The 49,592-nt window shown below is 71.2% G+C and carries 43 protein-coding genes and 1 pseudogene; 24 read left to right on the top strand and 20 right to left on the bottom strand.

Going from position 1 to position 49,592, the window contains the following annotated elements:
• Positions 1-123: 123 nt before the first annotated feature.
• On the top strand, positions 124-546 hold the full coding sequence (locus PFX91_RS21890; protein WP_285734806.1) for a hypothetical protein: 423 nt from the start codon (positions 124-126) through the stop codon (positions 544-546).
• A gap of 16 nt (positions 547-562) precedes the next feature.
• On the opposite strand, the gene PFX91_RS21885 is transcribed toward PFX91_RS21890, so the two are convergent.
• On the bottom strand, positions 563-895 hold the full coding sequence (locus tag PFX91_RS21885) for a hypothetical protein (protein WP_285734804.1): 333 nt from the start codon (positions 893-895) through the stop codon (positions 563-565).
• Positions 896-1,071: 176 nt separating this feature from the next.
• On the opposite strand from PFX91_RS21885, the gene PFX91_RS21880 reads away from it, so the two are divergent.
• Positions 1,072-2,298: a DUF5685 family protein gene (locus tag PFX91_RS21880; RefSeq protein ID WP_285734801.1), complete on the top strand. Its 1,227-nt coding sequence runs from the start codon at positions 1,072-1,074 to the stop codon at positions 2,296-2,298.
• 246 nt (positions 2,299-2,544) lie between these two features.
• On the opposite strand, the gene PFX91_RS21875 is transcribed toward PFX91_RS21880, so the two are convergent.
• Entirely contained in the window at positions 2,545-3,660 is a 1,116-nt protein-coding gene (locus PFX91_RS21875) for an NADH:flavin oxidoreductase/NADH oxidase (RefSeq protein ID WP_285734799.1), read from the bottom strand.
• A gap of 139 nt (positions 3,661-3,799) precedes the next feature.
• Here PFX91_RS21875 and PFX91_RS21870 point away from each other — a divergent pair, with 139 nt between their 5' ends.
• On the top strand, positions 3,800-4,129 hold the full coding sequence (locus PFX91_RS21870; protein ID WP_285734797.1) for an ArsR/SmtB family transcription factor: 330 nt from the start codon (positions 3,800-3,802) through the stop codon (positions 4,127-4,129).
• Between the two features lie 364 nt (positions 4,130-4,493).
• Here the strand turns inward: PFX91_RS21870 and PFX91_RS21865 are convergent, their stop codons facing one another.
• The 4 genes from PFX91_RS21865 to PFX91_RS21850 all read right to left on the bottom strand — a co-directional run bounded on the left by PFX91_RS21865 (position 4,494) and on the right by PFX91_RS21850 (position 8,150).
• Positions 4,494-5,864 (bottom strand): acetyl-CoA carboxylase biotin carboxylase subunit, encoded by a 1,371-nt coding sequence (locus PFX91_RS21865; protein ID WP_285734795.1) that lies wholly within the window; start codon positions 5,862-5,864, stop codon positions 4,494-4,496.
• 88 nt (positions 5,865-5,952) lie between these two features.
• The gene (locus tag PFX91_RS21860; RefSeq protein ID WP_285734793.1) at positions 5,953-6,189 is read right to left on the bottom strand and encodes an acetyl-CoA carboxylase; all 237 of its coding nucleotides are present in this window, start codon (positions 6,187-6,189) and stop codon (positions 5,953-5,955) included.
• 51 nt (positions 6,190-6,240) lie between these two features.
• Complete coding sequence (locus tag PFX91_RS21855; protein ID WP_285734792.1) at positions 6,241-7,251, bottom strand: 5-oxoprolinase subunit C family protein; 1,011 nt, start codon at positions 7,249-7,251, stop codon at positions 6,241-6,243.
• Entirely contained in the window at positions 7,248-8,150 is a 903-nt protein-coding gene (locus PFX91_RS21850) for a 5-oxoprolinase subunit B family protein (RefSeq protein ID WP_285734790.1), read from the bottom strand. Before PFX91_RS21850 ends, PFX91_RS21855 begins: the two co-directional genes overlap by 4 nt.
• Before the next feature lie 171 nt (positions 8,151-8,321).
• Here PFX91_RS21850 and PFX91_RS21845 point away from each other — a divergent pair, with 171 nt between their 5' ends.
• Complete coding sequence (locus tag PFX91_RS21845; RefSeq protein WP_285734788.1) at positions 8,322-9,086, top strand: LamB/YcsF family protein; 765 nt, start codon at positions 8,322-8,324, stop codon at positions 9,084-9,086.
• An 84-nt stretch (positions 9,087-9,170) separates the two neighbouring features.
• Here the strand turns inward: PFX91_RS21845 and PFX91_RS21840 are convergent, their stop codons facing one another.
• The 3 genes from PFX91_RS21840 to PFX91_RS21830 all read right to left on the bottom strand — a co-directional run bounded on the left by PFX91_RS21840 (position 9,171) and on the right by PFX91_RS21830 (position 12,641).
• Positions 9,171-10,289, bottom strand: a complete 1,119-nt coding sequence (locus PFX91_RS21840) for a glycoside hydrolase family 183 protein (protein ID WP_285734785.1) — start codon at positions 10,287-10,289, stop codon at positions 9,171-9,173.
• 215 nt (positions 10,290-10,504) lie between these two features.
• A complete protein-coding gene (locus PFX91_RS21835; RefSeq protein ID WP_285734783.1) occupies positions 10,505-11,440 on the bottom strand; it encodes a sigma-70 family RNA polymerase sigma factor in 936 nt (311 codons plus the stop codon).
• Positions 11,441-11,450: 10 nt separating this feature from the next.
• Positions 11,451-12,641, bottom strand: a complete 1,191-nt coding sequence (locus tag PFX91_RS21830) for an NAD(P)/FAD-dependent oxidoreductase (RefSeq protein ID WP_285734782.1) — start codon at positions 12,639-12,641, stop codon at positions 11,451-11,453.
• Positions 12,642-12,928: 287 nt separating this feature from the next.
• On the opposite strand from PFX91_RS21830, the gene PFX91_RS21825 reads away from it, so the two are divergent.
• Entirely contained in the window at positions 12,929-13,621 is a 693-nt protein-coding gene (locus PFX91_RS21825; RefSeq protein WP_285734780.1) for a DUF1028 domain-containing protein, read from the top strand.
• A gap of 204 nt (positions 13,622-13,825) precedes the next feature.
• On the opposite strand, the gene PFX91_RS21820 is transcribed toward PFX91_RS21825, so the two are convergent.
• Entirely contained in the window at positions 13,826-14,461 is a 636-nt protein-coding gene (locus PFX91_RS21820) for an HNH endonuclease family protein (RefSeq protein ID WP_285734807.1), read from the bottom strand.
• A 645-nt stretch (positions 14,462-15,106) separates the two neighbouring features.
• Between PFX91_RS21820 and idi the strand changes: the two genes are divergently transcribed.
• On the top strand, positions 15,107-15,703 hold the full coding sequence (gene idi / locus PFX91_RS21815; protein WP_285734778.1) for an isopentenyl-diphosphate Delta-isomerase: 597 nt from the start codon (positions 15,107-15,109) through the stop codon (positions 15,701-15,703).
• A gap of 7 nt (positions 15,704-15,710) precedes the next feature.
• Here idi and PFX91_RS21810 read toward each other — a convergent pair whose 3' ends face one another.
• Positions 15,711-16,529: a metallophosphoesterase family protein gene (locus PFX91_RS21810; protein WP_285734776.1), complete on the bottom strand. Its 819-nt coding sequence runs from the start codon at positions 16,527-16,529 to the stop codon at positions 15,711-15,713.
• Between the two features lie 192 nt (positions 16,530-16,721).
• Between PFX91_RS21810 and PFX91_RS21805 the strand changes: the two genes are divergently transcribed.
• The 4 genes from PFX91_RS21805 to PFX91_RS21790 all read left to right on the top strand — a co-directional run bounded on the left by PFX91_RS21805 (position 16,722) and on the right by PFX91_RS21790 (position 24,891).
• Positions 16,722-17,435, top strand: a complete 714-nt coding sequence (locus PFX91_RS21805) for a DUF2267 domain-containing protein (RefSeq protein ID WP_285734774.1) — start codon at positions 16,722-16,724, stop codon at positions 17,433-17,435.
• A 237-nt stretch (positions 17,436-17,672) separates the two neighbouring features.
• Complete coding sequence (locus tag PFX91_RS21800) at positions 17,673-19,202, top strand: TIGR02677 family protein (protein WP_285734772.1); 1,530 nt, start codon at positions 17,673-17,675, stop codon at positions 19,200-19,202.
• Positions 19,202-20,635 carry a DUF2398 family protein gene (locus PFX91_RS21795; protein WP_285734770.1) on the top strand — a complete coding sequence of 478 codons (1,434 nt, stop codon included), beginning with the start codon at positions 19,202-19,204 and terminating at the stop codon, positions 20,633-20,635. The genes PFX91_RS21800 and PFX91_RS21795 overlap by 1 nt, the downstream gene beginning before the upstream one ends.
• The gene (locus PFX91_RS21790; protein ID WP_285734768.1) at positions 20,635-24,891 is read left to right on the top strand and encodes a TIGR02680 family protein; all 4,257 of its coding nucleotides are present in this window, start codon (positions 20,635-20,637) and stop codon (positions 24,889-24,891) included. Before PFX91_RS21795 ends, PFX91_RS21790 begins: the two co-directional genes overlap by 1 nt.
• Before the next feature lie 108 nt (positions 24,892-24,999).
• On the opposite strand, the gene PFX91_RS21785 is transcribed toward PFX91_RS21790, so the two are convergent.
• A complete protein-coding gene (locus PFX91_RS21785) occupies positions 25,000-25,737 on the bottom strand; it encodes an SDR family NAD(P)-dependent oxidoreductase (protein WP_285734766.1) in 738 nt (245 codons plus the stop codon).
• 288 nt (positions 25,738-26,025) lie between these two features.
• On the bottom strand, positions 26,026-27,219 hold the full coding sequence (locus PFX91_RS21780; protein ID WP_285734764.1) for a hypothetical protein: 1,194 nt from the start codon (positions 27,217-27,219) through the stop codon (positions 26,026-26,028).
• A gap of 191 nt (positions 27,220-27,410) precedes the next feature.
• Here PFX91_RS21780 and PFX91_RS21775 point away from each other — a divergent pair, with 191 nt between their 5' ends.
• Together PFX91_RS21775 and PFX91_RS21770 are read left to right on the top strand one after the other, a co-directional pair.
• Entirely contained in the window at positions 27,411-28,241 is an 831-nt protein-coding gene (locus PFX91_RS21775; RefSeq protein ID WP_285734763.1) for a hypothetical protein, read from the top strand.
• Positions 28,242-28,410: 169 nt separating this feature from the next.
• A complete protein-coding gene (locus PFX91_RS21770; RefSeq protein ID WP_502888353.1) occupies positions 28,411-28,866 on the top strand; it encodes a GNAT family N-acetyltransferase in 456 nt (151 codons plus the stop codon).
• 227 nt (positions 28,867-29,093) lie between these two features.
• On the opposite strand, the gene PFX91_RS21765 is transcribed toward PFX91_RS21770, so the two are convergent.
• From PFX91_RS21765 to PFX91_RS21745, 5 genes and pseudogenes are all read right to left on the bottom strand, one after another.
• The gene (locus tag PFX91_RS21765; protein ID WP_285734759.1) at positions 29,094-29,597 is read right to left on the bottom strand and encodes a hypothetical protein; all 504 of its coding nucleotides are present in this window, start codon (positions 29,595-29,597) and stop codon (positions 29,094-29,096) included.
• A gap of 498 nt (positions 29,598-30,095) precedes the next feature.
• The gene (locus tag PFX91_RS21760) at positions 30,096-30,350 is read right to left on the bottom strand and encodes a phosphatase PAP2 family protein (protein ID WP_285734757.1); all 255 of its coding nucleotides are present in this window, start codon (positions 30,348-30,350) and stop codon (positions 30,096-30,098) included.
• Positions 30,328-31,491: a DedA family protein gene (locus PFX91_RS21755; RefSeq protein ID WP_285734755.1), complete on the bottom strand. Its 1,164-nt coding sequence runs from the start codon at positions 31,489-31,491 to the stop codon at positions 30,328-30,330. Before PFX91_RS21755 ends, PFX91_RS21760 begins: the two co-directional genes overlap by 23 nt.
• Before the next feature lie 86 nt (positions 31,492-31,577).
• Positions 31,578-31,848: pseudogene (locus PFX91_RS21750) on the bottom strand (metallopeptidase family protein).
• A gap of 348 nt (positions 31,849-32,196) precedes the next feature.
• Entirely contained in the window at positions 32,197-33,507 is a 1,311-nt protein-coding gene (locus PFX91_RS21745; RefSeq protein WP_285734754.1) for a DUF2786 domain-containing protein, read from the bottom strand.
• Between the two features lie 304 nt (positions 33,508-33,811).
• Here PFX91_RS21745 and PFX91_RS21740 point away from each other — a divergent pair, with 304 nt between their 5' ends.
• Positions 33,812-35,014, top strand: coding sequence for a MalY/PatB family protein (locus PFX91_RS21740; protein WP_285734751.1), 1,203 nt, complete (start codon positions 33,812-33,814; stop codon positions 35,012-35,014).
• A gap of 322 nt (positions 35,015-35,336) precedes the next feature.
• The gene (locus PFX91_RS21735; protein ID WP_285734750.1) at positions 35,337-36,059 is read left to right on the top strand and encodes a FadR/GntR family transcriptional regulator; all 723 of its coding nucleotides are present in this window, start codon (positions 35,337-35,339) and stop codon (positions 36,057-36,059) included.
• Positions 36,060-36,091: 32 nt separating this feature from the next.
• Here PFX91_RS21735 and PFX91_RS21730 read toward each other — a convergent pair whose 3' ends face one another.
• The gene (locus tag PFX91_RS21730; RefSeq protein ID WP_285734748.1) at positions 36,092-36,421 is read right to left on the bottom strand and encodes a hypothetical protein; all 330 of its coding nucleotides are present in this window, start codon (positions 36,419-36,421) and stop codon (positions 36,092-36,094) included.
• Positions 36,422-36,562: 141 nt separating this feature from the next.
• Between PFX91_RS21730 and PFX91_RS21725 the strand changes: the two genes are divergently transcribed.
• The 5 genes from PFX91_RS21725 (at position 36,563) to PFX91_RS21705 (ending at position 44,486) form a co-directional block, all read left to right on the top strand.
• A complete protein-coding gene (locus PFX91_RS21725; RefSeq protein ID WP_285734746.1) occupies positions 36,563-37,438 on the top strand; it encodes an ion transporter in 876 nt (291 codons plus the stop codon).
• Between the two features lie 268 nt (positions 37,439-37,706).
• Positions 37,707-39,410 (top strand): glucose-6-phosphate isomerase, encoded by a 1,704-nt coding sequence (gene pgi / locus PFX91_RS21720; protein WP_285734744.1) that lies wholly within the window; start codon positions 37,707-37,709, stop codon positions 39,408-39,410.
• 295 nt (positions 39,411-39,705) lie between these two features.
• Positions 39,706-41,397, top strand: coding sequence for an ABC-F family ATP-binding cassette domain-containing protein (locus tag PFX91_RS21715; RefSeq protein WP_285734743.1), 1,692 nt, complete (start codon positions 39,706-39,708; stop codon positions 41,395-41,397).
• A 173-nt stretch (positions 41,398-41,570) separates the two neighbouring features.
• A complete protein-coding gene (locus tag PFX91_RS21710) occupies positions 41,571-42,596 on the top strand; it encodes an ABC transporter permease (protein WP_285734740.1) in 1,026 nt (341 codons plus the stop codon).
• Between the two features lie 81 nt (positions 42,597-42,677).
• Positions 42,678-44,486, top strand: coding sequence for an ABC transporter substrate-binding protein (locus PFX91_RS21705; protein ID WP_502888352.1), 1,809 nt, complete (start codon positions 42,678-42,680; stop codon positions 44,484-44,486).
• A 133-nt stretch (positions 44,487-44,619) separates the two neighbouring features.
• Here PFX91_RS21705 and PFX91_RS21700 read toward each other — a convergent pair whose 3' ends face one another.
• Positions 44,620-45,360 (bottom strand): metal-dependent hydrolase, encoded by a 741-nt coding sequence (locus PFX91_RS21700; RefSeq protein ID WP_285734737.1) that lies wholly within the window; start codon positions 45,358-45,360, stop codon positions 44,620-44,622.
• Between the two features lie 367 nt (positions 45,361-45,727).
• Between PFX91_RS21700 and PFX91_RS21695 the strand changes: the two genes are divergently transcribed.
• The 5 genes from PFX91_RS21695 to PFX91_RS21675 all read left to right on the top strand — a co-directional run.
• Entirely contained in the window at positions 45,728-47,092 is a 1,365-nt protein-coding gene (locus tag PFX91_RS21695) for a PP2C family protein-serine/threonine phosphatase (protein ID WP_285734735.1), read from the top strand.
• Positions 47,089-47,382, top strand: a complete 294-nt coding sequence (locus PFX91_RS21690; RefSeq protein WP_285734732.1) for a B12-binding domain-containing protein — start codon at positions 47,089-47,091, stop codon at positions 47,380-47,382. Before PFX91_RS21695 ends, PFX91_RS21690 begins: the two co-directional genes overlap by 4 nt.
• Positions 47,383-47,417: 35 nt before the next feature.
• The gene (locus PFX91_RS21685) at positions 47,418-48,158 is read left to right on the top strand and encodes a cobalamin B12-binding domain-containing protein (RefSeq protein ID WP_285734730.1); all 741 of its coding nucleotides are present in this window, start codon (positions 47,418-47,420) and stop codon (positions 48,156-48,158) included.
• Between the two features lie 134 nt (positions 48,159-48,292).
• Positions 48,293-49,306: an ABC transporter permease gene (locus tag PFX91_RS21680; RefSeq protein ID WP_285734728.1), complete on the top strand. Its 1,014-nt coding sequence runs from the start codon at positions 48,293-48,295 to the stop codon at positions 49,304-49,306.
• Between the two features lie 33 nt (positions 49,307-49,339).
• Positions 49,340-49,592 (top strand): ATP-binding cassette domain-containing protein (locus tag PFX91_RS21675; RefSeq protein WP_285734726.1); only part of this gene is annotated, 253 nt, incomplete at its 3' end.

Here is a 49,592-nt window from a genome sequence, read left to right as displayed (position 1 = left end):
CCGGGGTTGCGTAACCCGGTTTAGAAGATCATCGGTAAGCCGTGTGCGGGAAAACCGCACGCACGGATTGAAAGGGGGATGAGGAAACGGGCCCGGGAACGGGTACCGCGCCTCTGACTACCAATGAGCCCGACCCAGCGGATCGCCCACGCCCTGGCCGAACGGATCGCGTTCCCGGTCACCCATCACGAGGGTGTCTACGGCACCCTGCGCTTCTTCGGCCGGTGGTTCGGCGCCCCCATGGACAACGGTCACGTGCTCACCCGGGCCTGGGCCGAGGGTGACGTGCTCCTTCTGTCCTTCCACGAGGCCGAGTGCCTGCGCGTGTGGAACCCGGCACAGGTCGTCTTCGAGGGAAGGGGGTTCACCCTCCTCGGCGCCGATCGGGTCCGCTGGAACTGGTACTCCTACGGCCGTCCTCGCCTGGCGGAGAACCTGCGCGAGCTCGCCTACACCCTGGAGCCCGGGGGCCTGCGGGTCCGTGAAGACGGAACCGAGCGGGTGGTGCCGGCCTCGGACCGCGCGGTCAGGCTCATCTCCTGGTGAACCGGGGGTGCGCCCCTCACCCGGCCCTGGAGCGGAGGGCGTCCTCGGCCTGGCGGGCGAGGCCGTCCAGGACCTCCTCCCTGCCCTCGGGCACGGTGACGCCGACCTTCACACGGTCGTGGTCGCGTTCCACCGCGAAGGTGAAGAAGGAACAGCAGGACGACTCCCGAGCGACCAGGTCGCGCACCCTCTCCTCGGTCCGCGGGAACGGAACGAGGTACAGGGTCAGTGCGCCGGGGCCGGTGCGGGCCAGGGACCGCAACGCGTCGTCGAACAGCGACGCGAACTCCCGCGATCGCAGCGGCCGTTCGGTGGTGGGCAGTGTGCACGTGTCGGGAATCCAGGTCATCGCCGCACCTCTTTTCCGTTCGTGGACGGACGTGTGCCCCTTCCAACCACGGCGAGGCGCGTTCCATGCCTCCTCACCGCTCTTCGAAGGAAAAGGCAGGACAGAACCACCCGCGCGGTTCCGGCGTCGAACGTGCCGATGGCCCGACCCTTGAGGGAGACAGAGGTACCACGCCCGTGTTCGGAATCCTGCGCCCCTGCCGGCACACCCTGCCCGACGGACTGGCCGAGGAGTGGATGGCGCACATGTGCGGGCTGTGCCTGGCGCTGCGCGACGACCACGGCCAGGCCTCCCGTATCGCCACCAACTACGACGGACTGGTGGTGTCGGTTCTGACGGCCGCGCAGTCCACGGAGTGCGCGGGCACGCGCCGGGCCGGTCGCTGCCCCTTGCGGGGGATGCGCGGGGCCGAGGTCGCCGAGGGGCCCGGTGCGCGTCTGGCGGCGGCGGTGTCACTGCTGCTGGCCTCCGCCAAGATCGCCGACCACATCCAGGACGGCGACGGCCCCTACGCCCGCCGTGGTGTGCGCGTCCTCGCCGGGCGGGTGGCCGGGCGCTGGCGGCGCGACGCGAGCCGGGCGGGCGCCGGACTCGGATTCGACGGCGCCGGACTCGTCGCGGTCATCGATCGTCAACGACAGGTCGAGGAGGCGGCCGGGCCCGGAACCGACGTCCTGGCGGTGACGTGGCCGACCGAGGAGGCCACCGGTGAGGCGTTCGCGCACACCGCGGTGTTGGCGGGGCGCCCCGCCAACACCGAACCGCTACGTGAGGCGGGGCGCCTGTTCGGACGCGTCGCCCACCTGTTGGACGCGGTCGAGGACCGTCAGGAGGACCGGGAGAAGGGCGCTTGGAACCCGCTCACCGCCACCGGCACCGGCCTCGACCGGGTTCGCGAACTGTGCGACGACGCGCTTTTGGGCATCCGGCTGGCGCTGGAGGAGGCGGAGTTCACCGACGACCGACTGGTCCGGGCGCTCCTGGTCAAGGAGGCGCACCGCGCCGTCGCCCGTGGTTTCGCCCACGGTGGGTACCCCCAGGGCCCGCGGCGTCCCCATCATTGCCACCCTCATCAGCCGCCCCACCACCGGCACGGAAGCGGCGACGGTGACTCCCACGCTCACAAGGGCCGTCACGGGGGAGGAAGCGGCTCTGGCGAAGGCGGGAGCACCGGCTGCTGCGACTCCTGTTCGTGCGACACCCCCGCCTTGCGTCACCCGCCCCGACGGCGGGGCCCGCTGGCGGGCTGCGCGGTGGCGCTGTTCATGTGCGGCACCGGTCAGTTGTGCTGCCGCGATCCCCATCCCGGCCCGTGGTCGGGCAGGCCACGCAGCGCCTGGTGCAACGCCTGCGAGTGCTGTGAGTGTTGCCAGTGTTGCGAATGCTGTAAGTGCTGTGACTGAGTAAGGGAGCGGCGTGTGCGACGGCCGAAGCGCCGCACACACCCGACCGCGAACGTGGAGGCGACCGCCTTCCCCGACATCCGCTCACCGGGATTCGTCCCGGTGAGCCCAACGTTCCCCTCGGTGGTCGCGGCGGAACCGGGAGAGTGGTGGGGGACGGCGACGGCCCGCCCCGAAGGCGGTGGGCTCAGGAGACGACGCTGTCGCTCCCGCTCCGGCCTCCACCGGAACCGACGCCCCCTCCGGTCACTTCCTCTGTGAGCGACGCTTCACGGCGTGGCCGTACTGGTCGGGCCAGTCGGGTTCAACGCCCAGTTCGATGGCGGCGCGGTGGGCCCAGTAGGGCTCGCGCAGCAGTTGACGACCGAGCATCACCGCGTCGGCGCGGCCGGAGGCGACGATCTTCTCGGCCTGCCGGGGGTCGAGGACGAGCCCGACGGCGGAGGTGGGGATACCGGTCTCCTGTCGGGCCTGGGCGGCGAAGGGCACCTGGTAGTCGGGCCCCACGGGGATCCGGGCGTCGTGGACCACCCCGCCGGTGGAGACGTCGAGCAGGTCCACGCCCCGAGCCTGGAGCTCCTTGGCCAGAAGGACGGTGTCGTCACCGGTCCAGCCCTGCCTGGGGTCCTGGGGGTCCTCGCTCAGCCAGTCGGTGGCCGAGGTGCGGAAGAACACCGGAAGCTCCTCCGGCCAGACCTCGCGCACGGCCTCCACCACCCGCAAGGGGAAGCGCATGCGGTTCTCGATGTCACCGCCGTAGGCGTCGGTGCGGTGGTTGGCGGCGGGGGAGAGGAAGGAGTGGAGCAGGTAGCCGTGCGCGCCGTGCACCTCGGCGACCTGGAACCCGGCGGCCAGGGCGCGTTCGGCCGAGGCGGCGAAGTCCGCCGCCAGCCGGTCGATCTCCGCCTCCGTCAGCTCGTGGGGGGTCGCGAACCCGGGGAGGGCCTCGGCGCTGGGGGAGACCGCCCGCCAGCCGCCCTCGGCCTCGGTCAGGTGGCCCCCACCGTGCCAGGGCCTGTCGGTGGAGGCCTTACGGCCGGCGTGGGAGAGCTGGACGGCCGGCACGGAGCCGTGGGAGCGCAGGGCCGTGGTGAGGCGGGCGAAGGCCTCCTGCTGACGATCGTTCCACAGCCCCAGGTCCCATGGGCTGATCCGCCCGTCGGGTCGGACGGCGGTGGCCTCGGTCATCACCAGCCCCGCGCCTCCGGCGGCCCGGCTCGCCAGGTGCGTGAGGTGGAAGTCGGTGGGCGCTCCGGTCTCGTCCCCTTCCGAGGCGGCGGAGTACATGCACATCGGGGACATCCACACGCGGTTGGGGATCGTCAGCGACCGTAGGGACAGCGGGGTGAACAGGGAACTCACGGTAGGTCCTTCGTGTCGGCGTCGTCGGGGGCGTCCTGGCGGGCGACCCTCGTACGATAGCCGCCGTACTACGATCCTTGTCAAACTACGAGGATTCTCGTACTTTGTGGAAGGAGTCACGTCGACGGAGGGTCGGAGCATGTCCAAGGCCAGTCAGGTCGGCGCGGGGCGGCGGCTTCACCACCCCGATCGCGACGAGATCCGCCTGGAGCCGGTACTGAGCGCGCTGGCGGACCCGATACGCCTGCGGATCGTGCGCACGTTGGCGCGGGGCCACGGCGACATGTCCTGTGTGGCCTTCGACCTGCCGGTGAGCAAGTCCACCTCCACCCATCACTTCCGGGTGCTCCGCGAGGCCGGGGTGATCCATCAGTACTACGAGGGGACCTCGCGCATGAGCCGGCTGCGCGAGGAGGACCTCGAAGCGAGGATGCCCGGACTGCTCGCCGCGATCCTGGGCGCCTCCTAGACCGGGGTCCCGGCTCGTACGGTCGCCGTGGACCGCCCCCCACACCCGCCCCGGCAGCCCGAACGGCCCTGTAGGGCCGGTCCGCGATCCGGGTCATCACCTGGGGCGCGTCTCGCCGTCCCGCCGAACAACGCCCGCCGGTCGATCTCACCGACGACGAAGCGGTCGTCGGCGTCGTCGATCGGGACCGGGCCGGATCGTCCACGGGAGAGGGGCGCCCGGCGGCCCTGCGCGCGGACCATGGCGACGGCGACCCGGGCGATGTCCTCCCACGACCGCCTCCGAAGTCTTCCGACATCCGGTCGTGGGTGAGCGACGAGACCCGGGGAACGGACCGACGCCCCGTGCCCCCGACCGGGTCCGGTCAGCCCTGCGGAGCCGTCCAGGGCCCCTCGCACAGGCGGTGTTCGAGCCAGCGGGTGTCCACGGCGCCCGCACGGAACCGCTCGTCGTCCAGCAGGTACCGGTGCAGGGCCTTGGTGCTGCTCACCCCCGCGATCTCCCACTCCTCCAGCGCCTGCCGGGCCCGCGCCAGGGCCTGGGAGCGGTCCGCGCCCCAGCAGATCAGCTTGGCCAACAGGGAGTCGTAGAACGGGCTGATCGTGTCCCCGGTGACGAACCCGGTGTCCACCCGCACACCCGGACCACCGGGAACGGTGAAGGCGTCGAGCGTTCCGGGGGTCGGCGCGAAGTCGCGTTCGGGGTCCTCGGCGTTGATCCGCAGTTCCACGGCGGCGCCGTTCAGCACCACGTCGGACTGGGCGAACGACAGGGGGGCGCCCGCGGCGATCCGCAGCTGTTCGGCGACCATGTCCACCCCGGTGACGCACTCGGTGATGGGGTGCTCGACCTGGATGCGGGTGTTCATCTCCATGAAGTACACCGCCTCGTCCGGGCCGACCAGGAACTCCACGGTCCCCGCGCCCACGTAGCCCACGTGGCGGGCCAGCCGCACCGCCGCGTCGGCCACCTCCGAACGCAGGGCGTCGCTCAGACCGGGAGCGGGCGCCTCCTCCACCAGTTTCTGTCGGCGTCGCTGCACCGAACAGTCGCGTTCGAACAGGTGCACGGCGTTGCCGTGGGTGTCGGCGAGGACCTGCACCTCGATGTGGCGCGCCCCCTCCACGGCGCGTTCCAGGTAGAGGGTGCCGTCACCGAAGGCGGCGGCCGCCTCCGCCCCGGCTCCCGGGAACACCTCGGCCAGTTCGTCGGGGGAGAACACGGGGCGGATGCCACGACCGCCCCCGCCCGCGGACGCCTTGATCAGCACCGGGTACCCGATCTCCTCGGCCTCCCGCAGCGCCGCGTCCACGTCGGTCAGGGGACCCGTTCCCGGAGCCACCGGGACCCCGGCCTCGACCGCGGTCCGCCGGGCGTGGGACTTGTTCCCCATCGCGGCGATCACCTCGGCGGAAGGACCGACGAAGATCAGACCGCGCTCCTTTACCGCGCGGGCGAACGCCTCGTTCTCGGAGAGGAACCCGTAACCGGGGTGCACGGCGTCCGCTCCCGTGTCGACGGCCGCCTCCAGCACGGCGTCGACGTTCAGATAGGACTTGTGCGCGGGCGAGGCCCCGATGTGCCGGGCCTCGTCGGCGAGCCGTACCCAGTGCGCGTTCTCGTCGGCCGTGGAGTACACCGAGACCGCCTCGATCCCGGCCGTGTGGCACGCACGGATGATCCGCAACGCGATCTCGCCCCGGTTGGCCACCAGGACCCGCCGTAGTTCGTTCAATGGCTCTTTCCCGTCGTGGCTGTGGTCCGCGGTCGTGTCCGCCGTCCGGGGTGGGGACGTGAGCGCCCGCCCCCGGACGGGACGACCCTCAGTCCTCCAACTCGGCGATGTCCTGGCTGATGGCCACCTCGTCACCGTCCTCGACCAGGAACCGGGTGAGCCTGCCGGACTGGTCGGCCTTGACCTCGTTGAAGTTCTTCATCACCTCGACCAGGGCGATCGTCTGACCCTCCTCGATGGTCTCGCCCTCCCGGACGAAGGGCTCCTCCTCGGGCGAGGGCCGACGGTAGATGACTCCGGGCATCGCCGTCTTGATGGTCGTCACGTGTGTCCCCTCCTGTTGTCGGGCGTCGGTGGCCCTCGCGTCGGTTCCGTCTCAGGCGTGTGCGCCCTGCTCCCGCAGCGCCCGGCGTACGCGTTCGAGTCGGGCGTGCCGGTCCGCGCGGGCCTCCAGGGCCGTCCGTAGGTCCACCGACTCGAAACGGACACGGTCACCGGTCTTGGCCTGGGCGATCCGGTCCAGGTCCGCCGAGACGACCGTGCCCACCGTGGCGTAGCCTCCGGCCGTGACCGCGTCGTTGAGCAGGACGATCGGCTCGTCCCCACCGGGCACCTGGATGGAGCCCAGGGGATAGCCCAGGTCGACCACGTTCGCGGGGTCGCTGCCGGCGCCGTGGGGCGGTTCTCGGTCCACGAAGTCGAACCGGCCGCCGTGGAGCCGGTAGCCGATCCGGTCGGCGTCCTTGGTGACCTTCCACTCCGTGGAGGTGAACACGCGCATGGACTCCTCGGTCACGCGGTAACTGCACAGACCGATCATGGTGCGCAGGAGCGCGACGTCGGGAAGGTCGGGACGCAGGGCCTCCTCGACCGCGCTGCCCACCCTGGGCGGGTCGGCGATCTCCTCCTCGCCCAGGGGGAGCCGGTCGCCGTCGGCGAGCCGTCGTCCCTCGAACCCGCCCAGCCCGGTGAGGGTGTAGGTGGATCGGGCACCGAGATAGACCGGCACCGCGACCCCGCCGCTGATCGCGATGTACAGGCGCGCCCCGGCCGTGAGCATGGAGAATTCCAGCACGTCCCCCGAACGGACCTCCAGCACCTGCCAGGTGGGCACCGGTTCGCCGTTGACCGTGACCGGGGCCGAGGCGCCGGTCACCGCCACGCGCCGGTCGTCGGTGAACTCCAGGGTCGGGCCGACGTAGGTCGCCTCCAGCGCGGCCGCCCCGTCGGGGTTGCCGACCAGCATGTTGGCCACACGGTAGGAGAATCGGTCCATCGCCCCGGAGGGCGGTATCCCCAACGAGTAGTACCCGTCGCGTCCGGTGTCCTGCACGGTGGTGTGCAGGCCACCGCGTACCACGACCACTTCACCGCTTCGGGTGCTCATCGGTACAGCACCTCCAGGATCTGGGCGTTCACTCCGTCGGGGTCGGTCAGGAAGTGCGCCGGGGCGAACTCGAACTCCCGGATCCGGTAGCGGAACGTGCCCCGCTCCACCTCGTCGCGGATCGCGTCGAACTCCGAGCGGTCGATGGACCTGTAACGCAGGATGTCGCCGGGGCGGGGGAAGACGATGCCGTCCTCGAAGTCGGCCAGGCGCTGGGTGCGGTCGAACACCGGGGCCGGCGCGAGTCCGAAGAGCTGGTATCCGCCGGCGCCGCGCACCGGGTAGACCACGGCGAACGCGCCGCCGTACCCGAAGGCCCGCTCGGGGGTGTCGGTGCGCGGACGGACGTACTTGGGGACCTCGATCTGCCGCTCCCGAGGCACCATCTGGTAACAGAACGGCAGGCCCGGCACGAAACCGATCATGGTGACCAGGAACGGGGAACCGGACAGGGCCTCGACCAGTTCTCCGACGGAGGCGAAGCCGTTGACGCGTGCCGCGTACTCCAGGTCGGTGGCCTCGGGGTCCTGGTGCCTGTCACGGAACCTCATGAGGGTCTCGTGGGTCCAGGGGTCGTCGTACAGGACGGGAACGTCGACCACCCGGGTCCGTACGGCCTTGTCCGGGGCCAGCGGCGCGACCGAACGCTCCAGGCCCTCCAGGTGACGCACCAGTTCGGCGGGATGGAGACGGTCGGGATCGACCCGGATCAGGTAGGAGGCGTTCGAGGGGCAGATGTCCAGCACGCCCTCCAGGTTCTCCTCCTGGAGCGCGGAGGTGATGGCCATGGCCTTGAAGTTGGCCTCCAGGCTCATGGCCCGGTCGAGTTCGACGAAGACGAACTCGTCCCCGCCGTGGTCGTAGCGGGCCGGTGGCAGCTCCACCGATGCGTTGGCCATGGGTCCTCCCTCGTGGACGCCGTCCCCGGACCTTCTTTGGACATGCACCTTCCCTGGACATGCTGGACCGTACCCGTTGACCAGGCCAAAGATTGGTGTCCTCGGCGTGTCCGCCGGGGCGGATCCGGGCATGGGCGAGGGCATGGACGGGGCGTCACGGGAGGTTCGCCGATGAAGAGGCTCATTGATCTGAACGCCGACGCGGGGGAGAGCTTCGGCAGGTGGCGGCTGGGCCAGGACGAGCGGTTGTTGCCCCTGGTCTCGTCGGTGAACGTGGCCTGCGGCTGGCACGCGGGGGATCCGGCCACGATGCGCGGTTCGGTGGAGTTGGCCAGGTCAGGGAGAACGGCGTTGGGGGCGCACCCCGGGCTGCCCGATCTGGCGGGTTTCGGACGCCGGTCGATGAGGCTCTCGCCCCAGGAGGCCGCCGACGCGTGCGTGTACCAGTACGGGGCGCTGCGGGCGTTCGCCGAGGGCGCGGGGGTGGACGTCCACCACGTCAAACCCCATGGCGCGCTGTACGGTCTGACCCTGCGCGAACCGGAGATCGCCGACGCCATCGCCGACGCCGTCACCGCGCTGGGGATGATCACGGTGCTGTTGGCGGGCCCCACCGCGGACCGTGCCGCGGCGCGGGGGGCCCGGGTGGCCCGTGAGGCGTTCGCCGATCTGGAGTACGACGACGGCACCATCGTCATCGAACCCGATCCGCGGCCCAAGGACCCCCGGGCGTGCGCCGAGAAGGCCCTGGGCGTCCTCCGTGGCGAGGTGGTCTCGACCACCGGCGCCCGGATCGCCGTGGACGCCGACACGATCTGCATCCACGGGGACCGCCCCAACGCCCCCGAGATCGCCGAGGAGATCATCCGGGCGTTCGAGGCGGAGGGAGTGCGCATGGCGCCCATGGCGGAGGTGCTCGCCGCCCGGGGTGCCTGAACCGGACGCCTGCCCGGGCCCCGATGGTCGCACCGGGGCCCGGGAGCCAGGCGTCCACGCCCCGCTGCGGCGTGGCGGTCACGCTCAGAGGCCGAACCCGCGGACGCGGTGCTGCATGACCCGGTAGGGCCAGCCCTGCTCGGTGTTCCACTGGCTGACGGTCAGGTGCAGGTCGTCCAGCGTGGACCCGGGGATGATGTAGCCGCCGTAGAGCTGGGCCACGTGGAGGTCGTCCTCGTGGCCCCACGCCCCGCCCCGGATCAGGGTGCGGCGATGGGCCGTGTACAGGTTCGACGTGGGGGTGTCCATGATGATGCCGTCGATGCGGTAGTCCCCGGCGTTGAACCAGGTCAGAACCCACTTACCGCCCAGCGGGCGCAGGCACAGCTCGCCGAAGGCGCCCTCCAGGATCGGTGTGGGCGGGTTGCCCCAGCCCCAGGCGCCGTCGCGGTACCCCCACGGTTCGTAGGCGGCCGGGTCGGCGATGGCCACGGAGGGCACCCGATGCAGGATGATCGGTCGGCTGCGGGTGAAGGAGGTGGAGTAGACGTAGACGTAGCCGTCGTTGCCCTCGCCCCAGCTGAGCAGTTGGAACAGGCCGCCGTGCAGGCCGGAGTCGAAGTGCGCGCCGGTGTGGACCCAGGTGGCGCCGGAGTCGTCGGACCGCCAGATCTCCGTCCAGACCACGTTGCCCAGGCCGTTGTTGACCATCGCGTGCAGGTACATGGTGCCGCCGATGGTGATCACGTCGGAGGGCAGGACGGTGGTGAACACCGGGTTGTCGTGGTCGTAGTGCCACAGCTGGTGGGCGGCCTCCCCTCCCACGGCGCCCGACCACTCCACCCCGGCGTCGAGGTCGGTGGTGGTGGAGTACAGGGCGGTGGGGGAACGCCACCACCCGCCGCCGACCCAGGCGTGTTCGAAACTGTCACCGAAGACGAAGAGCATCCGCCCGTCGGGGGTGCGGGCCGGGATGCCGAGGTCGGTGGCCTCCATCCGGAAGCGCGTGGTCGAGCCGGGGCCGGTGAGGTCGGCGATCTTGGTGACCTGGAGTGCCCGTCGGGGGTGGGGGTCGTCGGCCCTGGCGGGAGAGGCCGCGCCGAGCAGTAGCCCGGAGCCGAGGAGTGCGCCGGCCGAGGTGCGAAGGAAGGCGGCCCGGCCCATCCGCGGGGGGTCGACCGGATTGGGGGGAGGGTCGATCAAGGTCGCTCCTACTCGTGAGTAGTCGGTCACCCAGGATCATCGACCGGTGAGCGTGGTGTCAATCACACGGTGCGTGTGAAGGGCCGGGGGAGGCCCGTCCCGAGGAGGGCGGGCCCGTGCACCGGGACGGAACCGCGCACTGTCGCCGCGCGGCCCCGCAGGGGGCGAGGGCCGGTGAGCCTCGGGGGCCGACGGGCCCGGCGGGTCAGGGCACCTCACCACGAGGCGATGAGGGGGTCCCCGTGGTCGCCGCGCCGCCACTGTTCACTGAGACGGCCGAGCCGCTCCTGGGAGGCGATACCGCGCACGGCCGCGATCCTGTCGCCGCGAACGTCCAGCAGCACCACCCCCACCACCCGGTCGGCGAGCGCGGCGATCATGGCGGGCGAGCCGTTGACCACGCCGGCGTGGATCGACGGAGAGCCACCGGCCAGCCTCCGCTTCGCCGGAGTCGGTGTGAAGCCGGCCCGTATGACGGCGGCGACCCGCTCGGGAGAGGAGTACCGCAGCAGCTTTCCGGCCAGCCCGGCGCCGTCGGTGATCGCGACGGCGTCGTCGGTCAACAGCGCCACCAGCCGCTCCGTGCGCCCTGAGGAGGCGGCCTCGACGAACGCCTCGACGACCCGACGGGCCAGGGCCCGGTCGACCTCGGCGGTGTCGCGCTCGGCGGCGACGCGGCGCCGGGCCCGGTGGGCGTGCTGTTGACTCGCGGACTCGGTGATGTCGAGGATCTGGGCGATCTCGCCATGGCCGTAGGAGAAGGCCTCCCGCAGGACGTAGACCGCCCGTTGGACGGGCGAGAGGCGTTCCAGGAGCATCAGCACCGCCAGGGTCACCGATTCGCGCTGCTGGGCGGTGTCGGCCGGTCCCAGCATCGGGTCGCCGTCCAGGAGCGGTTCGGGCACCCAGGCGCCGACCGCGCGTTCGCGTCGTGCCCTCGCCGAGCGGAGCCTGTCCAGGGCCAGGTTGGTGACCACCTTGGTCAGCCACGCCTCGGGAACCTCGATGTGTCCCCGGTCGGCGGCCTGCCAGCGCAAGAACGCGTCCTGAACGACGTCCTCGGCGTCGGCCGCCGAACCGAGGAGGCGGTAGGCGAGCGAGGCCAACCGGTTCCGGCCGGCCTCGAACAGCTCCACGGAGGTGGCGTCCATGAGGGCCACGTTAGTCGGCGGCCATCTCGACGGAACGGACCGGCGCACCGACCAGACGGCGCCTGCGCGCCGGCAGTCCGTAGGTCGGGTGGGCCATGTTCCAGATGGTGCCCCGGAACACGAACGCCTTGAAGCCCGCGGCCGGCCGACCGCGCAGGGACCAGGAACTCGACCGTGCCTCGCCGTCGACCGGTTGGAAGATCCCGTCCCCTCGGCCGAGACCGATGCAGTTGCCGAAGTAGGTCAACGGGGTCCGCATGCCCGTGCGTCCGGTCAGGTCCGCGAGGATCGCGGCCGTCGCCCGCATCCGGGTGAAGCCCGCAGAGGCGCAGGACATCGGCAACGGTCGCCCGTTCTCCCCGAGTGCGTGCACGCTGTCGCCGGCGGCGTACACCCCCGGGTGAGAGACCGAGCGCATCATGGTGTCGACCGTGATGCGGCCGTCCTCCTCGACGGCGAGGCCGCTGGAGGCGGCGATGGGGTGGACGGCGAAACCGGCAGCCCACACGGTGACGTCGGAGGCGAGGACGGTGCCGTCGGCGGTGACGACGCCGTCGTCCCGCACGCGTGTGACGGTGGTGTCCTCGTGGACGGTGATACCGAGCCGGTCGAAGGCGCGCCGCAGGTGGCGTCGGGCCTTGGGGCCCAGCCATCCGCCCGGTTCGCCGGTGGTGGCCAGGGCCACGCGCAGTCCCGGGTGGGACTCGGCGATCTCGGTGGCGGTCTCGATCGCGGTCAGGTTGCCGCCGACGACCAGTACCCTTCCGTCGCCGCCCGGTTCGTCCAGGCGTCGGCGCAGACGCAGCGCCGCGGGCCCCTCGGCGACGTGGAAGGCGTGCTCGGTCACTCCCGGTACACCGTGGTCGGCGATGGTGCTGCCGAGCGTGTAGAGGAGGGTGTCGTACGCGAGCAGGTCGGTGCCCTCGTCGTCGACCACGGTGACGGTCCGCCGTTGGGCGTCGACGGCGGTGACGCGTGCCCGGCGCAGTCGGACGCCGGTTCCCGCGAACATCTCCGCCAGCCCGTGGCGGCGCGGTCCCCGGCCGGCGGCCACCTGGTGCAGGCGTATCCGCTCGACGAAGTCGGGTCCGGCGTTGACGACGGTGATCTCGACGTCGTCGGGGTGCAGGTGACGAGCCAGGTACCCGGCGGCGGAGGCCCCGGCGTACCCTGCTCCGAGAATGAGGATGCGGTGCCGCATGTTCGTGCTCCTGTCTGTTCGCTCCCCCTCTGAACGAGACGGGACCCGGATCCCTGACAGGAGCAGAATGTGACCTAAGTCACATTCGGGGGATGGTCGGCCCTCCCGGTGCCCCGAGCGCTCAGGAGAGGGGCACCGTGGCCCGATCCTCCCCGTCCTCCACGTGCCCGGTAGCATTCCGGTGACCCACGCGCCCCCCGGATCCTCGGCGTGGGCGCCCCATCGCACACTCCGTACGCGCCGTGGACCCCACGGCCGTACGTTCGCACACCCAAGGTGATCCAAGGTTGTACGCAGGTACCTTCTCGATCGTCGCCTACGACGTCGCCACGAGAACGTGCGGTGTCGCGCTCAGCAGCAGGATGCCGGCGATCGGCGCCTTCTCGGTGTTCGCGCACGCGCAAGCGGGTGCGGTCGCGACCCAGGCGCTGATCAACCCGCTGCTGGGCGCCGACGCCCTGGAACTGCTGCGCTCCCACGGCGCGGAGGAGGCGCTGCACCGGGTCTTGGAGACCGACCCGGCGGTGGACTCGCGGCAGGTGGCGATGGTCGACGCCACGGGAGGCGCCGCCGCGTACACCGGCCCCGAGACGCACCCCTGGAGCGGCCACAGGACGGGGGAGGGCTACGTGGTGGCGGGGAACATCCTGACCGGAGCCGACACCCTCGACGCGATGGCGGAGCGTTTCGAGGCCGGTGCGGGGGAGCGGCTGGACGAGCGGCTGTTGGGCGCCCTGGAGGCGGGGCAGGCCGCCGGCGGCGACAGGCGGGGTAAGCAGAGCGCCGCGCTGTACGTGCACACCGGCCGCCCCTACCCCTACGTGGACCTGAGGGTGGACGAGCACCCCGACCCGGTGGTCGAACTGCGCCGGGTCCACGATGTGGCCAGGCGCGAGTTGCTGCCGTTCGTGGAGGCCATGCCCACGCGTGAGCGGCCCGCGGGAGACTTCGCACGGCTGCTGGAACTCGACCAGGACTGAGCCCGGCCACCTCGCGCGCGGCGACCTCGTGAGGAGGCGGTACGGGCGCCATGGGCGGGCCGGTGCCGGTCGGACACGACCCGCCCGCGCGGAACGGACGTTCGACCGCTCTCGCCGCGCGGCCCGGTGATCCTCGAGGCGGTGGTCACGGAGCCGCCGGGCCCTCACGCCGCGCGGAGGCGGTGTGAGGGCCCGGGAGAAGGGTCAGCAGCGGGTGTTGATGGTGTTCTGGATGGACGACTTCTCGGCGGAGGTGACCGAGAGGCCGTAACGGTACTTCACGTTGACCCAGGACTTGACGTAGGAACAGTGGATCGCGGTGCGCGGGGGCATCCACTGCGAGGGGTCCCTGTCGCCCTTGGAACGGTTGCTGGAGGCGCTGACGGCCCACAGCTGTGGGGAGTTCACGTCGTTGGCGAAGTCACGGCGCTTCGCCGTGGTCCAGGTGTCGGCACCCGAACGCCAGGCGTCGCTGAGCGGCACCATGTGGTCGATGTCGAACTCGGAGGCGTTGCCCGTCCAGACCCCGTCGTACTCGCTGGACCACCGTCCCGACGTCGCCCGGCAACTGCCGTCGACCTGGACGGTGTGGCCGTCGCGGCGCAGCACGTACTCGCGCGCGTCGCACGTGCCCTGCACGATGACCCAGTGCGGGAACAGGCTGCGGTCGTAACCGGCGCCGCTGCCCTTGGGGCGCACGGTCAGGGAATTGAGCTGTGACTGCGCTGCGGCGGTGGAGGGGATGCCGGGCGGGAGGACGTGGTGGGCGGCGGCGGGGGTCGCCCAGCCCAGGACGGCGACCAGGACCGCCACGACCGTCGTGGCCAGGAGACCGAGCAGCGCTCGGGGCGTTCTGGAGGGGAGGGGGGACTCGGAGGAGGGGAGGGGGGAACTGCGCAACGTGGTTGCTCCGCTTCGAAGAGAAGGGGGAACGGACGTCCCCACGATGCTGGCTCGGCTCTTCGTCGGCTAGCCCCCTGCGGTGAAATCCTCACCACCGGAGGGTTTCCCCGGGACGACGCCTCGGGTGAAGGCCGGGCCGCACGGTCCCGACGGCCCACCGTTTCCCGGGGAGACACCCCGTGGCCCCCGCCGGGGTGCGCGTGCCGACCAGGGCGCGACCCCGGGCGGACACCGGCACGGTCGGACCCTGGGAGAGGCGAGGACCTCGGATCGAACATCCTTGGGCGAACGCCCCGTTCGCTGGAGTACGGTGGCAGGTACGTGGTCATCACCATCCGTTCCGACGGTGTCACCTACGGGCATCGTGCCGTGGTCCGCGGGGTAGGGGAGACGCCCGCTTGAGGGACCCGCCCACCTCCACGGTGCCCGCTCCACACCGCCAGAGGACCACGACCACCGTTCCGAGCCGTCCAGGAGGAACGGTCCACACCACCCGTTCATCGTCGCGGCCGGCCCCGAGCACGACGCGGCGGAGCGGAGAGCGGGTCACGTCCTCGTGCCCGCCCTTGACGAAGGAGGCCCATGCCCACCGGATCCGTCGGCGACCACATGGTCGGCCAGACCGACTCCTCCACCGACGCGCCCATCATGCTCGAACTGGTCGACGAGGACGGGACGACGATCGGCACCGCGGAGAAGCTGTCCGTGCACATCGCCCCCGGACGGCTGCACCGGGCCTTCTCGGTCTTCCTCCTCGACGAGCGGGGGCGTCTGTTGCTCCAACGTCGTGCCCTGGGCAAGTACCACTCACCGGGAGTGTGGTCCAACACCTGCTGTGGCCATCCCTACCCCGGTGAGACGCCCTTCGCCGCCGCCGCCCGCCGCACCGGCCAGGAGCTCGGAGTGGCGCCCGCGCTGATGCGCGAGGCCGGGACCGTGCGCTATGACCATCTCGACACCGACACCGGACTGGTGGAGCAGGAGTACAACCATCTCTTCGTCGGGCTCGTGCGGGACACACCGCGACCCGACCCCGAGGAGATCTTCGAGACCGCGTTCGTCGACTCCGCCGAACTGGAGCGGATGCGGGCGGAGAAGCCCTTCTCGGTCTGGTTCCCCACGGTGTGGGAGACCGTGCTTCCTCGGGTACGAGAACTGGCGGGCGACCGCGGCTGGTGAGGCGCGCTCAGGGCAGAACGCGGCGCGGTCCCTGGGGCGGATGCGGGCGCGCACCCCACTCCCGGGGATAGCCCAGGGAGACCTCCACGTGGGGCACGCCGTCGACCATGATCGTGCGCGGAATGTGCAGGTGACCGTAGACCACCGCGCGGGCCCGGTAGCGCACGTGCCAGTCGGCGGTGGCCTCGGTCCCGCACCATTGGGCGAACTCGGGGTGGTGGAGGATCCGGGTGGGTTCGCGCACCAGCGGAAAGTGGTTGACCAGCACGGTGCGCACGTCCGGCCCCAGCGCGTCCAACCTCCCGCGCGTGTACTCCAGCCGGGCGCGGCACCAGGCGTCACGTCCGGGATGGGGGTCGGGGTGGAGCAGGTACTCGTCGGTGCACACCACCCCCGCCGCGTGGGCGACGGCCAGGGCCTCGGCCTTGGTCCGGGTCCCCGCCGGCCGGAAGGTGTGGTCGTACAGGACGAACAGCGGGGCGACCGTGACCGGGCCTCCGGGTCCCTCCCAGACGGGGTAGGGGTCCTCTGGGGTGTGCACCCCTAGTTCGCGCAGGGCTCCCACCAGATGGTCGTAGCGTTCCTGCCCGCGCAACGGCACCGGGTCGGAGGGGACGGTCCACAGGTCGTGGTTGCCCGGGACCCAGACCACGGTGGAGAATCGCTCGGCCAGCAACCGCATCGCCCAGAGGATGTCGGTGGTGGTCTCGGCGACGTCACCCGCCACCAGGAGCCAGTCCTCCTCCGACTCCGGTCGCAGGGCTTCGGTGAAGGCTCGGTTGTCACCGTGCCGGACGTGCAGGTCGCTGATGGCGAACAGGCCCATCCCGCCGCCTTTCCGTGTCGGCTGAAGTACGCGGTAACCCTACTGGGGGGCGCTCACCCCTTCCGGAGGGGGCCGACGGCATCCGGCCCCGGGTACCGGCGTCCGTGGGGAGTTTGGCGCGGTGTTCGCAGGTCAGGGGGAGAGCGGAAGGCGGGCGGGGCGGGCACGGCCCCGCCCACACGAGGGGGGACGATGATCACCTACCAGGAACTCCTGCACCATGTGATCCAGGAGGGGAACGCGGTCGACGACGACGAGGCCCGCCGGGCGTTGGAGGCCGTGACCGGTGAACTGGCCCGGCACACCGACCCCGACACACGCGAGTACCTGCGCGAGCAGATGCCCGCCGCGCTGCGCGACCACATCCCGCGGCAGCGAGGGGAACCCGCACCGGACACCTCCGGAGCGATGGCCGTCAACGTCGCGGAGATCGTCGGCTGCCCGCCGGAGAAGGGGGTGCGGCTGATGGGAGCCGTGCTCGCGGGGATCAGGCTCGGCGAACCGGCGCTCGCCGACGAACTCGCCGACCAGCTGCCCGAGGAACTCGCCCGCTGGGCCCGCGACCCCGAGGGAACACGCGGACGCGGCGACACCGGGCAGACGGACGCACCGAGCAGACTCGACCAGGCGACGTTGGAACGCGCCTTGGAACGACTCACCTCCTGGGAGGGCGACACCGCTGGTCTGACCAGGGAGGTGGAGTTGCCGAGGGAACGGATCACGCCACTGGTGAACCAGGCCGAGCGCGCCGCGCGCCGGCTCGGTCACTCCTTCGAGCACCACCTCACCGACACCGGAGTGGCCTTCACCGTGCGCACGACCGGCGTGGACGCGGTGACCACCAGGGACATCGAGATGGCCGAGCGCATCGACGAGGCGGTGGACCAGATCGGTTCGGGCGGTTGAGTTCGTTCCGAGCCGCCCACGGTGGCAGGATGTCGTCGGCGGCGCGTCGGCCGCGGACCGGCACGGTCGGCCCCGGCGGAACCAGTGAACGTACGTCGGTGCCAGGCGCGTCCGTCCCGGAGCGGGCCCGGGAAGAACGGGTGTGACGTCCTTGCGGTCACCTGTGGTGTCCGCCGTGGCGGGCGCCGCGCGGCGCCCGCCACAGCACGCGTACAGCACAACCGGAAGGGTCGGCCCGTGGTCGAACGCAGAGCCCTGGACATGGACTCCCCGGCGGTCAGCGACCGCTTCCGGCTGTTCAACTTCACCAGGCGCGACGACCACGTCACCTACCTGTGGATCCTGCGGGCCATGGACCGGTTGCGCGAGGTCCACCAGGTCCAGGTCGCCCCCGACGACGTCGCCGCCGCACTACGCGAGCTCGCCACGGCCCATCCCGAGGCGCCCGTCGTCGGCCGGGGTCTGCGTGACCGTCTGGACGAACTCCACGCCGACCGCGTCGTGCACCGCTTCGACGACGCCTCACGGGCGGGGAACCTCGCTCGCTACCGCAACCGCCAGTCGGTGTACCAGTTCAGCGAACTCGGCTACTGGGCCTACCAGGCGGTCGAGAACCTGCTGGGCGCCCGCATCGAGGACGTCAACCTCTCCCGTCTGGTCTTCTCCGAGGTCCTGGACGACCTGCGGGCGCTGGCCGAGGCCAACCGCACGGGACGGGACGAACAGGTCTACCGTCGGCTCTCGCGCCTGGACTCGGTCATGGAGGACATGGGGCGCCGCTCCGCCCAGTTCCACGTCACCCTCGGTGAGATCCTGCGCTCCACCGACGCCTCACCGGACGTGTTCCTGCGGCACAAGAACGCTCTGCTGGTGCACATGAGCGACTTCATGGCCGAACTCGACCGCTACCTGCCCCGCCTGGACCGGGCCGTGCGCGAGGTGGAGGAGACCGGACTGGCCACACTGCTCTCCCGCGCCTGCGAGAGCGACGAACGTCTGTTCATGGGCCGTGAGGAACGCCTGGCGGACTGGCGCCGCCGCTGGCAGGCCCTGCGCGCCTGGTTCGTCTCCGACGACGCCGTCCCCACCCGCGCCGCCGAACTGCACGCCGCCACCCGCTCGGCCGTCTCGGGGGTCATCGCGCTGCTGCGCCAGATCACCGAGGCCCAACGCGGGGGCATCAACCGCTCCACCCAACTGCGGCACCTGGCCGCCTGGGTGTTCGACACACCCGACGACGGCGCCGCGCACGCGTTGATGGGCGCCGCCTTCAACGTGCGCTCCGCCCGTCACCTGGGCGCGGCCCACGATGACGACGAACAGATCTCGCCGACCATGACCTGGTGGGACGCCCCGGGGGTGGAGGTGTCGGTCACCCTGTTCCGCAGCGGGAGCACGCCCACCGCGGGGGTGCCCAGGCCGGTGCGGCGCAACCCCGGCGCGCAGGCGCGCCTGCGCGGGGCCCAGGCCGCGGACCGGGCGGCCGAACGCCGGGCCGCGGATCGTCTCATCGACCAAGGCGCCCACGGCCGCGTCCTGGACGAGGCCGACACCCGCGTCCTGCTGCGCCTGGTCACCCGTGCCCTGGAGGGCCGTACCGTCGTCGCCGGACGCCTGTCCTCGGCCTCCGCCACGGGCGACGGCACCATGGTCCGTCTGGTCCCCGACCCCGCGGGCAGCACCGTCCGTACCAGCCACGGCCGTCTCCACCTGCCGGGCCTGCGCCTGGAGGTCAGCGGTCACCGACCCCGAACGAAGAACCCCTGATGCCGCGACTCTTCGCCCGCACGATCGCCCCCGCCGACCTGGGCTCCTACCAGCAGGCCATGCGCCGGGTGCTGACCTGTGACCTCATCACCGCCACACGCCCGCGCGCCGGCGTGCTGCGACAGGTACTGGAATGGGCCGACGAGTTGGCCAACGACCTGGAACGGCTCTTCGGCCACACGCTGATCGCCACCACCGACCACGTGCGTCTGGTCCGCGAACTCGACATCCTGGACCCCACCCAGCGTCAGATCTTCGCGCGCAGGGGCCGACCCTTCGACCGGCGCAGACTCGCCTACCTGTGCCTGCTGCCGGCCGCCTTCCAGCGCTCACAGATCGAGATCAGCCTCGCCGACCTGGTCGACCGTCTCGTCCCCATGGCCAACGCGATCGAGGGGCTGGGCTACGACCCCACCGACGGCGCGCACAAAGCGGCGCTGGTCGACGTCGCCCACTGGTTGCTGGACCGTGGCGCCCTGCACCTGTCGGACGGCTCCCTGGAGGCATGGGCCTCGGGGGGAGGACAGGGGGACGCCCTGTTCGACATCGACCACGAGGTGTGCGAGGTGCTCTTCCGCCCCGCCCGGCCGGTCCAGCACCTGGACAGCGTCGCCGGACTGCTCGCCGACCCCCTCACCGACGCCTCCCCGCGCGAGCAGGTGGCCCGCCGGGCCAGGCGTCTGCTGGTGGAACAGCCGGTGGTCTACTACGGCGACGTCGAACCCGAGGTCGCCGCCGTCCTGCGCGACCGGAGGGTGATCGAGGACCTGACCCGCGCCACCGGGCTCAAGGTCGAACGCAGGGCCGAGGGCGTGCTGTTGGCCGACCCCGCGGGCACCTTCACCGACCGGCCCTTCCCCGGCAGGGGAGGAGCGGTCAACCGCACCGCGGGACTGCTGCTGGCCAAGACGGCCGACCTGTTGGAGACCTCCCTGGCCGCGCTGACCTTCCTGCCCGTCCCCACCCGCGCCGCCGACCAGGCCGCACTCGTGCGCAGCGTGGACGCGGGCCTGCCCCGCGAGGGGGTCGTGGACGCACTCGTCCAGGCCGTGGAGACACCCGTGCGAGGCGGGGAGAGTCCCACGCCGCCCGAGGCGCCCCTGGTGGAGCGAGCCCGGTGGGAGGGCATGATCCACGAGCTCTTCGCCGAGTTCGGCGCCTCCTCCTTCGGCGGCGCCTGGCAACAGGACCCCTACGGCCTGCTGGACGCCGCACTGGACCTGCTCGCCGAGCTCTCCCTGATCCGCCCGGTCCCCGGCGGCGCGCTCGTCCTCCCCGCCGCCCTGCGCTACCGCAACCTCCAGGGCGCCCTACCCGAACGCGCCGACGACGGGCAGTTGCCCCTGGGACTGGAGGAGTCCGCACCGGCCGCCGAAGGGCGGCCCTCCGCCCCCGCCACCACAGCCGCCCCCGCCCCCTCGAAGGGAAACTGATGTCCAGGGACCGATTCCGGCCCAGCCGAGCAGGCGTGATCAACATCTGGGACTACGTCGACGAGGAGTTCGTGTTCGCCGACGGGCGTCTGGTGCTGCGTGGACACAACGGCTCGGGCAAGACCAAGGCCCTGGAGGTGCTCTTCCCGTTCATCCTCGACGGGTACACCGACGCCCGCCGGCTGGACCCCTTCAGCGGCCAGAACCGCACCATGAAGTCCAACCTCCTCTACCGGGGCCAGGACACCGAGTACGGATACGTGTGGATGGAGTTCGCCCGTCCCGCGTCCGGATCGGAACGAGGGCCGGGGAACGTGGAGACGGTCACCCTCGTCATCGGACTGCGCGCGCACCGCCACCGCGACGGCGTCGTCCCCTCCTTCTTCGTCACCGACCGACGCCTGGGTGTGGACTTCGGCCTGCTGGCGGCCGACGGCCGTCCGCTCACCGAGCGCCGGCTCAAGGAGGCCCTGGGCGAGGACGCCCACCATTCCACCGCCGCCGACTACCGGCGCGCGGTCGACGCCCGCCTGTTCGGGCTGGGGGAGCGCTACGTCCAACTGCTCGATCTCCTGCTGGCGTTGCGCCGCCCCCTCCTGGCCAAGGACCTGGACCCCGAGAAGGTCTCCGAGACCCTCACCAGTGGACTGAGCCCTCTGGACGAGGAACTCCTCGACCAGGCCGCCCGCGACTTCACCAACCTGGCGGCCGTGCAGCGCCGCTTCGACCAGGCCGCCGCCGCGCACACCGCGACCACGACCTTCCTGGAGGAGTACGCCTCCTATCTCACCGTCCACGCCCGCCACCGCCTGTCCCGCGTGCGCACCGCCGCCGACCAGGCGGCGGAACAGGCCCGCGCCATCACGGAGGCCCGCCGCACCCGCGAACAGGCCGTCCTGGCGCACGCCGAGGCCACCAAGGAGGCCGAGGCGTTGGACGCGCGGATCCAACGCCTGGTGGCGCGTAAGAGCGGACTGGAGGCGCACGAGGCCTTCCGCAGCCACGCCGCCCTGGAGATCGAACGCGCCCACAACGCCGAGACCGCCCGCGTCCTGACCGAACAGCGGGAGCGGCTGGACGAGCAGGCCGGGGAGATCGTCGCCCTGGAACGGGAGGCCGACCAGGTCGCCGCCGACCTCGAACACGCGCGGGCGCGCATGGAGGAGCTGGCCGCGGAGCTGGACCGCAGCGGTGAACAGGCCGGACTCGTCCACGATGGGGAGGGACCGCTCGACACGGGCGAGGACCTGCCCCGGACGGCCCAGGCACGCGCGACCGCGCGTCACGACGACGTGGCCGCGGTACGCGAGCGCCTGGACGGCCTGGCCCGGGCCGAGAACGCGCGCGGCATCGCCGAGCGGGCCGCGTCCCGGGCCGAGGACGGGTTCGGCGACCACGAGAGGAAGTGCGAGCAGGCCTGCGACGAACTGGCCGAGGCCCGGCGCGAGGCGGCCGAGGCCCTCACCGTGTGGGCGGGCCACTGGGCCCAGGGTCCGGCGCCGATCGCCGACGCCGACTGTGTCGAGGCACTGGGCCGGGCCCTGGAAGGGGTCGGCGAACCGGGGACCCCCGCCCTGACGGAGGTCTACGGCGAGTACACCGACCCCAAGCGCCTGGACACCTCCACGCACGTGCACGCCCTGCGGACCCGGCGGGACCGGATCGACTCCGAGATCGAACTCGCGCACCGTGAACGTCGGGACATCGCCGCCGAACGCGACGACGCCCCGCCCACCGACGACCTGCGCACCGCCTCGCGTCGGGACCGCCCCGGCGCCCCGTTGTGGCGACTGGTCCGCTTCGCCGACGGGATCGAGGAGGCCGAGGCCGCCGCCGTGGAGGGAGCCCTGTACGGCGCGGGCCTGCTCACCGCCTGGGTCCACCCCGACGAGGAGACCACTCGCGCCGCTCTCGCCGACGGTGAGGCCGACGCCTACCTGCTGGCCTCTCCGGCCACCGTCGTCGACCAGGGCCCGACCCTGGCCGACGTGCTGGTCCCCGAACACCAGGACCTGGTCCCCGAACACGTCATCGCCCGCGTCCTGGCCTCGGTACGCCTTGACCGCTCCGCGCACCACACCGGAGACGGGGAACCGGTGAGGGGCGCGCACACGGTCACCATCGGGGCCCGATTCGCCCAGGGGATCCTCGTGGGAGCCAGGCCCAAGGCCGCCCCCGAGTTCATCGGCGCCACCAACCGCGCCCAGCGCCGCCGCGAACGCCTGGAGGCCTGCGACACACGCCTGGGCGCACTCACACGTCAACGCGAGCAGACCACCGAACAGCTCGACCGGGCCACCGAACTCCTGGAGGCGTTCACCCGGGCACGAGGAGCCCTGCCCGCGACCACGTCCATCGACCTGGCCGTGCGCCGCGTCGCCGAACGTTCCGCCCTCCTGGCGTCGGCACGGGTGGAGAGCGAGGAGCGGCGACGTGAACTGGACGCCGCGGTCGCCGAGGTGGACGCCCACCGCCACCAGGTGCGCACGGTGGCCGAGGAACGCGCCATGCCCGTCCGGCCCGAGGCCGTGGACGCCGTCGCCCGAGCCGTGGATGACTTCCTACAGGCCGCGCGTGCCCTGCACGGTGCGCGTACCGAGGCCGAACGGCGCACCGCGGACCTGGACGGCCGCAGGGAGACCGCCGCACGCCTGCGGGACCGGCTGGAGCAGGACCGGGAGCGTCACGAGGAGCGGGTGCGCGAGCACGAGAGGGCCGTGGCCGAACTGGCCGCCAAACAGGAAGGCATCAGCGCCCCCGTCCAGGAGCTCATGACCGCGTTGGAACAGGTCGGGCAGGACCTGCACAGGGCCCGCGCGCAGCACCAGCGCGTTCGGAAGGAGGCCTCGACCGCCAACGAGGCCATGATCCGTGCCGACGAGAAACTGGCGGGCGGGCACAGGGCGCTCACCGACGCCCTGGCCCTGCTGTTCGCGCAGGCCGAGGAACTCGCCGCGCTCACCCCCGCCGACCTGCGCGCGATCATCGGAGCGGACACCGGACCCGTCTGGCCCGACCGGCACCTGTGGCCCACCGCGGAACGGGCCGCCGAACAGGTCCTGGTGTCGGACCCCGAGGACCCCGGGACGGCCGTGCGCGCCGTGCTGCCCGGACAGGCCGCGGAGGTGCTCGACGCCTTCGCCGCCGCGGTCGGCCCCGGGTCGACCGTCACCGAAGGCGACCTGAAGTCCGCCTCCACCGGGATGTCCGGCTCCCTGCGCGTCTTTCAGGACACCCTGGGCGGTGACGCCGGGGGCTACCGTGTCGACCACGACCTGGACGCCGGCGGCGTCATCACGGTGTACGTCAACGACGAGACCGGACGCAACCCCGTCTCCGCCTTCGCCCGCGCCATCTCCACGCGCGTCGAGGAGCAGGGCGCGCTCCTGGCCGACGAGGAACGGGGCGTGCTGGAGGACGAACTGATCACCGGGATCGCACAACAGATCCACGAACGCGTGCGCGCGGCCCGCGACCTGGTCGCCGGCATGGACCGGGACACCCGGTCGCGTCCCATGTCCTCGGGCACCCGGATCGGGATCCGGTGGAGCCGCTCGGACCGTCTCACCGAACACCAGGCCACCGCCGCTCGGTTGGCCAAACGCGACGCCACCGGCCTGGGGCCCTCGGGGCTGGAGCAGTTGCGCGAGGTCCTACGGAGGATGATCGGCGAGCACCACGCCGCCCACCCCCGCGCCACCTACAAGCAGATCCTGTCGGCGGTACTGGACTACCGCACCTGGTACCGGTTCGAGTTGCGCCTGGCCGTGCCCGGACAGGAGGAGGTCAGGCTCACCAAGAACAAGCACGAGCAGATGTCGGGCGGGGAGAAGTCCGCGGCGATCCACCTGCCCCTGTTCGCCGCCGCCAACGCCCTGTACACCTCCGCCAGGCCCACCTGCCCGCGGATGGTCGCCTTGGACGAGGCCTTCGCCGGGATCGACGACCGCTACAAGCCCGAGTTGATGGGGTTGACGGTGACCTTCGATCTGGACATGTTCATGACCGGGCACGATCTGTGGGTCCACTACGACAGCGTCCCCATGGCCGCCCACTACGACATGCACCACGACAAGGGCGCGCACACCGTCTCGGCGATGCTCATGCTCTGGGACGGCACACAGACCATCGACGCCGACGCCGGATTCGCCGGCAACGAGGAACTGGCGGCCGAACTGCTGGGCATCACCCCCAGCCGGCTCACGCCCCTGTCCTCGGAGGGAACGCTGCTGGAGGAGGCCGGTGACCGCCGGTGACCGAGGAGACGGGCGGTGGCCCCCGCTCCCGGCGCACACGCGCGCCGGGAGCGGGGGCCGCCGGGACGAGGACCCGCTGACGGCACCGGAGGAGTCCCGGTCGGGCCGTCAACGCAGATGGGAGGCGCCGTTGAGGTCGAGAACGGCCCCCGAGGACCAGACCGCCTCGGGTGAGGCCAGATGGCACACGGCCGCGGCCACCTCCTCGGGGCGGGCCACCCGACCGAAGGGGCTCTGCGCGCGGACCTGGTCGGTGAGCCGATCGGCCACGCGCTCGGTCTCCACGAACCCCGGCGCCACCGACGCGACGGCGATACCGTACGGGGCCAGCGCGACCGCCAGCGACTGGCCCAGCGCGTGCAGGGCGGCCTTGCTCGCGCCGTAGGCGGGATGGTCGGGTTCCCCCTTGAAGGCGCCTCGGGAACCGACGTTGACGATGTGTCCTCGGACGCCCCGGTCGATCATGTTCCGGGCCGCGAGGTGGCTGACGTCGGCCGCCGCGAACACGTTCACGTCGAAGGTGGACCGCCAGGCCCGTCGCCACCGCTCATGGGAGGTCGTCACCGGGGGATGCGGGGTGTTGATCGCGGCGTTGTTGACCACCACGTCGATCCCGCCCATGCGCTCCACCACCCGCGCGACCAGGTCGGCCGCCGCGTCGGGTTCGCCGAGGTCGGCACGCACCAGGATGTGCCCCTCACCGGACAGAAGTTCCAGGGTGCGGCGTGCCTCCCGCGGCCGGGACGAGCAGTGGACGGCGACGCGTTCTCCCCGCTCGGCGAAGGCCACGGCGATCGCCCTGCCGATCCCCCGGGAGGCGCCGGTGACCAGGACGTTCCTGCTCACGAGCGGCCTCCCCTGAGCGTGCCGGGGACGGTGGCGCGGGTTCTCGGATGCTCTGGCATGGGTGAAGTCTAGGCCGCGTTCTTCGCCGCGTTCCGCCTCGGTCGGTGGTCGGCGGCCCCGAGAACGGAGGTCCTCCGGCGCTCGTGGTGCGACCGAGGGGAAGGGGTCCTGGCGGCCTCGGCGCCCTTTGGGCCGCGTGCGAGCCCTCATCGGACCCGGTGGCTCGGCCGACCCCCGAGCGTGCACGGGTCCCGGTCCCGCGTCCGGACCCGGACGCGGGACCGGGGGTCAGGCGCTCTCGTGGGTCGCCTTCGCCGGGCGCAGACCGAAGGGCGTGCCGAAACCGGTCAGCCAACCTCCCTCGGCCAGGAGCCGGAACACCTCGTCGGTGACCTCGTGGTCGGGTGCCTGGCGCGGAGGCCAGCCGAAGGCCCTGCCGAGCACCGACCAACTGGGGCCGTGTCCGTGCTCGGCGCGGTAGTCCTCCACCCAGCGCGCTATCCGCTCCTCCCGACCCACGACCAGGTCACGGGCCCGCTCCGCCACGGGTACCTCCAATGGCGTGGAGGCCGGCGCGGTGCGCGGCGGGGTGGGGGGAGGCAGGGGCACGTAGGCCAGTGGCAGGGTGACCTCGGTCAGGGAGGCGCCCATGACGCCGTTCTCCGCGCTCAGGCCCTCGATCCAGGAGATCTCCGTCGACCAGGTGAGCAGCTCCGCCAGCTCCGCGGTGCCCGACAGGGCACAGGAGCGGACGATCTCGTCGGCGCGCACGCGGATCCGACCGTCGGGCTCGGAATGCAGGGCCAGGTAGGCGGCCACCAGCCTGAGACGGTTGGGTTTCTTGCGCATCTTCTTGTGTGCCAGGGTGCGCATGAACCACCCCGAGGCCCGCGACCGCACCCCGTTGCCGACCTTCCACGGGCTGCCCGACAGACTGGGCAGGTCGCACAGCGCGGGGTCGGCGGCGTCGGCCTCCATCACCCTCTCGGGCGTGGTCTCCAGCCACCCCGGCTCCGTCAGGGCCACCAACGACGCACGGGCGTCCTCCAGACGTAGCACGCGCAGGTCCTGGGCGGTGAAGTTGGCCTGGCCCCTCAGCGCTCCGCGTAGGGCGAAGGTGAGCGCGAGCAGGCGACTGTCGGGGTCGGTGCCCGCTCCCTCCGACGCCGTGCGCTCCCACAGTCGACGGAAGAACTCCGCGTGGTGCGGACCCATCCGAGGTAGGCGTCTGCGGTCGGCGGGGATCTTCTCCTGAGGCCTGGACCGCGCCTCGGCCTGGGCGCGCTTCTTGGCCTTCTTGGCTCTCTTGGCCTCGGCGTTGGTCAGTCTCACGGGCGCTCCGCCCGGCGGGACGCTGATGCCCTGCTCCTTGCAGCGCACGCACTCCATGGCCGCGGCCAGGTCCTCGTTGGGACGGAGGAAACGGGGCGGGGAGATCTCGTCGGGGATGGCTTCCCTGCTGGTTGCGGTGTGCTGCGTCATGGTCAGGAGCGTAGCGATGAAAGCGCGTCGGTGTCGGCCATCCGAAGGAATCGCCCCCACGCGGAGCTCGTCGCGGTCCGAATAGTCGAAGGGGTGTGCGGGCTGGTCGGAGGCGGAACGCTTCGCGATGGTGGAAAATATCAAAGCGAACAAATCTCGCATTTAACTCTTAGAGCACGAAAGCATCCCCCATGTCACTGCGTATCCCCGCTGCCTCCGGTGCGGCGGTACTCCTCTCCCTGACCCTCACCGGCTGCGCCACCGTCCAGAACACACTGGACCTCTTCGCCCACAGCGTGCTCACGGGAACCCCCATGAGCTCCTACGACCAGGTCGACCGGGACGACCCCTTCGCCGGGAGCCCGGCCGAGGACTACGGGGAGGGTTTCGACGTTCCCGAGGCCGAACCCGTCGGACCCTACAGCCGGGAACAGGTGGCGCAGGCCTACGCCACGACCCAGGACCTGCTGGAGGCGGTCTACCTCGACCAGGACGCGGTCTTCGACGAGGACAACAGCGGGTTCACCTCCCTGCTCTCCGGTCGGGTCCTGGAGTGGTACCTGGAGGACCTGGGCAACGAGTCCCTGGAGGAGAACAGCCGTCACCTGCCCTTCAACCTCTCGCCCGGAACGGCCGAGCCCATCGGGGACGTGGTGAAGGTGGACGGCCTGATGCGGGCGGAGGCGACCCGCGACGACCAGGGTTGGGACTATCTGTCGGTGGTGACCGAGTACACCATCGTCCACCCCATCGCCCGACCGGGGAAGCCGGTGTCGATGCGCCTGGTCACCTCCCACTTCGGCGAGGTCGCCTTCTACGATCTGGGCGACGGCACACTGGAGGCCTGGCCCTCCTGGTCGCGGGCGTCCGCCCCCGTGCACTGCCTGGAGGAGTTCACCTTCACCCCGGCCTTCCCCGACGAGTTCCCCCGGGGCGAGCAGCCTCGGGGTCCCCTCCAGGACGCCTACGACCTGGAGTCCGTGCGCGACATGGACGAGTGTGAGGCGGTCGAGGAAACCTGATGTTTCGGGCGGCCGAGGCCACTGCCCGGCCGCCCGGGGATGAACCCACGTAAAAAGTCACTCACGGTGACGTTTTAGACTCCCTGCGTGGTGCGGCGAATCGGCGTGGGAGTCCTCCCCGTCATGTTGAATGACGTACATGATCGTGCGTCGAGTACTTCCTGATGAGATGAACGCCGTCAGCGAACTGCGAGTGATGGCCTATACGGCCGACGGCCTGTTGGACGTGAACCCGTCCTACGTCGAGACCCTGCGTGACCTGGGAACGGACGGTCGTGGTGAGGTTCTGGTCGCCGTCGACGGCGAACGCCTTCTGGGAACGATCATGTTCGAACCCTGGTCACCGGAGAGCGAGGTCGCCCGCAACGCCGACGAGGCCGAGATCCGGGCCTTCGCCGTCTCCCCGGAGGCCCGGGGCCGTGGTGTGGGCCGAGACCTGGTCAACGCCCTCATCGAAAGGGCGCGTGAGGAGGGGACCACCCGGCTGGTGCTGTCCACCCTTCCCGAGATGGTCTCGGCCCAGTACGTCTACCGCGCCCGCGGTTTCAGACGTGTCCCCGAACGGGACTGGACCCCACGGCCCGACGTCACCCTCCTGGTCTACGAACTGCCGCTGAAGGAATGACCGACCGGACACCGGACACTCCCACCTCGCACCGGGGTGGGAGAGCGGGGCCGAGGCCCCGCGTCTTCGATGTCACCGAGCGCCCCGAGGCCACCGAGACCGGCGTCCCCGGCCTCCCGCCGGGGACTCGACCGTGTCCCGCCACGGCCGCCGGAGCCGATGACGATGACGCGCTCGACCCGTCGCCCGCGTCGGCGGGAGGTGGCGGGCCCCCGTACCACCGAGGGTCAGGCGTTCACCGTCGGAGCGGGAGGCGCCACGGGTGTCTCCTCCCAGTCGCCCTCGTCACGTCCGCACCACGGGCACCAGGCGGCGACACGGCCGTGTCTCATGGCCCACAGCAGCCCCAGTGAGATGAGCACGAAGAACGCCGAGACCCCCGCCGGAACGGAGACGAGGCCGAGCGCGACCATCGCTCCGCAGGCGCCCAGCACGCTCCTTCCCGGATGGTCCAGGACCCAGTGGAAGACACGGAGGGGACGACGCCAACGCTCAGCGGTCGCCGAGCCCTGGAGGGGGATGTCGGCCAGGCACAGCTCGCACAGCCTTCCCCGGTGGGTCGTCCAGTGCAGGGCCATCGCGATGTGCATCGGCGCGAAGCCCAGCGCCAGGATCCACGCGGGCAGGCCCGGAATCCACAGCAGGGGCACCGCGGCCAACACCGCCCAGGGGACGGCGCGTTCGGCGTGGTGGCCCACGGCGACGTGGGTACGGAGGTCGTTCTTCACCATGCTCCTTGGAGATCAGCGCAAGGGTGGGAGGCCCCGCTTCGGGGTCCGTCCCACGTCAGGAGGACACGCACCTCGTGTGTTCTGGCCCCGTGGAGGATGCGCCGGCCGTTCACGAACCCGGGCGGCATGGGCCGACCCGTGAGGTGGTGATGGCGGTGGCGTCGTGGTCGTCCCACCGGTCCGTACGGGTGCCGGCGGGGGTGAACGAGGGCTGCTCCCTTCCATTGTGCAAGCCCCGGACGACCGCTTCGTCCGGGCCCCTCGAAGAGGGGCGACGGAGCTGGTCGCACCAGGACGCGCGTGGACGCACTTGGGCGGAGACCCCCACCCGTACTCGGTGGGAGTGGTGTCCGGGGCGTGTCCTTCGCGTACACGGTGCGGACCTCCCGTGTCCCGTTCTGGTTCGTCCGGTGCGGAGACGCGGCGCCGTCCTTCCTCGAAGCATCGGGGAGCGTATGCCCGAACGGTGACGGTTCCGCGTCGTCTTGATGAGAACGCTCAGGACGAGGCGGGAGGCGTGCCCGGTGTGGGAGAGGCCTGGACACGGAGTCGGGAGCGGGTACGGCCCAGGGTCGACACGATCACGGCGGACAGGCCACCGAGCAGCCATCCTCCGAGGACGTCCGTCGCCCATCCCGCGCCCAGATACACCACCGCGACACCGGTCAGCCCTCCCCACAGCACTGCCGCCGTCCACCAGGCCACCGCCCGGCCCCAGGTCGCCGCACGCTCACTGCCCAACCAGGCCAGCACGGTGACTACGGCGGCCGTGCACGCCACTCCCACCGCGGGGAAGGCGCCCAGCGACGAGGCCTCGACCACCGCGTACTCCGGCGCGGGTCCGGGGCGACCGACCAGGGCCGCGACGGCCAGGCCCATCCCCACAGCGACGGCCCACCCACTCGCGGCGTACACCAGACCGCGTAGCCCCGCCCGGGACGACAACGAACCGATCACGGCCAGGGCCGCCGCCCCCCCACACACCGGCGAGGTGGTTCACGGACACCAGCATCGTGGTGATCTCGGGAGCCCTGTGGGCGGCGAACCAGCGCAGGACCGGTCCATCACTGCGCACGGCCTCCTCGCCGACGATCACGTCCTGCAACACCGCGCCGAAGAACCAGCCCGCCGCCACGACCAGGACCACGCCCATGGTCAACTCCAGCCCCAGAACGGTGCGAGGCTCGAACCTGCGGGCCAACCACCGCACCTGCCGGTCGTAGCGTGCGAGCACCCTCCGGACACCCCGGCGATCGGCCTGACGCGAGGCCCAGGCGCGCACGCGTTCGGGGTGACGGGCGATCCAGCGGGCGACGATCACCGTGACCAGGGCCGCCGCTCCGACGAGCACCACCAGGAGGACCGCCTCGCCGAGGACACGCTCTACGCGCTGCCAGGAGTCTCCCGCGAGGTAGCCGACCAGAGTGATGGTGCTCGCCCACACCGCCCCGCTCAAGGCGTTCCAGATGACGAATCGCCGGTAGCCCAGGCCTGTGGCCCCTGCGAGGGCGGGCACCAGGGCACGCGCGAACCCCACCCACCGGCCGAGGAACACCGCGTGGGCGCCGTAACGCCGCACGAAACCCTCCGCCCGCTCCCAGCGGGCGGGGCCGATCACACGGCCGAGTCGACCGGTGGTCAAGCGTGGCCCCAGACGGCGTCCGATCTCGAAACCGACGGAGTCCCCGGCCACCGCTCCGGCGATCCCGCAAACCCCCACCACGAAAGGGTCCGCATGGCCCAGCCCCGCCACGACACCGGCGAGTAGCAGCCCGGTCTCACCGGGCACGACGAGCCCGGCGAAGACCGCCGCCTCGGCGAAGGGAAGAGCGAAGGCGACGAGGTAGACCACGCCGGTCGGCACGGCCAGGAACCACTGTTCCCAACCCCCCACCCGTGTGCCCCCTCTCCTGGCCGGTGACAGGGACCTCCCGACAACGCGCCCCTGGCAGCAGTGACGGAAAGGAGGAGGCGGAGACGTCAGTAACCCAACTCTCGCAGTCGTGCCTCGCTGATGCCCAACGCGTGTCCGATCTCGTGCCGCAGGACCATGGTCACCCTCTTCTCCACCTCCTCCCGAGAGCGACACACGGAGAATCGGTACTCGGTAGAGCTCGATACGGTCGGGAAGGCTTCCCGGTACGCGTCGGCCGCGCCGTGTGCGGGGCACACCCACGAAGCGACCCAACAGCAGCCGTCCGGGTTCGTGCGAGGGTGGCCGGTCGTCGACGAGCAGGGCGACATCGGCCATGGAACGCTGCACCCACTCGGGGAGCGCGGCGAAGGCTCTGCCCACCAGGTGCTCGAACGCGTCAAGGTCCATCGTGTCGGTGTCCATGCGTCATCACCTCCGTGAAGAGCCCTCGTGGTGGAGGGGGCGCGCCCGGCCGTGAGCGGCCGTGACCGTGCGGGGCGGTGCGACGTACGGGTCGCCCGCCTGCCGCAGGGCGTGGACGCCTTCACCGATGGAACGCCGGGCGGCGGAGGAGGCTGCCTCGTGTGGTCACCCGATGACGGTGACTCCGGTGGCACTGTCGAGGCCTGACGGTGCCACCCCGAGCAGGACCGGTCGGGGAGCCTGCGCCCGAGGATCTTCGGATCAGCGTTCCGCCGGCCCCAGGGACGCGGCGTCGGCCGCCGCCCTGCCCTCGTACCAGCCGTCCGCGTCGGAGGGACCGCGCAGCCGGGAGGAGGTCAGCTCACCGAACGCCTCGGCGACGGCCTCCTCCACCTCGCGCTCACGTGCGGCGAACACCGGCACCAGGTCGGTCCCGATCTCGGCCGCGGCGGCCCGCGTCGCCGTGCGCGCCGACTCGGCCAGGCGTTCGCCCACCCGCACCGCGAAGGCCGACATGAACGAGGAACGGAAGTCACGCCCCGCCGCCCTTCCGGAGCGGTCCCGGGCCGAACCGCCGGCCCGCATCGCCGTTTCGGCCTGGACCAGCAGCGAGGTGAACATCAACTCCACGGCGTCCACGTCGCCGGGAAAGCCCATCACCGTGGACAGCCCCAGGTCCCGGTCCCACACGGCCCGGCAGTGGTTGGCCTCGGCCACCTCGTGCAGGAGCAGTGCCTTGTGCTCGTCGTAGGGGGCGTCCACCGCCAGGCGTCGACCGGCGGTCGCCTTCGAGGAGCGTCCCTGTTCCTCGGTCAGCAGCGCCCGGTCGATGCTGTGCCGGGCCATCAACTCCTGCGCGCGGGCGCTCAACGCCTCCGCCTCCCGGGGGAACTCCGTGGACTCGGCCTTGGCCAGCAAGGCGCGCACCCGGGCCAGTCTGGCCTGGTCCACCCGCGTGGTCGCACGTGGTGGCCCCTCCCGGTCGGGGCGGAACGCGCCCGGTGGTGGGCACAGGCGGTGCATCGGCGGCAGCACGCGCAGAGCGGCCAGGAGCCGCAGGGTCGTCTCCACCACCTCGAAGCGCAGCAGCCCGTGTTCGGCGCCCAGGTGCGCCAGATAGTCGCCGCGACCACCCCAGTCGGACGAGGCCCCCAGAGCGCGCACCTGCGCGGTCCACCGAGGGTCCACCGTGTCGGAGGAGTGGCGGGTCAGATCGGCCGTCACCGTGTCCGCGCACACCGACGCCGCCACCGGGCCCAGCGCCCGGTCCGCCTGGCGGACCGTCTCGGCCGGCTGCCATCCGCGCGTCCAGGCCGAGGCCACCGCGCCCAGCAGGGCGGTGACGAGCGCTCGCTCGGCGGCCTGGGCCCACGCGGGCTCCTCGGTGTCGGCCAGGCGCGCCGCGGCCAGGTCCACACCGCTGCCCTCACGCTCCAGCACCAGTGCGTCGACGGCTCCGGACACCACCTGTGCGGGGGAGTCGCCGGGTGCGGGGCCGGCCCAGGCCTCACCGGTGTGGCCGAAGGCGCGACCACCGGCCCGTCGCTGTCGGCCGCGACCCTTCCTGCCCACGTGACCCTCCTCGGTCGGACGCATGGAACCGGCGGATCATCCTATCGACCGGCGCCGGCGGCGCGGCACGGGGTCGAACAGGAGGCGCTCCGACCCCTTCCCCGGGATGGGAAGGGGACTCAGTAGAGTACGGGCGACGACGCCCCTGGTCGGAGCCGGCCACCGATGGATCGCGCAGGCGCGCCCGACTCCGGTGGCGGGGGCGCGCACGCACTGCTCCAAGCCCCGTCCCCGCCGGTGGGCCGGTCGTCCCGCCGGCGGTGGGACGTCGAAGCCGCCGAGCACCCGAGGAGGTCACGGCGACATGTCCAAGGACACCCCTTTCACGTCGGTACGGATCGAGGAACTACGCCGACGCACCAGCATGAAGTGGCGTATGCACGGAGACGACGTACTACCGCTGTGGGTGGCGGAGATGGACGTCGAACTCGCGTCGCCGGTCGTCGACGCCGTCACCACCGCCATGCGGCGGGGGGACACCGGCTATCCGGCGGGGAACCGGTACGCCGAGGCCTTCGCCGGGTTCGCGGCCGAGAGGTGGGGGTGGACGGACCTGTCCGTCGACCGCACCGCGATCGTGCCCGACGTCATGATGGGGATCGTCGAGGTCCTGCGTCTGGTCACCGACCCCGACGACGCCGTGGTGGTCACCCCGCCGGTCTATCCGCCGTTCTACGCCTTCGTGTCCAACAGCGGCCGCCGGGTCCTGGAGGCCCCTTTGGGGTCGGAAGGCCGACTGGACCTGGATCGCGTCGCCGACGTGTTCCGTGAGGCGGCCACCGCCCATCGTCGGGTGGCCTTTCTGTTGAGCAACCCCCACAACCCCACCGGTACCGTCCACACCCTCGACGAGTTGCGGGCCCTTGCCCGACTCGCCCGCGACCACGGCGTACGCGTGATCTCCGACGAGATCCACGCCCCGCTCGTCTTCGAAGGCGAGGGCTTCACCCCCTACCTGACCGTGTCCGGGGCCGAGGACGCCTTCACGGTGACATCGGCCTCCAAGGCGTGGAACCTCGCCGGGCTGAAGGCGGCGATCGCGGTCGCCGGAGCCGACGCGGCGGACGACCTGGCCCGCCTGCCGGAAGAGGTCGGTCACGGTCCCAGCCACGTCGGGATCATCGCCCACGAGGCCGCCTACCTCCATGGTGTCCCCTGGCTCGACTCCCTGCTCCGTGGTCTGGAGGACAACCGCGCGCTGCTGTCCTCGCTCCTTCCCGAGCACCTGCCCGATGTCGGCTGGAACCCGCCGCAGGGCACCTACCTCGCATGGCTGGACTGTCGCTCTCTGGGGTTGGACGAGGGAGACGACACCGCGGTACCCGGCGCCGTCTCCGACCTCGCCGGTCCGGCCCGCTTCTTCCTGGACCACGCCCGCGTCGCACTCAGCTCCGGCCATGTCTTCGGCCCCGGTGGTCAGGGTCACGTCCGCCTCAATTTCGCCACCGCCCCCGACATCCTCACCGACGCCCTCGTCCGTATGGGGGAGGCGGTGCGGGCACGATGAGGGCCGAGGCCGGACGGAGGGAGCACGCGCCGTGAGCGACGATCCGGCGCCACCGCCTCGGGTGCGCCGCTCCGCTCCGGCGGCGGTCGCACGCACCCTGGACCCCTCCCTAGGGGAGTGACGTTCTCCTCAGGAGTGGTCGGACTACTTTCGTGTGGTGAAGGAATGGCCGAACAGGAAATCCCGTAGTGGTAGGGATGTCGTGGAAGACGACCGCGGATTGGTATGATGTCTTCGGGTGAAAGGGAGCCGCGGGGGCGCTCCCGCACCCGGTGAACGCCCACGGGGACCGAGGTCCGAGCCCCCTCGCCTGGAGAGAGCCGTGAGCGACCCCGATGGTGAGCGCACCTCCGTCACCCAGCGTGCCGTCGACCGGATCAAGGCGATGATCTCCACCGGAGAGGTCGGCCCCGGAGAGCGCCTGCCCACCGAGCGGGACCTGTCCGCCCGACTCGGGGTCTCCCGCAGCTCCATGCGCGAGGCCATCCGCGCCCTGACCACTCTCGGCGTGCTGGAGTCCCGCCATGGCGCGGGCGTCTACGTCACCGCGTTGCGTCCCGCCGACCTGTTGGAGACCTTCTCCGTGCTGGCCGAGGTATCGCAGGGCCGGACGTTGCTGGAGGTCCTCCAGGTGCGTCGCATGCTCGAACCCGCGGCCACCGCCCTGGCCGCCGCACGTGCCGGCGCCGAGGACCTCGACCGTATCGGCGCCCTGTTGGACCGGATGGAGGGCGGGCCCGACGTCCTTTGCGACGACACCGTCACCGCCGACCTGGGTTTCCACCAGGCCATCGTGGCCAGCACCGGTAACGCCACCCTGGCGGCGATCAACGACGGACTCTCCTCGCACACCTTCAACGCCCGCGTGTGGGCGGGCCATAGGGAGGCCGGGCTCACGGCCGAGCTCCGTGAGGACCATCGGCGCATCCACGAGGCGCTCGTGGCGCGCGACCCCGAGGCCGCACGGGCCGTGGCGACCACGCACGTACTGCGCGTGGAGCGCTGGCTCGGCGCCGAGCTGGCCGAAGGCACCACCGAGGGCTGAACCCCACGGCGGGCCGCCGTGGACGCCGGCCCTCACCGGAGCCGGTGGCGCACCTTGTCCGCGAACTCCTCGGCCTCCAGCAGTCGGGCCAGGTCCGCCCGCCGTGGCGCGGGCACGTCCTTCGGAAGGGTTTCCGGGGGCCGTTCGGGAACCTCCTGGGCCACCTCCGCATCTATACCGAGGACGTCGTGGTCCTCGATCTCCTCGATCCGGTGGTCGTCGGGAAGGTCCCGGAGGAAAGCGGCCACCGCGAAGTCCTGGTCCGCGGCGCCCACGTCCATGTCCGCGTCGACGTCGTCGTCGTGACCCGGGTCGAAGGGTCGGGAGGTCGACTCGTCGAAATCCTCTGTCCACTCCCTCACCGGCGTCCCCCTCACGCTCGGCTCCACTACCGATCATGCCTGTTCGGTGTCGGATTCCGCCAGTGCGTGGGGAAGCGGGCCTCGACGAAGTGGAACGCGAAGCCGTGACCGACAGTAGGATTTTGCTCTTCTGTCCGAGATATGAACGGAGTTCCCTCTCCCGTGCGCGAGCGGATCCGAACCCTCGTCGACGCCTCCTGGTTCCAGAGCGGCGTCATCACCCTCATCCTCGTCAACGCCGTCATCCTCGGCGTGGAGACCTCACCACGGGCCATGGCCGCCCACGGAGAGCTTCTCCAGACCATCGACAGGGCCATCCTGGCCGTGTTCGTCGTCGAATTGGGACTGAGGATGTTCGCCCACCGGAGCGCGTTCCTGCGCGATCCGTGGAGCTGGTTCGACGTGGTGATCGTCGGGATCGCCCTCCTGCCCGCCTCCGGCCCCTTCGCGGTCCTGCGGGTCCTGCGGGTGCTGCGGGTCCTGCGCCTGCTGTCGGTGATACCGACCCTGCGCCACGTGGTGGCCGGCCTCTTCCGGGCCCTCCCCGGCATGATGTCCATCCTGCTCCTCGTGGTGCTGCTGCTGTACGTATCGGCGGTCATGGCCACCAAGCTCTTCGCCGACGTCTCGCCGCAGTACTTCGGCGACCTGCCCGGATCGCTGTTCACCCTGTTCCAGATCGCCACCGCCGACGGCTGGGGCAACATCGCCAAGGACGTGATGGCGCACAAACCGATGGCGTGGGTGTTCTTCGTGGTCTTCGTGCTGGTGTCCACGCTGGTGGCCCTGAACCTGTTCATCGCCGTGGCGGTCGAGGCCCTGGACAAGGCCGACGGAGAGCAAAGAGAGGGCGGCGGTGGCGACGGATCCACCGGGCACGCCGATGGCGGCCCCGACGACGGCGGCCCCGACCAGGGGCAGGCGCTGATCCTGGCCGAGTTGCGAGCACTGCGCGCCGAGGTGGCCGTGCTGCGCGACGCGCACGGCAGGGAACACGCCGACGCCGGGTCGCTCTGAGGGGCCGACCCGGGAAATCTTGGGACCGGCCTGGGCGAAGCCGCTCGGAGAGCGGCTTTCGTGGGAGGCTGTTGCCTTGGCGCCCCCGGGGCGCCCCCGGCCGTCCACAGTCGGCCGTGGCCGTACGGACGTGCCGGCGGACACGGGGCGGGGACGCGCACCGGCAGTGCGCGGTCCGCGAGGCCAAAGCCACCGAGGACCGGGCCGGGTCCCCTCCCCGCCCCACGCACGTACACCGACCACCAACACGACGACGAGGAGCCGCCGGATGTGCGCCAGTACGCCCCCGCCTCACCCCGAGGACACCGCGGACGGGGCCCGCACGACAGTCCCCCTGGACCGGACCCGGGAGTGGGCAGCGCTGAGCGAGCACCGTGAGCGGTGGGAGGGCACCCACCTACGGGACCTGTTCGCCGACGACCCCGGGCGGGCCGAGCGGTACACGCTCGACGTCGGGGACCTGCACGTGGACTACTCCAAGAACCTCGTCACGGACCGGACCCTGCGCCTGCTCGCGGACCTGGCCGCGGCCACCGGTGTGGCCGGACTGCGCGACGCCATGCTCGGTGGCGAGCACGTCAACCTCACCGAGGACAGGGCGGTTCTGCACACCGCCCTGCGCGCGCCGCGGGGCCGGGTCGTGCGCAGTGACGGCCACGACGTCGTCCCCGAGGTGCACCGGGTACTGGACCGCATGGCCGACTTCGCCGAACGCGTCCGGGCGCGCACGTGGCTGGGCCACACCGGCCGGCCGGTGCGCAGGATCGTCAACATCGGCATCGGCGGCTCCGACCTGGGGCCCGCCATGGCCTACGAGGCGCTACGCCCCTACACCGACCGGGGCTTGGAGTTGCGTTTCGTCTCCAACGTGGACGGCACGGACCTCAACGAGGCGCTCATCGACGCGGACCCGGCCACGACGCTGTTCGTGGTCGCCTCCAAGACCTTCACCACCATCGAGACCATCACCAACGCGACCGCCGCCCGTTCCTGGCTCCTGGACGGCCTCGGCGTACGGGACGGCGACGACGGCGCCATCGCCGAGCACTTCGTCGCGGTCTCCACCAACGCCGAGGCGGTCTCCCGGTTCGGCATCGACACCCGCAACATGTTCGAGTTCTGGGACTGGGTGGGCGGGCGCTACTCCTACGACTCGGCCATCGGACTCTCCCTGATGGTGGCGATCGGACCCGAACGGTTCCGGGAGATGCTCGCCGGATTCCATCTGATGGACACCCACTTCGCGACCGCCCCCGTCGAACGCAACCTGCCGTTCCTGCTGGGACTACTCGGTATCTGGTACGGCAACTTCCTGGACGCCCAAAGCCACGCGGTACTGCCCTACAGCCACCACATGTCCAGGTTCACCGCCTATCTGCAACAGCTCGACATGGAGTCCAACGGAAAGTCGGTCCAGCGTGACGGCCGCCCCGTCTCCTGGCAGACCGGGCCGGTGGTATGGGGCACCCCCGGCACCAACGGGCAGCACGCCTACTTCCAGCTGCTGCACCAGGGCACCAGGTTCGTCCCCGCCGACCTCATCGGTTTCGCCGAACCCGCACCCGACCTGCCGTCGGAGTTGGTGCCCCAGCACGACCTGCTCATGGCCAACATGTTCGCCCAGGGGCAGGCGTTGGCCTTCGGAAAGAGCGCGGAGGAGGTCGCCGCCGAGGGCGTGCCCGCCGAGCTGGTCCCGCACCGCACCTTCGAGGGCAACCGTCCCACGACCACCATCCTGGCCCACCGACTCAGCCCCTCGGTGCTCGGACAGCTGGTCGCCCTCTACGAGCACAAGGTGTTCGTCCAGGGCGCGGTGTGGAACATCAACTCCTTCGACCAGTGGGGGGTGGAGCTGGGCAAGGTCCTGGCCAAGCGGGTCGAGCCGGCCCTGACCGAGGGAGCCGAGGTGTCGGGGCTGGACGCCTCCACCTCGGCCCTGGTGCGACGCTACCGGGCCATGCGCGGCAGGTAGTCCTCGGGGAGGGACGCCGTCGGGGCGTCCCTCCCATGGCACGCCGGAAAATCCTTTGCGCGCCCCTACCGCTCCGGTTAGCCTGGGCACGACATGCGCAAGTGACATCGAGACCGACATCCGCCGAGCGCGCGGGGCTCGCCCATCGGGCTGGAGCCGAATCCCCGCTCGGTGTGTACCCCGATCATGGTGCGGTCTCGATGTCGACGGCTTCCCTGCCGTCGTCGGACCGTGTCGCGAACGGCGGATACCGAGCATCGAGGCCCACCCACAAGACGAAGGGTGGTCCTTTTCCATGACCCTTGGGAACCCGAACGGCGTCACCGCCGCCACTACGCCACAGGAGCCCGGCCCCCCGCTGTTGAGGGCCCGTGACCTGGCCAAGACCTACGGGGCGCACGTGGTGTTCGACGGCGTCGACGTGGACGTCGCCCCCGGCCAGAGACTCGGCCTGGTGGGGGAGAACGGAACCGGCAAGTCCACACTGCTGCGTCTGCTCTCTGGAGAGGAGGAACCCGACGCCGGACGGGTGGAACGCCCGGCGGACACCGGGTTCCTGTACCAGGAACTGCCCCATCCTCCGGAGACGACCCTGGCCCAGGTGATCGACGAGGCCCTCGAACCGGCCCGCCGGGTGGAGCGGAGGCTGACCGCGAGCGCGGAGAGGATGGACGGCGCGGCCGGGGACGAACGGGTCCTGCGAGAGTACTCCGAGGCCCTGGCCATGGCCGAACTCCTGGAGGTGTGGGACGCCGAACGCCGGGCCGAACTGGTGCTGGCGGGTCTGGGACTGGACACGGTCGACCCGCGACGTCCGGTGGGGCGGATGTCGGGTGGGCAGCGCGGGCGCCTGGGGATGGCGGCACTGCTGGTCCGTCGGCCCCGGGCCCTGCTGCTGGACGAACCCACCAACCACCTGGACGACCAGGCGCTGGAGTTCCTGGAGGGCTACCTGAGCGGCCTGCCCGGGGTCGTGGTCCTGGCCTGCCACGACCGGGTGTTCCTGGACGCGGTGTGCACCGGCCTGCTCGACCTGGACCCGGCCGTGGACGGACCCACCTACTACGGCGGAGCCTACTCCTTCTACCTGCGCGAGAAACGACTGGAGCGCGAGCGTTGGGAGCAGCGCTACCGCAGCGAGCAGGACGGCATCAAGGGTCTGCGCGCGGCGGTGCGCACCACCGCGCGTCAGGTCTCGCACAACGCCCCGCGCAAGGACAACGAGAAGATGGGCCATGACCTGCGCGGCGGACGTGTGGAGAAGCAGGTCTCACGCCGGGTGCGCAACGCGCGGGGAAGGTTGGAGGAGCTGGAGCGTGACCAGGTGCGCAGGCCCCCCAGGCCGTTGACGTTCACCGCCCCGTTGACCCGGGACCCGGGCGTGGCCCAGGGCAACGCCATCACGTTGCGAAACCTCGTGGTGCCGGGCCGGTTGCGTCTGGACCACCTGGACGTGCCCTCCGACGGCCGTCTGTTGGTCACCGGGCCCAACGGCGCGGGCAAGTCCACGCTGCTGTACGCCCTGGGCCACCGGTTGCGGCCCGCCTCGGGCACGGTGCTGTGGCGGCGTGGGGCGTCGGTGGCCCTGCTGGAACAGGACGTGGTCTTCAGCGACCCCGAACGCACCCCTCGCGCGCTCTACGAGGCGCTCAACGCCGACCGGCCCGACGCCCCGAGGCTGACGGACCTGGGCCTGGTCGCCCCCCGCGACCTGGACCGACCGGTGGGCGTCCTCAGCGTGGGTCAGCGAAGGAGGCTGGCCCTGGCGATGTTGGTGGGACACGCCCCGGACGTGTTGTTGCTGGACGAACCGACCAACCACCTGTCCCTGACGCTGGCCGAGGAGTTGGAGGAGGCACTGGGCACGGCGCCCGGAGCCGTGGTGGTGGCCTCGCACGACCGGTGGTTGCGCCGCAATTGGACCTGGTCGCGACTGCGGCTGGTCGACGGGGCGGTGGTCGAGGGCCAAGGCCCCGCCGTCTCGTAACGACGGGCGGTCCGCCGACGTGGGGCGAGGGGTTGCGGGTCAGGGCCCCTCGCCCGGCCCTTCGGCGTGTCGCGGCCCTCGTCGAGGACCGGCGCGGACGCTGGAAACACCGCACCCTCCATGCAAACCTTGCGTAGTTATTCGACTACATCATGTGGTGATAGGGGTGGTGCATGGCCGCGTCGATGGACGTGCCGGAATCGTCCCGGCACGCGGACCCCGAGGCCGCGGCCGCAGGGGGACCGGACGCGGCGAGCAGGTCCCTGCGTCAGATCGCCTGGCAGCGGTTCCGTGGGGACGGGGTCGGCATGGCGGGCGGAGCCGTCGTCCTCCTGCTCATCCTCGTCGCGCTCGCCGCGCCACTGCTCGTCGCCTGGTTCGGTCACCCGCCCGATCGGTTCCACCAGGACCTGATCGACCCGCTCACGGGCGGCGTTCTCCGTGACCCCGACGATCCCCTCCAGGGCCTCGACCCCTGGGGCGGTATCGGCGCCGACCACCTTCTGGGGGTGGAACCGGTCAACGGCCGCGACCTGTTCAGCCGTATCGTCTACGGCGCGCGCACCTCACTCCTGGTCGCCACCGTCGCCACCGTGATGTGCGTGGTCATCGGCACCGCACTGGGAGTGGTCGCCGGATACTTCGGCGGGTGGGTCGACGTGGTCATCAGTCGCGCGATGGACATCTTCCTGGCCTTCCCGTTGCTGCTGTTCGCGATCGCCCTGGTGGGCGTCATCCCCGACGGGGCCTTCGGACTGTCGGGCAACGACCTGCGCATCGGCGTGCTGATCTTCATCATCGGGTTCTTCAACTGGCCCTACATCGGCCGCATCGTGCGCGGACAGACCCTCACCCTCAAGGAGCGCGAGTTCGTGGAGGCCTCACGCAGCCTCGGAGCGGGCAGCGCGCACATCGTCTTCCGGGAGATCCTGCCCAACCTCGTCGCACCCGTCCTGGTCTACTCCACCCTGCTCATCCCCACGAACATCCTGTTCGAGGCGGCCCTGAGTTTCCTGGGGGTCGGCGTCAACCCGCCCATGGCCACCTGGGGCGGCATGTTGGAGAACGCCCTGCGCTTCTACACCACCTCCCCGCACTTCGTGCTCATCCCCGGGCTGGCCATCTTCGTCACCGTCCTCGCCTTCAACCTCTTCGGCGACGGACTGCGCGACGCCTTCGACCCTCGCTCCTCCGACTGAGGGGCCCGTCGTGACCGAACCCCTTCCGCGTCCCGGACCGCGCATCGTACGGCCCGGCAGCCGATCCGCTCAGGAGACAAGGTGACCCATCCTCACTTCACACACGCCAGGCCCCTCCGGAGTCCGCGACGGCGAGGCCGTGCGGTGGCCTCCCTGGCGTGGGGCACGGCCGCGACCGTACTGCTGGCCGCCTGCGGAGGAGCGGGCGGCGGAGGCGGAGGAGAGGGCGACGCCGAGTTCAACGAGGGCGAGAGCACGATCGTCAACCCCTCGGACCAGACCGGCGGCACACTCCGCTACGCCATCTCCTCCGACTTCGACTCGCCCGACCCCGGCAACACCTACTACGCGTTCAGCTGGAACTTCAGCCGCTACTACGCGCGCACCCTGTTGACCTACGTCGGCGCCCCCGGGGAGGCGGGCACCGAGATCCAACCCGACCTGGCCGAGGACATGCCCGAGTCCAACGAGGACTCCACCGAGTGGACGGTACGGATCAAGCGGGGCCTGCGGTACGAGGACGGGTCGGAGATCACCGCACAGGACATCAAGTACGCCATCGCCCGCAGCAACTTCGGCGACCAGGCGCTGCCCAACGGCCCCAAGTACTTCCGGGAGCTGTTGGCCGACAGTGACGACTACGAGGGCCCCTACGCCGACGAGGGCGACCCGCTGGCCGGTTTCGACGGCATCCAGACCCCCGACGACCACACCCTGGTCTTCCACCTCGACGACAGTTTCGCCGAGTTCCCCTACGTGCTCATCCAGCCGCAGACCGCGCCGGTCCCGCCCGACGCCGACCGTGGGGAGCGGTACCAGAGCCGCGTCGTCTCCTCCGGGCCCTACAAGTTCGACGGCGACTACCGGCCGGGTGTGTCCTTGAACCTGGTGCGCAACGATCAGTGGGACGCCTCCACCGATCCCACACGGCCGGCACTGCCGGACCGGATCGAGGTGCAGATGGGGGTCGACCAGAACGAGATCGACCAGCGTCTGGTCAACGGCGAACTCGACGTGGACCTGGCCGGAGCCGGAATGGGGCCGGCGATGAGGGGCACGGTGATCACCGACGACGACGAACGCGCCAACATCGACAACCCTCAGAGCAACACCCTGCGCTACGTCAACATCAACACCGTCCTGGAACCCCTGGACGATCCGGCCTGCCGCGAGGCGATCATGTACGCGGCCGACCGCGACGCCCTGCAACGGGCCTGGGGCGGCGACGTCGGCGGCGACATCGCCACGCAGATCATGCCCGCCGGACTGCCCGGAGCCGATCCGAGCATCGATCCCTACCCCTCGCGGGGCGGCGAGGGCGACCTGGAGGCGGCCCGCCGGAAACTGGAGGAGTGCGGTGAGCCGGACGGGTTCTCCACCTCCATCGGAGCCCGCTCCGACCGGCCGGCCGACGTCAGCACGGCCGAGGCCCTGCAACAGGCCCTGGCGAGGGTGGGCATCGAGACGCAGATCAAGCAGTACCCGTCGGACACCTACACCAACACCCAGGCCGGTTCGCCCTCCTTCGTACAGGACAACGACCTGGGCCTGACCGTGTACGGATGGGCACCGGACTGGGTCAGCGGATACGGTTTCATGAGCAAGATCCTGGACGGCGACGCCATCCAGGACGCGGGCAACGCCAACATCTCCGAACTGGACGACGCCCGGATCAACGAGTGGTTCGACGAGGTCGTCACGGTGGAGGACCCCGACGAACGCGCCTCGATCTACACACAGATCGACCAGCGGGCCATGGAGCAGGCGGCGATCCTTCCCGCGGTGTTCGAGCGGACGGTGCTGTATCGGCCCGCCGAACTCACCAACGTCTACTACCACGTCGGCTACTCGATGTACGACTACATGCCCCTGGGCACCACCAGGGAGTAGGGGCGGCGACCACGGTCCGGTCCATCGGGTCGCTCCGGCCTCTTCGGGAGAGGCGCCGCGGACCGGATCGGTGCGCCCCGGGCGCGGCTCCACGACCAGGGACCCGGGCCGAGGGCGCACGCCGCGATGGTGATCACACCGGCGTGGAGGACGCCGCGGCCAACAGCGCCGCGCCGACCCACGAGCCCCACCTGATCCCCACCTCCACCTTGGACCTGCCCGTGCGAAAGGCCAGCGGTGACCTGAACATCCACCACCTCTTCCCCCGGTACACCAACGGCCAGGCCAGCGGCACACCGGACCTGGTCAGCCAGTCGCCCATGATGTGGGTCAGGGCGCCCACCGCGACCGTCACCCCCACCAGCCAGGCCGCGGGACCACCGCCGAGGAACGAGCCGATTCCGCACAGCAGGGCCAGGACCAGTGCCACGAACCTCCGTGTCCGCGTGGACCCCAGCGCCCTCCAGGGCCGTGCGACGGTGCCCAGCCCGATCGCGGACATCGCCGACACCACCAGGCCGGCGCCGAACGGCACGAGCGACACGCTCATCGCCGCCAGTCCGAACACGACCGCGGCGGGGACCGTGTGCGTCAGGTGACGGTGACCGGCGTCCTGGGGGGCGCGCAGTTCCACACCGGTGGCCGTACGCCGGTAGACGGCACGGGAGACGCCCCGCAGTCCCTTGGCCACCAGTTCCGTGGCGTGTCCGAGCGACCTGCCCACGGTGCTGGAGGGTGTGTCCAGGTCGGGGAGCAGCGCCGCTCCCGCGCCCACGGCCGCGCAGACGAAGAGGTGATGTGCCTCGGATCCGAGGAGGGCGCCGACGGCGGCGCCGGTGAGCACGCCGGTCGCGGCGTGCGAGGTACCCATCATGGGGGCTCCAAAGGAGGGAGGGGAGGAGGGCCTCCGGGCCGTCTCTGGGACACGTGCCATTCTGCGCGGGTTCCGGAGCCCACGGGACGGCCGCCCACGGACCGGGCTCGGTGGTGGCGACGCCCGTACGACGTCGCCGTACGACGACTTTTCCGGAGCGGTGGTGCAGATGGTGGCTCACGGCGGGTAGCGTGACAGATCGGGCCGTCCGTCTCCCGCCGGCGGAGGCCTCCGGTACCACCCACTCGGGTCCGTGACAGGACCGGGAAGTGGCCGTGCGCGACACCGCTGTCGTGTGTCCGACAGGTACGGCGAGGCGGTCCTTGGAGGCCGCGGCGGGGCTCGTCCACAGGGGGGAGACCAGGCAGTGTCTGCTTCGGTCGTCAACGAGTCCACACCCGGGGGGTACGACCGTTCCGGTGGGGTCGGAACATCCTCGCCCGCCTCGGGAGTGGGCGGGGCCGTGGAATCTCCGGTCGGTGCGCGGCTTCGGCTCGCCGCGCGTGAACTCGGCAACATCCTGCATCCATCGCGCCTGGTGGCCCAGGCCGTGTGCCTTCCCGTGCCGGAGGTGGCGGATCTGTGCGTTCTCGTCCTCCCCGAAGCGGACGGCACCGTCCGCTGGACGGCGGCCTTCACCGCCCGGGACGACCCCGGACGAGGGGTCGTGACCGCCGAGGGCGTATGGGACGGCTCCGTGGTGCTCGGCGCCACCTGGCTGGGCGACATCCTGGACGGTGCGCGCACGGTGGTGGAGCCTGGTCCCGGTGACCTCGTCGAGCGACTCGTGGCCGACACCGTCGGGGCGGAGGGCCTGCCGGGAGCGCTATGCGCGTTCGCCGTTCCGGGACTGTCGCAGGTCGTGGGAGCACTGGTGATGTACCGGGCGTCGGGATCCTTCACCACCGACACCGAGGCGTTGACGGAATACGCCGAGCGCACGGGTACCGCCTTGGGTTCGGCGCGCATGTACCAGTACCAGGCGCGCACCGCCTCCACCCTCAAGGCCGCGCTCGTCCCCGAGCCGCTGCCCGTGATCGGGCACGCCTCCCTGGGGGCCTCCTTCCGTTCCGCGGTCGAGGCCGAGCGCATCGGAGGCGACTTCTACCAGGTCAACGAGGTGGAACGGGGGTTCGACTTCTCCTTCGGCGACGTGTGCGGCAAGGGCAACGACGCGGCCTTGCTGACCGGGATGATCCGCCATTCCCTGGCGGCGCTCCGGCTGGTGGAGCCGGATCCCCAGCGCCTGTTGGAGTTGCTCAACGTCCTGCTGCTGCGGACCGATCCGGAGAAGTTCAGCACCATGCTCCTGGGAACGGGAACACCCTTGCCCGGTGGTGGACTACGGATCCGGATGGCCGGAGGGGGACACCCGCCTCCGCTGGTGGTCGGCCTGGACGGTTCGGTGAGGGAGGTGGCCGTGGGCGGCCTGTTCGTGGGGGCTCTGGAAGAGGCGGCCTTCCGCACCGTGGAATTCACGATGGAACCCGGGGAGACGATGGTCATCTACAGTGACGGCGTCACCGAGGCGCGCAACCCGTTGCTCGGCGGGCAGATGCTCGGAGAAGGGCGCCTGGCGCGTCTGCTCTCCGAATGCGTGGGCATGCCCGCGCCGGCGGTCTCGGACCGGCTCGCCCAGGTCGTGGGCGACTGGTTGGACGGCGGAGAGCACGACGACATCACCATCCTGGCCGTCCAGGCCGTTCCGGCCGCCGAGGGGGGAACCGGATGAGCGTCGACGAGAGCGTCGTCCCGGTCGAGTCGGTCCGCGACCGTGCAGACCGGCTCGCCGACGCCTTCCTGGAGCGGGTGCGGAGCAGGGACGAGGAGGGCGCCCTGGACCTCGTCCGTCGGGCTCTGGCCGCCGGGGCCGACCACGAGACGCTCCTGTTGGACGTGATCGCCACCGTCCAGGCGCGTGTGGGCCTGCTGTGGCAGGCCAACGAGTTGTCGGTGGCCCAGGAGCACGCCGCGACCCATGTCAGCGAACGCGCCGCGGGGCTGGTCCTGGACACGGCCTGACCCGTATCGGGTCCGACGGGCGGCGGGGGACCGTGGTGGCGGCCTGCGTCGAGGGGGAGTGGCACGGGCTGCCCGTGCGGCTCCTGGGCGACGTACTGCGCCTGCGGGGCTGGAGGGTCACCTTCCTGGGCGCGAGCGTCCCCGCCCACCATCTGGCCGTGTACCTGCAAGAGAGCACCCCCGACGTGGTCGCGCTGAGCTGCTCCCTGCCCTCCCACCTGGTCAGTGTCCACAACATGATCACCGCCGCCACCCGCACCGGTGTGCCCGTCATCGCCGGAGGGGCGGGTTTGGGCCCCGACGACTCCCTGGCCCGGTCCTTGGGGGCCACTCTGTGGGCCTCGGACGCCCGCTCCGCCGCCGACCTGCTGGAACGCGAGTTTCCGTTGACGCTCCCCTGGCCGGTCGAGGAGGCGCTGGTCCCCACGGCGGAGTACGCGAGCCTGATGCGACGCCGCCGTGACCTGGTGCTCATGGGAACGGAACACTCGCGCAGGTCGTACGAGGCCCGCGGGCTGTCTCTAGGAGGAGCCGCCCTGGACCGGACGGTCGAGGACCTGGGACACATCGTCGACTTCCTCCTGGCCGCGCTCTACGTGGGGGACGAGAGGGTCTTCACACGGTTCCTGGACTGGACCCGCGTGGTCCTACAGAAGCGGGGCGTGCCCCTCGACAGCGTCGCCGAGGTGCTGCTCCTCCTGGAACGGGAACTGTTCGACTACCCGGGGACGTGTGCCCTCCTGCGCTCGGGGCGGGCCGTGCTCGGTCGCTCCTGAGTGGGTGGAGCCGCACACGATCGATTCTTATGGTGATGAAGATGTGACCCTGGGTTACTGTGTGTGGGGGAAGGCGGAGGTCTCGCGCGGGCCGACGCGGCAGGAAGGACCCCTACGGACAGAAGGCACGAGCGTTGCTGACCTACATCCTGCGCCGTCTGGGCGCCGGACTCCTGTTGCTGGCCGTGGTCACCATGGTCACCTTCGCCATCTTCTACGTCGTGCCCCGGTGGGCGGGGCGAACCACCGAACAACTGGCGACCATGTACGTGGGTCGGGCGCCCACCCCGGAGGCGATCCAGGCGACCATCGACAGGCTCGGACTGGACGAACCCGTCGCCGTACAATTCGTGGAGTTCGTCCGGGGCATCCTCTTCGGCGCGGAGTACCGGTTCGGTCGCGACACCATCGAGTGCTCCGCGCCCTGCCTGGGCTACTCCTTCCAGACCTACCAGGAGGTCTTCCCCGAGATCGTGGCCCGCCTGCCGGTGACGGCGTCACTGGCACTGGGAGCCGGGGTGCTCTGGCTGGTCGGCGGCGTCCTGGTGGGTACGGTCTCGGCGGTGTGGAAGGGAGGTCTGTTCGACCGTCTGGCCATGGCGGTCGCGCTGGCGGGGGTGTCACTGCCGGTCTTCTTCACCGGCCTGCTCTCCCTGGCCTTCCTCGTGCACGCCTGGGGGCTGTTCGGCACCCCCGGGTACGTTCCCCTGACGCGGGATCCGTTCGGATGGGTGCAGGGACTGCTTCTGCCCTGGGTGACCCTGGCCTTTTTGCACGCGGCCATGTACGCGCGTCAGACCCGTGCGGGCATGCTGGAGGTCCTGGGCGAGGACTACATCCGCACGGCCCGGGCCAAGGGCCTGAGCGAACGCCGCGTGATCTTCAAGCACGCGCTGCGTCCCACGCTCACCCCCATCGTGACGATCTTCGGACTGGACCTGGGTCTGGTGCTCGGAGGCGCGGTGCTGACCGAGCAGGTGTTCTCGCTCAACGGGATCGGACGTTACGCGGTCAGCGCCATCACGCAGAGCGATCTGCCCGTGATCCTGGGCGTGACACTGTTCGGCGCGTTCTTCATCGTCGTCTGCAACCTTCTGGTCGACCTGTTGTACCCGATCGTCGACCCACGTGTGCGCGTCCATGGATAGCGGCCCGTGGGGAACCGGAGTCGAGGGAGCCCCATGAGCCGGTCCGTGTCGTCACACACCTCGCCCGTTGTTCGGGTGGATGATCTGCGGGTGGTGTTTCCGACCATGGACGGTGATGTTCACGCGGTGAACGGGCTGTCTTTTGAGGTGCCCGCGGGTGGGGCCCTGGGCATCGTGGGCGAGTCCGGCTCGGGTAAGAGCGTGACCTCGCTGGCCTTGATGGGTCTGCACCGGGGCAGCCGGGCCCGCATCAGCGGTGCCATCGAGGTCGCGGGCCAGAACGTGG

Source organism: Nocardiopsis sp. ATB16-24 (assembly GCF_030271535.1).
Classification (GTDB): domain Bacteria; phylum Actinomycetota; class Actinomycetes; order Streptosporangiales; family Streptosporangiaceae; genus Nocardiopsis.
The sequence above is the reverse complement of the archived record's forward strand: the minus strand, read 5'-3'. Positions and strand labels throughout refer to the sequence as shown.

Excerpts from the sequence above, each read along its gene's own strand:
- PFX91_RS21890 (WP_285734806.1), top strand. The coding sequence starts at position 124 with ATGAGCCCGACCCAGCGGATCGCCCACGCCCTGGCCGAACGGATCGCG.
- PFX91_RS21885 (WP_285734804.1), bottom strand. The coding sequence starts at position 895 with ATGACCTGGATTCCCGACACGTGCACACTGCCCACCACCGAACGGCCG.
- PFX91_RS21870 (WP_285734797.1), top strand. The coding sequence starts at position 3,800 with ATGTCCAAGGCCAGTCAGGTCGGCGCGGGGCGGCGGCTTCACCACCCC.
- PFX91_RS21855 (WP_285734792.1), bottom strand. The coding sequence starts at position 7,251 with ATGAGCACCCGAAGCGGTGAAGTGGTCGTGGTACGCGGTGGCCTGCAC.
- PFX91_RS21850 (WP_285734790.1), bottom strand. The coding sequence starts at position 8,150 with ATGGCCAACGCATCGGTGGAGCTGCCACCGGCCCGCTACGACCACGGC.
- PFX91_RS21845 (WP_285734788.1), top strand. The coding sequence starts at position 8,322 with ATGAAGAGGCTCATTGATCTGAACGCCGACGCGGGGGAGAGCTTCGGC.
- PFX91_RS21835 (WP_285734783.1), bottom strand. The coding sequence starts at position 11,440 with ATGGACGCCACCTCCGTGGAGCTGTTCGAGGCCGGCCGGAACCGGTTG.
- PFX91_RS21830 (WP_285734782.1), bottom strand. The coding sequence starts at position 12,641 with ATGCGGCACCGCATCCTCATTCTCGGAGCAGGGTACGCCGGGGCCTCC.
- idi (WP_285734778.1), top strand. The coding sequence starts at position 15,107 with ATGCCCACCGGATCCGTCGGCGACCACATGGTCGGCCAGACCGACTCC.
- PFX91_RS21810 (WP_285734776.1), bottom strand. The coding sequence starts at position 16,529 with ATGGGCCTGTTCGCCATCAGCGACCTGCACGTCCGGCACGGTGACAAC.
- PFX91_RS21805 (WP_285734774.1), top strand. The coding sequence starts at position 16,722 with ATGATCACCTACCAGGAACTCCTGCACCATGTGATCCAGGAGGGGAAC.
- PFX91_RS21795 (WP_285734770.1), top strand. The coding sequence starts at position 19,202 with ATGCCGCGACTCTTCGCCCGCACGATCGCCCCCGCCGACCTGGGCTCC.
- PFX91_RS21790 (WP_285734768.1), top strand. The coding sequence starts at position 20,635 with ATGTCCAGGGACCGATTCCGGCCCAGCCGAGCAGGCGTGATCAACATC.
- PFX91_RS21780 (WP_285734764.1), bottom strand. The coding sequence starts at position 27,219 with ATGACGCAGCACACCGCAACCAGCAGGGAAGCCATCCCCGACGAGATC.
- PFX91_RS21775 (WP_285734763.1), top strand. The coding sequence starts at position 27,411 with ATGTCACTGCGTATCCCCGCTGCCTCCGGTGCGGCGGTACTCCTCTCC.
- PFX91_RS21770 (WP_502888353.1), top strand. The coding sequence starts at position 28,411 with ATGAACGCCGTCAGCGAACTGCGAGTGATGGCCTATACGGCCGACGGC.
- PFX91_RS21765 (WP_285734759.1), bottom strand. The coding sequence starts at position 29,597 with ATGGTGAAGAACGACCTCCGTACCCACGTCGCCGTGGGCCACCACGCC.
- PFX91_RS21740 (WP_285734751.1), top strand. The coding sequence starts at position 33,812 with ATGTCCAAGGACACCCCTTTCACGTCGGTACGGATCGAGGAACTACGC.
- PFX91_RS21725 (WP_285734746.1), top strand. The coding sequence starts at position 36,563 with ATGAACGGAGTTCCCTCTCCCGTGCGCGAGCGGATCCGAACCCTCGTC.
- pgi (WP_285734744.1), top strand. The coding sequence starts at position 37,707 with ATGTGCGCCAGTACGCCCCCGCCTCACCCCGAGGACACCGCGGACGGG.
- PFX91_RS21715 (WP_285734743.1), top strand. The coding sequence starts at position 39,706 with ATGACCCTTGGGAACCCGAACGGCGTCACCGCCGCCACTACGCCACAG.
- PFX91_RS21710 (WP_285734740.1), top strand. The coding sequence starts at position 41,571 with ATGGCCGCGTCGATGGACGTGCCGGAATCGTCCCGGCACGCGGACCCC.
- PFX91_RS21700 (WP_285734737.1), bottom strand. The coding sequence starts at position 45,360 with ATGATGGGTACCTCGCACGCCGCGACCGGCGTGCTCACCGGCGCCGCC.
- PFX91_RS21690 (WP_285734732.1), top strand. The coding sequence starts at position 47,089 with ATGAGCGTCGACGAGAGCGTCGTCCCGGTCGAGTCGGTCCGCGACCGT.